Below are 57,671 nucleotides of genomic sequence, written 5' to 3'. Positions count from 1 at the left end.
ATCAGCGTTTTGCCAGTGGGCGTTACCGGCAGCTGTTTCCGCCACACTGGCAGCGCGCACAACTGGCTCGGTCGCCGCAGGAACTAGGCCTCAAGCTCGCTGACTTCTGGGTACGGCAAGCTTGATTAAAAGTAGGTTGGCCGCAGCTTGCGCTGCGAAATTCGGGGTGAGCTCGCTGTGGGCGCCGTTTTGAGCCAATCCGCAAAGTGCGCGGCTTGTCTCAAAATCAGGCCTTGTCCTAAGCGGTAAACCGCCAAGGACAATTTCACGGCGATCTCACCCCAAATTTCTCCGCTCCAGCCGCTCAACATTTTAACAGCCGTTTGAGCACTCACGCCATTTGGCAAGCTCTCATCAATTGATGGGGAACCACGCAATTGACGACCGTGGCTAGTGGTTACCAGCTTTAAATTGGTGACGCCAGTGCAGTCTGTCTGACAAACAGACTTAGTTCTTGGCGAATCAACTGAATCGGTCGGTTTTCGGTCAAAAACTGATTAGGAGAGCGGAACAACCGTTCATGCTACGTAAAATACAGCGGGTCATTTGCTCCAAATTAGTTGGCATTGCCGTACCACCCTAAAAGAGGGAATTGTTTGACCGCTTGCTTGCAAAAGCACTTTGTCAGATACCCAACTTTGATTGCAGATAGGCTCAATTCTGTTCAGCAACCGGCTGGGACTGCGCGGCTCAGTGGTGAAATTGTCCTTGGCGGCTTTGCCGCTTAGGACAAGGCTCGATTTTGAGACAAGCCGCGCTTTTTGCGGATTGGCTCAAAACGACGCCCACCACGTTCCAGTCCGCAACAGCAGTCCCAGCCGGTTGCGCTCACGCGCAATCCCCACCCACATCAGCCAGCAAACACAAAAAAACCGTCAAAATGCGACGGTTTTTTCAATCCAATCATTTCAATCAATCCAAGCGCCGCCAAAACGACCGTTGGAAATACCGTGACAACACCCCAGCGACGACCAGCAAGATCACCGCGGCGATCACATTCGCCCAAATCGGCTGCCACGTGACCGCAGACGCATAACCAACCACAGCTAAGGCGCCAAGGATCATACTGCCCCCTAAAACGAGCACTAAAGAGAAGTTGTCGCCACCACGACTGAACAGTTGGTTGATGTTGGTCCAGTCTGGCAAATGCAGCCGAAAATCACGAATGAAGTAATAATGACTCAAATAATAGGCGCCATAGACAACGCCGAGGAGCGTCATCACCAGTAGTAATGGCGGAATGTGGACCACGAAGGCGGCGATCAGGGCCACCACCGCGCCCATTAATGCCTGGATCAGAAAACCAAGGCGGAATTTCTCCCGCAGATAACGATTCAGGGACAGTGGTAAGGCTTGGACGAATTCATAGTTTTGCTTATCCAATGAAATCAAGTTGGCGACGAAAGAAACTTTGTCGGTGATCAGCGCCGCTAGGACAATCCCACCCACGAAGAAAACGCCAAACCAAGGATAAAATGACAGCCGACTTAAGTTGATGCGGCCGCCCAGACCAAAGGACATCAAGAAAATCAGTGGTGCCATCAAGGTCGTCGAAATAACCTGCATGATCAAATTGGGTTCTTTTAACAATTGGCGATTATAAAAGCCTAATAGTGGCCGCAAACCACTGGGAAGTCGGTGTTTGCGCGTGCCCCCACCCATATCGGTGTTGGACTGGGTCAATTGCGTGAACAGATCCGGCAAGATCCATTGACGGATCACCAGCAGCAAGATTCCTAAGAGCACCACGAAAATGCCTAAACCCAATAAACCCGCGCCGCTGAATGGTTGGTCGAGCAAATGATATAAGGGCATGAAGATCTGGAGCGGTTTCGTATCGATGGTGTTCGCGCCGGCGGAACTAGACTTCATATTGGTGAAGAAAATCCCCACCATCATAAAGATCATGGTCAAGCCCAGCAACAAACTGGTGGCTGTTTTCTTATGTTGCTGGAAGAACTTGGTCTTGGTCAAGCCAAAGACGACCAAGCTCGACGCTGCCAAGACGACCGCCGTGAACAGAATAAAGACGACCAGGGCCAACAGGACGGCCAAGGGGATCATGATCCCCGCGCGCCAGCTGAGCATGAAGAAAATAATCACCATTGGCAGAATGAACGGGATCACCCCGATCAAAACGACGATGATTTTAGCGAGGAAAATTTCTAAATTACGCAAAGGTAGCGGCAAATAGCCTGGCAGATCCGCGCCTTCGAAGAAGATATTATAAATCGCGCTGATGGCTTGGGTCACCCCCATCAACACAAATAAGGCCACGTAATAAGTGAAGATCCCGGGAAACTTGTGGAAGTCCAGACTCAACATCAAAAAGCCATAAATCAAAATGAAAATCAATCCAGATGAGATGTACTGATTCAGCAAGCTTTTGGTCAGCCGCTTCCCCGCTTTCCCTTTCTTCCGCAGCTTATCGGTGACTTGGGGACTGATCAGGCGCAAATTGACCTGGGTCAGGACGCTGAGTTGGCGTTTATTCATGTTGCTCACCATTCAGGTCTTCCACCAAATGCCCTTCCGCCGACTGCCGCCCAACCATCTGCAAGTAGATTGTCTCCAAGGACTCTTGCGGATGGGCCGCCAACAGGTCCGCCACCGAACCCTGATAGATCAGCTCGCCTTGCTTCAAGATCGCCAATTCATCACATAATTGTTGGGCCGTATCCAAAACGTGGGTCGAGAAAATCACGGTCTTGCCCTTGGCCGCATGTGCCTTCATCATCTCTTTCAAATCGAACGCCGCCTGAGGATCCAACCCTTGCAAAGGCTCATCCAACACCCAAATGTCGGGATCCGGCAACAAAGCGCCAATAATGATCGTTTTCTGGCGCATCCCATGAGAGAAACTGGCCAGCGTTTCGTCCTGATGTTCCGCCATCTCGAACAGATCCAGCAATTCCTGCCGCCGTTCCGCTACTGCCTCGTCTTCCAAGGAATAAGCGGCGATGATCAAACTCCAATATTCGTTGGCCGTTAATTGCATGAAAATATCCGGAATATCCGGGACGTAAGCAATCTTCTCTTTGACCGCGTGCCGCTGGGTCGCCAGATCCAACCCGTCCACCGTGATCGTCCCACTGGTCGGCTCAATAATACTGACCAAACTTTTCAACGTGGTCGATTTACCAGCGCCATTGTGCCCTAAGAAGCCGAAGATCGCGCCCGACTTGATCTTCAACGTCAATTCATTCAACGCCACTTTATCGCCGTATGTTTTCGTAACTTTATCAAACTGAATCATTGATTTTCCTCCCCTAAACTCAGGTAATAATTCAAGTATACCAATAACACTGACGCCTTGCGACTGCTTCAGCAATTATTTATGAAATAACTCGGTCAAGGAAAACTAATGATATCAGGTTTCTAATTGATCATGATCGTCCTCCTGAACAAAAACCAGTCACTGTCACTAAGCAAGGCGTCCAACTACTGTTCTCGGCCCACAAAAAACAGAGTGCGAGCCACTCCGGGTAGCTCCCGAGCATTAGCCTAGCAATTGCTTTGGAAGCTGAACTTTGCTTCCGAAACAATTGCTAGGCTAAGTACAGGGAACTGGGGCGGTGAGCCCGTTTCAAAAAAGAGAGTGCTGCACGCAACGGGTTGACTTCGAGCATTAACCTAGTCAGGATTTTGGAAGCGGGTTCTGCTTCCGGAAGCCTGACGTAGTTAAGCGGAAAAGTCAGTTGCGTGTAGCACGTTTCAAAAAAATCGACGACCGTTTAGCGATCATCGACTTTGTATTACTTTTGTATTGATTCATCCTAACCGATACGACGGCTGACTGAAACGCTGACGGCATCGCTACATTGAACCGTCAGCACTAACGAGCTCAACACTCAATCACTAACACTTGTTCTTGATACTGGATCCGTAGCTGGCCTGCCTGTAACGTCACAGTCGGGACCGTGGTAACTGGCGCCACGCCGCCGTAATGAGCGCTGAGCAACACTTGTTCCCCCGCCGTCATTTCACCACTGGCGCCTAGATACAAACTATTGGGGAAAAGCAGATTAGTATTCGGTTCCGTAAAAATCGGCGTAACTTCATGATAACCCTGATAAGCCACGCTGGCAGTCACGCCAATGGTCGAGTGAAAACTAAGACCCTGTTTGATTTGATCAAACTGATAATCACTTTCATGACCATTCTTTATTTTGTTCGAAAAACCACCGTCCACATACTTAAGCGCGCGCTGCGATTGGATCCGATGATAACGAATATGCCAGGGTCCTAGGGGGACCACGATCGATTCGATCAGCACTTCCGGCAACGGTGACCAGCGATGTTTGATCCGCTGGGCGTTGACGTCATAAGCAAGTTCAGCCTGTTTGCTGACAAAATTCTCCGTTCCGACTTCGGCGACCGCTAAACAATTGTCACCAGCGAACTGGGCGATTCCATCGTTGCCGCGGGATACGCTAAAGCCAAAGTCAGCGGAATAAACTAATTTACTATATTTTTCCCCACAATGGAGCTGACCGGTTAATTGATCCGCCGGGTAAAGTTGTGTATTCAGGTCTTGTTGATGAGTCACGATCATTTTCGCCGGCGCGATCAATTCTTGATCATGCAACCCCAATTTCGGCGCTGTTTGCGCTTGCCAGAATGGGTGCTGCGGAGCGGTGGCCAAAACGATCATCGTCTTGAACCCCCAATAAGGTGAGCCCGGACCATTATAATGCTCGGTCATCTCAAAATTCTCATAACCATAGCCCAAACTCAAGATCCCATCACTTTTTTGGATCGGCCGTTGCGACCAATCCGTCAAATTTCCCAGTAAAAGTGTGCGCATCTCCGCCCAAGGGACCGCCTCAACATTCGCGAAAACACACGCGGACCAAAAGGCGCTTTGGGCGAAACGATAGATCAAACTACGTCCAAACGCCACCGCGACCCCATGGCGATCAAACCAATACTTGAATGAACGCGCGAACGCGATCGCCCGCTGACGATAACGCTTTGCCCGCTGAGGATCTTCCTGACCCATGTAATGAGCGTATAACAAGCCATAATAATGAAAGGCCCAAGGAATATAGTAATCTTGTTGATGGGGATTCCCATCAAAATACCAACCATCTTTAAGATAAAAAGTATCCAACAAGTTTTGATCCGCCGTCATTTTTTCCTGATCAACAGGCAACCCTAATTTCAAGAAAGCCACGTTGACCAACACACGGAAAAAGCGCCAATTATTGGGATGGACCTGCACCTGATTGATTTGATCCAGCCAGCGATAAATGTTCTGTTGATCGCGCGGCGCCAATCGATCCCAAAATTGCGCTTTGGTTTCGATCAAAGTAACCGCCAGTGGCGTCATTTCAACCAGCAGTTGATCAAAGTCTTGCACCTTGCCCCAATAAGCCGGGTCAGCAGGATCAACACTATGGACGATCGCGTCAGCATAAAAATCCCAATCCGCCGCGCTGACCAAATGTTGCCCTGCCAAAGGACCGATTGCCCAAAGCTGGCGTAAAAAAGCCTCGATCTGGATCTGATTCTCGTCATAATGGGTCGCCGTGGTGCCAAAATCGAACCGACCATTATGGGGACGCCGATACTTCCGTGTTGCTGTATTTAATTTCTCAAAATAATCATAAAGTGCTGTCCGACTATCGATCACCACAATGATAACTCCTTCGATAATAATCTTAGTATGCCTTCGACAAAATAATAATCACCGTAGATCAGTGGCAAATGCGTCTCTTGCTTTTTTTGATAAGAATGGCTGGAATGGGTCACTAAGCCATCGTGCTGCGGGTCATAGTCGACCCAATTCGCTTCCGTCGCCTGCAATAAGGCAATGGCGGCATTGCGATACAACGGCGCCTCTTCAGCGGCGACCCAAGCTGCGATCTCCAACAAACCGCAAGCCGCGCAAGTACCCGCGCTGGCATCATACTTTGTTTTATCATATGGCGCCGAAAAGTCAACCACAACTCATTTCATTTTCTTTCGCTGTGTTGCGGGCGGTATCCCTAATGATAAGCGATATTTCGTGACTGTTCGACGTGCAATAGCAAAACCTTGTTCTGATAACATATTAGTAAGCTTCTGATCGCTCATAGGATTATTTTTATCTTCATGATCAACCATGGACTTTAAATGTGCTTTTAGGCCAGCAACCGAGAGTCGCGAATTTATATCATTGTGTTGGCTATATCTTGCAAAAAAGAATTTTAATGGGAAAACTCCTCGATCCGTGTCGATGTACTTACCGTTTATTGCTCGGCTGATTGTTGATTCACTTAACTGCAGTGTCTGGGCAACATCTCGAAGTAATAGTGGTTCAAGTATTTCACTTTGATGTGCCAAGAACGGAAGTTGTCGTTTAACGATCTCCCCAGCAACGAGAGTTAATGTTTGTTGTCGACGCTCTAGGTTATACTGAATTTCTTGATACTGTACCCTTTTTTCTTTCAAATAGACTTGAACATCTAAATCCACTGATTGGCTAAGTTGGTCAAAATCCATTTGATTAAAAATCACTTCTGGTTGCCCGCGTCGTAAAATATGCAGACTAAATTTTTTCCCAACTATTCTGATTTTTAATTCCGGCAAAATATATGGTACTTCTCGAGCACCAATCTGCATTCCAGGGCTAGCGGATAGTGTTCTTAGATATGTTAAAATATGCCTCCACTCTTCCTCGGTCAGTTTCATCTTTTCTTGAATTTCATTAAAGCGATGGTGCTCAAGCAAATCAAAATATTCCTTTAGCACAATAATACTTTGTTTCGCACTAGTACTCTCATCAGATTCTGCTTGATAAAGCAAACAGTCGCGTAAGTTGCAGGCCCCTATCCCTGGTGGATCTAAATGCCTCAATAATTCTTTTGCATCTGCTAAAGCAATATTTGATATCTTTAACTGCCGCACGATTTCACTATCCGTCATTGTTATATACCCATTGGCATCAAGTGTTTCAATCAAGAAAATAACGATTTTCCGTAACGGTGTATCACGCATTGTTAAAGACACTTGATCCAGTAGGTAATCATAAAAGGATTGATAATGATCGGCGATTTGAAATGTCGCTTCTGAGAAAGTGAGATTCTTACTCGGAACAGCCAGATTTGAACGCACATCAACAAAAGGATTATCCAAGCATAATTCACGTAAATAATCTGTTAAATCCAGTGTATCTAACTGCAACATTAGAATCGATTGTCTCATATTTTGCGTTAGCGCTAATTTTTGACTTTGAACCTGCCCTAGATTCAACGTTTGTCCAAAATTCATTCTTCTGACTCCTTTCCCTTATACCAATCTATAAGCAAAAAGTGTGCCAAGCCTAAACTGGCACATTTCTTGCTTATAGTTTATTTGAAAATATGATTAATAGAGGCGGATCAAAATGACACTTACTTTAATGCTGTGCAGTCACAAAGCTACTTTATCCCAAAACACTGGAGAAAAACAAACCTATCTTACCTATTTGCATCAGTTTGCCCAAGGTGATTTTTTCCAAGTTCAGACTGATCATTTGCCCGCATTTGTTTGGGTTCAACTTGATGTCAGTTTGCGCCCAGCACTCATTTATTTGACCAAACAGAATTGGATTTTCTCGATTCCTTTCAATCAAGAACGCGAATGGCCTTACCCCGTCAGTGCTTTTTCGGGTCGTCGTCACTATGCCACTATTCGTTATGCTACTACTCAGGAGATACAATTATCCAGAAACTTAGCCGAGAATAGTCACGACCTAAAACAAGCAACGGGGAGTTATCCCCACGCCACTGCCAATGCCGAAACAAGAGGTGAATTGGTATTTCAAGCTCGCAATGCTATTGATGGCTTCATTGCGAATACTAGCCATGGTTCCTTCCCGTTCCAGTCATGGGGAATTGACCAACGAGCCGATGCCGAATTCAAGCTCGATTTCGGTCGACCTATCCATCTTGAACAAATCATACTGATTTTACGGGCGGACTACCCCCATGATAGTTATTGGTCGACCGTTCATCTCAAGCTATCCACTCAACATACTTTTATCTTAAAACTCAAAAAAACCGTACGACCTCAAAAATTTACGATTGCCACTGACAACGTAGAATGGCTGATTCTTAAAAATCTACATAAAGAATTGGACAACTCTGCTTTCCCTGCGTTGACCGAAATCCAGACATTTGGTCATGATCAAATAAATGTTTGATTCTACTTCATATTATTGACTCACAACATTTTCCATTATTCACAATAATCAAAATACGCAAAATCAGCATACCGTTGATGTTCGGCCATATCCTGACAACAGATTCCAACCATTGCACCAGTAAAGGCCAGCTTACCATGATCCTTGATGAAATCATCACTCAAATGATCGGCCGAATATCGCATACCGATTTGTTGCCACTCTGACGTAGCAGTTTGATAAAAATATTGGGCCTGCTCATGATCTACTTCGACCGCCAACCCTATCAATTCATCGTCAGGAAGATATACTTTCTCAGACAAATACCGAAATTGATTGATTTCGGCATTTTCTATTTGTAAGTATCGGCAGTGCAAAACCTCATCATAAGACAAATATAAATAGCACCAATTATCGGTGTCATAAAACAAAACAAGGCCTGCCATTTGCTGAAAGTTAAGAGGGTTGAATTGAACTTTAGTTTCTGCTCTAAAGGAGAAATTCTGCCAACGACGTGCGATCAATGACTGTTCAAACTGACTTGACAAGCTTTCATTTCCAAATAAACGTAAATATCCGGCCTTAGCTGACAGCGAGCCACGCTTTCCTAATGGATATCGTAAAGTTTTGAAATATTTGGGTAAACTAGGCTGTGTGAAATCACACCTAGTTGTATAATCCTTTTTCTGAATGATTTTCTCTTCTGACGATCCAATCAAGACTGTAGCACTAGGCAAATGGCTATTATCAAGCAAATGGGGCCAGGCGTTCTCGTCCCAACTGATTGGAGCAATTGCCGTCTCACGACCCAGAGGACAATTTCCATGAACCCGCAATGGACGCGCGCACAAAAAGGCAATATACCAACCCTGATCAGGCCCTTGAACAACACTTGCATGCCCACACTTCTGCAAAGGCCAATCATCATGATACTTAGTTGAGATAAGTGGTTGATATGGTGATAGTGAAAATGGTCCAAATATGTTTTTACTCCGTGCAACTGTTTCTGCATGGCTATAACCAGTTCCACCAGCCGCACACCACAAATAATACCAACCATCCTTCTTAACTATTTGTGGACCTTCACAGACTCCTAAATCAGAGCCGGAAAAAATCTTTTTTCTAACTCCGATCAGTGTCAGTGTGTTTCCATTGAATTCTTGAATAACAACACCACTAAACCCTGGCTGATCCAAGCGATGATCAAATAGCATATTCAAAAAATAATGATGTCCGTTCTCGTGAAAAATCGATGGATCAAAACCGCTAGCATTGATAAAGTGTGGCCGTGTCCATGGCCCGGTTATTTTTGAACTAGTTATCACAAAATTTAATGTGTCTTTAAAACATGTAGCACTCTTAACCAAAGTAAATGTTAGCCAAAATTTCTGATCCGCAAAACTTAAATTTGGTGCCCAGATCCCCCCCGAATTATAAACACCACGTAAATCAATCAATGATTCATCATCAAGTGGTTCATTGACCAATGCCCAATTGATCAAGTCCTTCGAGTGATAGATCTCTAGCCCAGGCCACCACTCAAAAGTCGATGTTGCTAAGTAAAAGTCGTCGCCTACCCTTAAGATACTGGGATCCGGATTAAATCCGGGTAATACTGGATTCTGTACAACATTATTAATCAATTTACTTGCCCTCCAAATGGTATTTCGACCCAAGGTATTCTTAAATCTCGCCCATTGGTCTCAATCGGTAAAATACTATATCCAGAACTTCTGAGGTCATCAGGGTGCCAATGATCAAGCATTAAATATGAATGTTGATCAACTTCTAGAACATACGTTGGTTGTCCATCATAGGTTGTCTTTCGACCAACTCCCTGACAGGGGTTATCGATTAATTTTTGCCCCGACAATAAAAAATGTGAGCGTGAGAAAAGCGCTGGATTTGGGTGCCACCCCGTACAGCCAGACGTAATCATGAAGAACCAGTCGTCATGTTGAAAGATAGTTGGTGCTTCTCGCTCTTGATCAACAAAGGCCTTAGTCATGAAACCTGTGGTATTCAGATAATCTTCTGTCAGTTCACTAAAGTAAATCGTCTTATTCATATCCGAGCTGTGAATCAAATATGCTTTTTTTTCATTTTGAAATAGGGTCATATCTCGGCTTTCTTTACCGTTCGGCCGCAGAATATCGACAACTTTGAAAGGTCCAGTCGGACAATCCGCGATAGCAACACAACAACCTGCAAAATGATAAGCAGCGTCATCAAAATGACACCACATAACAAACATTTGTGTTTGGCGATTAAAAACAACCTTAGGCCGTTCAACAACACTGGTTCGATTTATTCGGCCTTCTAAATCACTATTTTCATTCAGGACCAGTCCTTCATAGTGCCAAACCTTCAAATCCGATGACGAATAACACGAAATCCCCACGAAAGGAACCTGTCGCTGATTGTGCCCAAAATTGCTAGCATCTTTGTTCTCACCATACCAATAATATCGACCTTGGGATTCAAGAATCATGCCACCATGTGCCTGAATAGGTCGCTCAAGATCATCAAACCAAATATGTCCATTCTGATTCACGATATACTCACTCCTGATAAAAAAAGGCTGTGTCCACAACTCAGACACAGCACTTTTTCAATTATTTTAAGCGCCAGTAATACCAAGAAATGTCAAAGCAAATCCCAAAAGTACAACAGCGATCAACACTTTTACTGGGCTAACATTTTTCCGTAATAATACAAAACAAGCAACAGCAAGTGCTAAAGGCAACATCGATGGAAGAATTTGATCTAGCACTTTCTGTAATTCAAAAGTCGTCCCATTGATCTTAGTTTTAAAGATAACAGGGACTTTTACTAATGTTGCGATCATCCCACCAACGACCGTAACTCCCACGATTGAAGATGCCTTAGTAAACATTCCCATTAGGCCATCTTCAACTGCCTTACTAATATACTGACTACCGATTTTGTAACCATATTTTTGTCCATACCAACGGATCAACAAGTTAGGTAATAACGCGACCAGTGGCAAAATAGCTACAACTAAGTTTCCTTGCTTAGCAAAGCTAATAGCAATCCCCATAATAATCAGTGCCCAAACACCAGAGAAGAAAGTATCACCAATACCTGCTAAAGGTCCCATCAAACCAATCTTCATACCACTGATCCCAGCAGTATCAAATGAACCCTTGGGCGCCTTAGCATTCTCCTCTTCCATTGAAACAGCCAGTCCAGAAACAGTCCCAACCATATTTGGTGTTGTATTAAAGAACTCCATGTTTCTTTTCATTGCTTCCCAATATTGGTCGTCATCTTTATAAATATCACGATAGATTGGCGCATGGATCCAATCCCAAGCAACACCTTGCTGTCGAGTATAACTCATATCAAAACCTAGAAACATATTTCGCCAAAAAAGACGCTTAGTTAACTTTTTTTCACGATCCGTTAATTTCAATTTAGTCATTGAAGAAGTCCTCCTCATCGTTTCCAGAACTCGATTTTTGCACAGTACTTCTACTATGTTTGACTTCATTGATTTGCTTATCAATGAAGAAAGTGATCAGACCAAAGACAACACCAAAAATACTGATTGCCATAATCGGCAGTTTTAAATAGGCAGCGAACAGAAAACCCGCTAAGAAAAATGGCAGGAAACTAATATTCCAAACATATTTCAGTAGCATTCCCATCCCCACAGCTGGTAACATGCCTGCAGCAACTGTTAGTCCTGTTAGGAACGGTTTAGGAATGCTAGTAACAAACGCTTTGACCCCATTTGTTCCCAAGAGGATTGCGCAAAAGGCTAGCGCAAAATATGCTAATAAATAAACACCGATCTGAATCCACCAAAGGCGGTTAAACTTACTCATATTACGTTCATCGATATATTTATCAAAAATTTCTACGTTTGCAGTAAACCAAAACTTCAATAAGTTCCAAACAACAACGGCCAGCATTGAAATTGGCACTGCTAAGGCCACAGCTACAGCCGGCTTCTGATTCAGAATAAGAGCGAACGCAACACCTAAAGTTCCACCAACAGCCGTATCTTGTGGTAAAACGGCACCAATTTGCATAACACCATAAAAAGCTAGTTCAACGGCTGCACCGAGGATAAGGGCCTGAGCAGGGTCTTTACCTAAAAGTAACGCTAATAAAATATAGGTGATAAAAGGCATCAACTGTGCAAATGAGCCATATGCATTGATCCATTTACCGAATGCCATGACAAGACCGACAACAAGAGCTTGGTATAACAACATGGATACTACTCCCCTTTCAGCAGATCAATAAACTTCTTAGGATTATCATTGGGTAACGGTTGATAAACCAAATTAGCATTGATTGCCGCAACTTTTTTAACTGCTATAATTTCCTGATCAGTCAAATACACTGTTTCCGTTAATTTCTGCTTACTTTTGAGATTCCCATTGATTCGACCGACATTAGCTATATCCAGTTTGGGCCTGACGGGAATATTTTCAGTTAACGCTAATAAATCATCAACATTATTGACTACAATCAGGATTTTAAGTTTCTCTGACCGTGGATCTGTAACTAAATCAATAGCTTTTGCGACTGACACAGTTGCTACTTTAATACCCGTCGGCGCCGCTAATAATAAAGCGTTCTTTTGAATTTCACTTGTAGCAACTTGATCATTTGCTACGATGATCCGATTGATCTGTAATTCCTTAGACCATAGTAATGCCACTTGCCCATGGATCAATCGATCATCCACACGAATCATTTCAATCATTTTTAAATTCCTCCAAAATAATAGCGTTGTGCTACTTAAAAAAATGCTCCTTTCTAAAGAATTGTTCCATTTTATTATAAGCAACTATTGTGCCAGCGTTTACAATCCTTAATCTAGCGCCTTTCTGTTGAATTTAATTTTAAAAGAATATAGTGTTTAGGTAAGTAATAACAGTGTGCAATCACATTTCATATTTCTTCAATAACCAGCGCTGCGCAAAGAAATCCTTTTGTGGACGAGCTAAAGGTAACCCCACCGCCATTAAATAATCTCCAGAATAAATAAGGCCAGTATTTAGATCTATAAATCTCTGCTCTTGTGAGAGCCCAACTAATAGTTGGCGTTTCGGTACAGTATTAGGCTTCACCAAAATATCAATATGATCAACCACAATTAATTCCTGATCACTTTTCATCCAAGCATATTCGTTCATCAAATCGTAAACTGGCAATTGGGCCAGCTTTCCAAATTGTAGCGTTTTTCGTAATTGTTTATATTGGTCTATCTCTCGTTTAATTTGTACCAGCTCATTTTGGCTCAGTATACTTAGATTCAACTCAAGTCCTAAACTCCCTTGTTGAGCAACAATCGCGCGAGTTTTCAGAGGAGTGATTCGTCCGACTTGTTGGTTTGGAATCATCGAGATATGCCCACTGACCGCTACCGGCGGATAAACTAGCATCGTGCCTTGTTGAATATTTAATCGGGCAATCGCATCAGTATCATCTGATGCCCAGATTTGTGTGTTGAATGCTAACATCCCTGGATCAAACCGGCCACCACCACCGGCGCATCCTTCCATTAATAAGTTAGGATATTTTTTTAAAGTTACTGTAAGGACTCGATATAGTCCCAAAATATACCGATGTTCGATTTCTGTTTGTCTAGTATGATCAAAATGACCACTAAAAACATCAGTAATATTTCGATTCATATCCCATTTTAGGTAATCAATTTTATTTTCTGATAAAAGATTATCTAGTGTTTCAATTAAAAAATCCTGAACTTGTGGATTACTCAAATCAAGCACATATTGATGTCTAGTCAATTGTGGTAGATGCTGACCATCTTTAAGAATCCAATCAGGATGCCGTTGAAAGAGGATACTTTTCGGTGAAATCATTTCCGGTTCAATCCAAAGCCCAAATTTTAAACCAATTTCATTGATTTCTTTGATTAGAGCGGATAATTTGCCTCCCAGTTTTTGCTCATTTGGCTGCCAATCGCCCAGTGAAGTCGTAGTATCACTTCTTTGCCCAAACCATCCATCATCCATTACGAACATTTCTACACCGATTCGCTGTGCTTTTTTCGCTAAGGTTATAATTTGATCATGATCAAAATCAAAGAACATAGCCTCCCAACTATTTAAAACAACAGGACGTGGCTGTTTGCTGAGCGGCTCTCGCATTAACTTGTCTAAGTAAAAACAATGATAGCGTTGACTTAATAAATTTAGACCTTGGTTTGAATAAATAAGTGTTGCTTCAGGAGTTGCAAATTCTTCACCTGGTCCTAATCGCCATGAAAAATCAAATGGATTCAGTCCGATTTGTATCCTAGTATTCTGATGCATGTCTACTTCGGCTTCGGCGATAAAATTACCGCTATATACCAGGCTTGCGCCTAAGACCGCGCCTTGATTCCAATTTGCTCCAGATGTAGCCAAAGCAATAAATGGATTTTGACCATGACCGCTGGCTCCTCGCTTACTATCAACTCCTTGAAATCCTTGATGCAGATCTGTATATCCTAGGTTGTTTTCACGTGACCATGCACCTGTCAAGGTCAGCAGTTGATACCGATCATCCATTAAATCCCAACTAAATGAATAGGCACGCTCAATTTGGAAATTTTTCGACCCGATATTACGAATCACAACATGTTGGGTGAAAACATCATATTGGTAATAAGCAGAAATAAAAATAGTAACCTCAACACCCACAACAATATCTACTAGCTTGATGGCATAGGTCTCCGAGTCTCGGTCATCACGACTGCTGGGTAGGCCTGATATTCTTACCTTTTGAGCCGTTTTTTTTGCTTCTACAAACCTCAAGTCAGTTGTAATGCTTCCCACTTCATCACGGATTATCAACGCGGGCGATCTGAAATCAGTATTTCCAAAAGTAGGATACATTTGAGGAAATTGTTCCAAGCGAAAATCTGTTACACCATCAGTGTCCGCCAGGTAACTTGCTTTTGCCATTGCTGTAAAACGTTGGCGAAAGGATGGTTTTGAAGGTAATTTATCACCAAAATACAAAGAAACAATATTCCCGCTACCCAAAACACCAATTGTCATTTGGCAATGTTGCGTGCAGAAATCAAACTGTTGGACAACTTCTCGATAATCATTTACCATTTCTGCTACCATATTAAAAAGTCACTGCTCAACAGTCCAAGTAACGCTTCAATAAAATAAAAATCAGAGTAAATCAGTTTAACATTATGATTGTTATCGTGGTAAGCCCCCGCTCCCCCTTTAACAATACCATCAGTATTTGGATCTAGATCCAAATACTCCGAAGCTACTGCCTTAATGATACGAAAGCCCGCTTGGTAGTAAAAATCACGTTCATACTTTGGAACCTGTCTGGCTATTTCGAGCAAACCACACGCCGCACATAGTCCGGCAGAGGTGTCAAACAAGCGCGGATGTTGGGGCGCCCGAAAATCGACTAAAGGAATATAATTGGTTTCTACGATATTAGCAATAAAATAATTAGCAACTCGTTTTGCTGTATTTAAATAATCGTTATTTTTTGTATGTCGATAGCTTAATGCGAAGCCATAAATTGCCCAAGCCTGTCCTCTTGACCAAGATGATCCTGTTTCATACCCTTGGCCTCCGAGCGTTTCTAGTAATTGTCCCGTATTAGGATCAAAGACTCCAATATGAGCAACCGATCCATCCGGCCGCACCAGATTATTCATCACTGTATCAGCATGGTCTGTCGCGATAAACTTAAATCTAGGATCGTTCAATTCTTGCGCTGCCCAGTACAATATCGAGATATTCATCATACTATCGATAATAACCCAGCCTGCCCGATCATGATTCCAAGAGCGAATGAATTTACCCCGTGGATTATAACGCCCAGCTAATAAGGTTGCTGCATGTAATCCTCTGGCCTGAGAGCGTTCATTGTCCGTTAAACGATAGTCAGCAACAGCTGAAAGTTGCCACATAAAACCAACATCATGATGAAGACCGATAAATTTATCAAAAGCGCTATCCAAGCGCATCTCACATTTCTCGGCACATTGCCTAAATATTTCATCATGAGTTTGTTGGTAAAGAAGCCACAACAAACCTGGCCAAAATCCATTTGTCCACCAAACAATATCTTTTTTCCCCATATCACTATACTGACCTTCCACAGGAATATATGGGATTTGATCATCCAAACGTGAAATCTCAGCTTTTATTTTTGTTATGACTTGCTGTAATAGGGTCTGCGCTAATTCTTTCTCATTATCCATCTTGCTCACTCCTTATGATTTTGTTTCAAAAAAATCATCATTCTGCCCAACAATCTGTAGTCTACCCTCCGCTGGTTGTAAGACTGCAAGCTGCGCCTGATCAACTAACCGTTTGAGCGATTCGCTTGACAAAGTTTCCGAATTCATTACCAAAGAAAGTACTATTGGTAAATTAACACCAGTGATAACAAAAATATTTTTTTGGTCATGAACCTGCAGTAACACTTCCTGCGAAACACTTCCACCAATAATATCTGTTAAAATCACACCAGTTGTCCCCTCAAGCTGTTTAATGAATTTAGTGATACCTTGTTTCAAATCATTCTCATCAATATAAGCATCGATCACATCCAACTTATCTTGTAAACCTGTTAATATTTCAATTGAGCTCTTAATCCCACTAGCCATACCACCATGTGTAGCCACTAAAATCTGTTTCATTTATAGATCCTCACTTTTCCAAAAGTCAATCATCATAATTATAAGCAAATATCGTGCCAATAATAGTGACCAACTAAAAAGCGATGCCGGTTCTTCAACCAATCATCGCCTTTTAAAATATTATTGACGCACACTAAACTGACAATCAATCGATTTATTTCGTGATATCAAATATATATTTGAATAATTCATAGAGTAAAGAAAGCTCATAGTCATTGATTGCAATATTATACTTCAATTCCAATGGCCTAAAAATTCCTTTCGCGATTCCAAAAAAATCTTTTTTACTAGTCGCGGTAATTGGCATAGTTAATGAATCCTGCTTAGTACTGACACCTGTCATCAAGCGTTCGACCATTAATGAGATATGCATATAAAGATTCAGCTTGATTTTACCATCGATTTTTATATGGTAATAGTTCTCAAATTTAAAAATCACGGTTTCGACTTCTTGAATAATAACTGCCGGATTTAAAAACGATAGTCGTTCTGTTACTCCTTCAATCGATAAAAATCTAACGATTTCATTGTATAGACCGTCAAAATCCTTGGCAGATAACGTACCATTTATTTTCTCTCTGAGTAATGCTTCGCCACCTGCATCAAGTAGATCATAAATATTGATATGATCGATTGCAAAAGAATCCGGTAGATTTGTTGTTGTAATCACCAGTAGCGTTGATTCAAAACCGCTAATTTCATTAGCCTTAATATTTTGTTGTAGATTAGCGAAATCCATTGTAATAATACTGATATTATTACCCAGCCACTGTTGAAAGATTCCTTTTAGCTTCTCTGAGATACCCAGTCCGGACATACAAGAAATCACAATATTCTTTTGATTAGAAAATCCTTCAAAATACTGAGTAGAAATCTGATAGTCTTGACTAGCGTGTTCAGCAATCTGTGTGAAAGGTAATCGTTCTTGAATTTTCAAAGCCACGTCTAAGGCAATCGCCGTCGTCAAATTGTTAACTACGAGCAAGTCACCGCTTAGATTATTCTTGATTTTCCGATAGAGTTGGCCCAGTGATCCCATATCGACTAATAGAATAAATCCACTAGAAGTGTCAAAGTCATGGATTCTCTGAATGGCCTCTTTTGATATTTCTTCAATCGTTGTATCAATCGGCATATCGATTGCATCAACTAAGTATGTGCCACATAACTGGTTAACGACTGCTTGGATACTTGTTGCGGTATGGCTGCCATGAGCAACCATCAAGCAACGCAATGGCAATTTTTCATTGATTTCATCCGCAATACAACAAGCTAAAATCAACTTTAACGCTATTTGACTGTTCTGATCAATCACTGCTAAATGCTGATAAAAATATGATGTAACTTGCAATGATCTCGAATAATTATTTTGAAGTCGATCCAACAATTGTTGGCATAGTTTTTTATCTAAAACAAAATGCGTCTGATATAATTTGAAAAAAGCGTTCTCATAAGCGGTAGCGGCCTTCAATCCAAATTTCTGACAAATAATGTGAACAAATTCTCTTTGATGCAACTGATGCAAAACATCATCTGTTTGAAATGAATCTTGCTGCTGGTCTTGATCCCAATGTTGAATGAGATTACGAATCTCACCTATCCAATCACGTTCATCTTGATCTGTGCTAACTAAAACCCTCTGAATTGATTCCTTCAATTCAGAGAACAATGGTAAATCAGCATTATTCTGTACTATTGCTGTATCGATCTTCAGCTTAAACTCATTTGAGATAATACGTTCATATCGACTCTTTGGTACATTTAACTCCAAATCAAAATCCGTTAAGTCTATAGTTAAAACCTGCTGACTCTTTGAGACCCCAGCAAAATTCTTCGCACACGCTACTTTAATCATATTTTTTAGAGTACCAATATTCCCGATAGGATCAACATCTAACAAATATTTAACTGCTGCTGGTTGAATAATAATTCGATGTCGTAAACGCTTTGCTTCTTGCTCAAAAAGATAGCGAATAAATCGTAACCGCTCATCGATAGGACGCTTAACATATGCGGTTAAAGAGATTGTTATCGGTACCCGTCGTGCAAAAGTATTTAAGAATGTTATTTTCGGATCCTCAGTTGTTGCGAAGATAAAGCGAACATTTGAGCATGAATCGGACTGATTTTCCCCGATCGGTCGAAATTTGCCCGTATCTAAGAACGTAAACAATTTTTCTTGATTCTCTCCGGATAAACGGTGCACCTCATCAAGAAATAGAAAGCCACCATTAGCCGTTGCAAGAAGCCCGCTTTTAGAAGTTACTGCACCAGTAAACGCCCCTTTCACATAGCCAAACAGAATCGAAGATAATAATTCAGGATTGTTGGCATAATCTGCACAATTTAAAACCTTGAAAGGGGCAGTGGAAGTGACCCAATTATTGTTCTGAGCATATTGATAAATCTTTTTTGCCAAAAAGGTCTTCCCGACCCCACTTGGTCCAGTTATCATCAGATTAAGACCGCCATGGGGGTACTTGACCGCGGCGATACATTGTCGGATATTCTCTTTCTGACTTCCTTGGACACCGACGATTTCTTTAAATGCTGTTAGATCACCAAAATCATTTTCCTCTGTATTCTTCTCGCTAATTACATACCAAATAACTGGTCGGCCATTAGATTTTTGAATTCTCTTTTCTGCGAGTAGTTGAGATAAATAATGACTAGTTACTGAACGACTCAACTCTAACTTTTGAGCAATTACTTGAGTAGTCACATTTTTTGACCCATCATTCAATAATTCAGCTAATGCTTGATAGACACGTTCTTTTGAGGTCATTACACTTACAACTTTCTTTTCAGATATAGTTTTTCGCCAAAACGAGCATAACATTTTATCAAATAGACTTCAAGACAGTGTTTAAGCGTTTGCCTTTCCACTAGTGTTCAATTCATTAAACACTATTTCGATAGCTCGACCAGTTTTTGCTAATTAAAAAGCCATGACCTTCTCAGGCCATAGCTCCTTATTACATTTAATGATACGAGTTCTAATTCGTTTGCAACGCGATATTGATCATGTCGTTGAAGGAAGTTTGCCGCTCTTCCGCAGTCGTCTCCTCACCGGTGATCAAATGGTTGCTGACCGTGAAGACGCCCAGCGCGCGGCGTTTGAACTTCGCCGCCAAGAGATACAACGCTGGCGTTTCCATCTCGGTCGCTAAAACGCCGTAATCGATCAGTTTGGGCATGTCGATCTCGTCATTGTAGAACCGATCCTCGCCTAAAACATTGCCGACATGATAACGAATGCCATCTTGTTTCGCTACCGCCACTGCTTTAGCTAACAGCTCATAATCCGCCACTGGGGCAAAATTGATGCTAGGACCAAAGGTATTATTAACAATGGCGGAGTCGGTCGAAGCCGCTTGGGCCATCACCACGTCGCGGATCTTGACATCTGGGCCTAAACCACCAGCAGTGCCGACGCGAATCAGCGTTTGAACATCGTAAAATTGGATCAATTCGTTCACATAGATCGAAATCGAGGGAATCCCCATCCCCGTCGACTGAACTGAGACCCGCTCGCCGCGATACAGGCCGGTATAGCCAAAAGCGTTCCGAATCTCGTTATAAAGATGGATATCAGTCAGAAAATTCTCGGCAATATATTTTGCGCGCAAAGGATCACCTGGCAGTAAAACTTTTTCAGCGATCGCACCTTTTTCGGCGCCAATATGTGTACTCATGTTTTTTCCTCCGTTATCGTGTATTGTTTATCATCCGCTTGGTATTGCTTAAACTGTCTTGAAAGTAGATTGTACGCAGCCTGCGCTGCGCGTGGCGTTGGTGGTTGGCAAGTGTAGTGGGGCTCCAGGTCGGGCTGGGGGTGGTGGACCGCTGCGGGCACGATTTTGAGCTTTTCGGAAACCCATCGAAAATCTCAAAACTCGGCCTTATTCTAGGCGGCAAAGCCGCCAAGAATAATATCGCGGCTGACTCACCCCCAGCCCGACCTTCCGCCAACAAGCAAACGATCCACCAACGCCACGCTCCGCTCCAGCCGCTCAACGTTATCATAGTCGTTTGAGCACTCACGCCAATTGGCAAGCTCTGGCAAATTGATGAGGAGCCACGCAATCAACGAACGTGTTTAGTGGTCACCAGCTTTAAATTGGTAACACCAGTACAGTCTAGCTGATGAACTACGCAAGTTCTTGATGAATCAGCTGAATTGGTCGATTTCCAACCCAAGTCCGCTTAAGTAAGTGAGATAAAGTTGGCGGCACTATCCGAAACGTACCGACCCACTGATCCAAATCAGTTGGCATTGCCGTACCACTCCAAAAGAGGGCGATTGTTTGACCTCAATCTTGAAAAAACGCTTCGTCAAATCCTTCGCCTTGATTGCAGATCAGCTCAATTCTGCCTAGCAACCGCCTCAGGACGTGTGGCTCAGCGGTGAGATTATTCTTAGCGATTTATCGCTTAGAATAAGGCTCGATTTGAAGACAAGCCGCTGGGCTTGCGGATTGGCTTCAAACGATGCCCACCGCGTTCCAGCCACGACAAACGTCCTGAGGCGGTTGCGTCCACATCCAAACCCACCTGACCTGCCATCAACGCCAGAAATCTCCTACTTCAAGTCTGCCAAGAAGCTCTGACCCTTGCCATTACCAGCAACATGGAAGTTATCCAAAACAGTTGCGCCTAAATCAGAGAACGGACTGTGGATGCCAATGCTGCCACCTTGCGCGAAGCTTGGTGAGAAGAAGAGTAGCGGCACATATTCTCGGGTATGGTCGGTGCCTTTGAAGCAAGGATCATTCCCGTGATCAGCCGTAATGAACAACAGATCATCATCATGCAATTTTGGTAAAAGTTCGCCTAAACGTTTGTCGAAAGCCATCAAAGCATCGCCATCACCTTGCGGGTTCCGGCGGTGGCCGTACATGGCGTCAAAGTCAACTAGGTTCGTGAAGCAGAACCCAGTGAAATCTTCGTCGGCGGCGGCGATGGTTTTGTCCATGCCATCCATGTTGCTGACGGTATGCCAACCTTTCGTGATGCCGCGTCCAGAGAAAATATCATTGATTTTGCCGACACCCAGAACGTCTAGACCAGCCGCGTGCAGCCGATCCAAATCGGTGTCTTCGGTTGGTTCCAAAGTATAGTCATGTCGATCACTAGAGCGGACGAAGTGGTCCTTGTCTGGACCGCTGTATGGCCGCGCGATGATTCGGCCCACATGATACTCGTCAATGGTGATCGAACGAGCGTACTCACAGATCTTATACAATTCGGCCAGTGGGATAATGTCGGTATGCGCCGCGATCTGTAAAACAGAGTCGCCGGAAGTATAGACGATCAAGTCGCCTGTCGCCATTTGTTCCTCGCCATAATCGTGGATCACATCGGTCCCACTATAAGGTTTGTTGACGATCACTTTGCGACCGCTGAAATCTTCTAATTTTTGTAATAATTCTTGGGGGAAACCATTGGGGAAGAAGCCTAACGGTTTAGTGACCGGCAAGCCCATCATTTCCCAGTGGCCATCCATGCTGTCTTTACCGGCGGAGATCTCAAACATCTTGCCGTAGTGACCAGCGGGATGTTCGATCGGTTCTGCGCCTAAAATCGGATTGTCTTCGCGAATGTTACCCAAGCCGATCTTGACCAGGTTAGGGACTTGGAACTTACCTTGGAAGAATTCGCCGATATGACCTAAAGTGTCGGACCCTTGATCGTCAAACTTAGCGGCGTCTGGTGCTTCGCCGATCCCGATCGAGTCCAAAACGATCCCAAATACACGCTTAAAACGATAATCAGTCTTTGCCATTTGCTTGTGCCTCCTTAAGGATTGTGACTGAGGCGCTGGCCCCGATCCGGTTAGCGCCAGCCGCGATGACCGCTTCGGCCTCCGCTAAGTTATGGACGCCACCAGAGGCCTTGACCCCTAATTTATCACCGACAGTGTCCCGCATGATTTTAACGTCATGAGGTGTCGCGCCGCCAGTTGAAAAGCCAGTTGATGTTTTCACGAAATCAGCTTCCGCCGCCATTGACAATTCGCAAGCGCGCTTGATCTCTTCATCAGTCAATAAGCAAGCTTCAATGATCACTTTCAATAAAGCGCCAGCGCCGTGGGCAGTATGCGCCACATGTTCGATATCCCGTTGGACTGCTTCATTATGGCCCGCCTTCAATTCGCCAATATTGATGACCATGTCGACTTCGTTGGCGCCATCTTGGATCGCTTGCACAGTTTCAGCAACTTTTGAAACCGTTGAAGTTGCCCCCAGAGGGAAGCCGATCACCGTACAGGTATTGACAGTCGTGCCCTTCAATTCCTCGGCGGTCATGCTGACCCAGTAAGGATTGATACAAACTGAGGCGAAGTCATATTCCTTCGCTTCGGCGATCACCTGGCGCACCTGATCCTCAGTCGCGTCTGGCTTCAAAAGTGTATGATCAAAATACTTTGCAAATTTCATGTTAGCTCTCCTTTTTTGAAACGTGTTCATCAGCCTTGCTTCTGCCACTTAGCTACGTCACTGCTCCGGGAGCTAAAAGCGGCTCTCCTAACAATGACTAGGCTAATATTCTGAAGCAATGCAGGCCGACTCTCACTTTGTCGTTAAATGAGTACCTACTTGAATCTTATCATGATTAACCATCGTTTGGCGATTTTTTAAAAGAAAAATAGCATAAAAATCTAGTTATCCGCATAAAAACTGGACTTATCACACTTTATCAAGGTCAAAACCACTCAATTTACTACTAATTTACTACTTATGAATGAGCTTTGATACGACGATTTATCCTTGAAAAGTGAAGATATAAAGATACTTCCAATAAAATTTGAATATTTAATAGGTAGACACTTCAAAAAATGAGGTGTCTATTTTTTTACCCGATTTTGAAAGGAAGTGAACTTATGAAAACAAAAAATCAAGAATCAAAAGGTCGTTCCCCACTCTTTAAGACCATCAAACATTCATTCAGCCAATAAAAAAGAAAGGATAGGTAAAAATATGGAACTTAAATTTGTGATTCCCAACATGGAAAAAACATTCGGCAATTTAGAATTTGCTGGCGAGGATAAAGTCGTTCAGCGAAGAATCAACGGACGGCTAACTGTCTTATCAAGAAGCTATAATCTCTATTCTGATGTTCAAAGAGCAGATGATATTGTGGTGGTGCTTCCTGCTGAAGCTGGCGAAAAACATTTCGGCTTTGAGGAACGTGTGAAGTTAGTCAATCCACGTATTACCGCAGAGGGCTACAAAATCGGCACTCGTGGTTTTACAAATTACCTTTTACATGCTGACGACATGATAAAAGAATAAAGAAAGAGAGGAAAAATGATGAGATTAGCAAATGGCATTGTATTAGATAAAGACACGACTTTTGGAGAATTGAAATTCTCTGCTCTACGTCGTGAAGTGAGAATCCAAAATGAAGACGGGTCGGTTTCAGATGAAATCAAGGAACGTACCTATGACTTAAAATCCAAAGGACAAGGACGCATGATTCAAGTAAGTATTCCTGCCAGCGTGCCTTTGAAAGAGTTTGATTATAACGCACGGGTGGAACTTATCAATCCCATTGCGGACACCGTTGCTACTGCCACCTATCAAGGAGCAGATGTTGACTGGTATATCAAGGCAGACGATATTGTGCTGACAAAGGATTCTAGTTCATTCAAAGCTCAACCACAAGCAAAGAAAGAACCGACACAAGACAAATAGTCGCTAGGTAGAAAGGAGACTTTTTCGCATGAAACAGCGTGGTAAAAGGATTCGCCCATCTGGTAAAGATTTAGTCTTTCATTTTACGATAGCGTCACTCCTGCCTGTTTTCCTGCTGGTTGTCGGACTGTTTCATGTGAAGACAATCCAGCAGATCAACTGGCAGGATTTTAACCTATCACAAGCAGATAAGATTGACATTCCCTATTTAATTATCAGTTTCAGTGTCGCAATTCTTATCTGCTTGCTGGTAGCGTTTGTATTCAAACGGGTTCGCTATGATACGGTTAAACAACTTTACCACCGTCAAAAACTGGCAAAGATGATACTTGAAAACAAGTGGTATGAATCTGAACAGGTCAAAACAGAGGGTTTCTTTAAAGATAGTGCTGGTCGTACAAAGGAAAAGATAACCTACTTCCCTAAAATGTATTATCGACTTAAAAATGGCTTGATACAGATACGGGTGGAAATCACGCTGGGAAAATATCAAGACCAACTCTTACACTTGGAAAAGAAATTAGAGAGTGGCTTGTACTGTGAGCTGACGGATAAAGAGTTAAAGGATTCCTATGTGGAATATACTTTGCTCTATGACACCATAGCCAGTCGTATTTCTATTGATGAAGTAGAAGCTAAAGATGGTAAACTTCGCTTAATGAAAAACGTATGGTGGGAATATGATAAGCTCCCTCATATGTTGATTGCTGGTGGTACAGGTGGCGGTAAAACTTACTTTATACTGACACTGATTGAAGCCTTGCTTCATACAGATTCAAAACTGTATATTCTTGACCCGAAAAATGCTGATCTTGCGGACTTAGGTTCTGTGATGGCAAATGTCTACTATAGAAAAGAAGACTTGCTTTCTTGCATTGAAACATTCTATGAAGAAATGATGAAACGTAGTGAGGAAATGAAGCAGATGAAGAACTATAAGACTGGCAAAAATTATGCTTACTTAGGTCTCCCGGCACACTTCTTAATCTTTGATGAATACGTCGCTTTCATGGAAATGCTGGGAACAAAAGAAAACACCGCAGTTATGAATAAGCTGAAACAGATTGTCATGTTAGGTCGTCAAGCTGGCTTCTTTCTAATACTGGCTTGTCAACGTCCAGACGCAAAATATTTAGGCGACGGAATCCGTGATCAGTTTAATTTCAGAGTGGCTTTAGGTCGTATGTCTGAAATGGGCTATGGCATGATGTTTGGCAGTGACGTACAAAAGGATTTCTTCTTAAAGCGAATCAAAGGTCGTGGCTATGTTGATGTAGGAACAAGTGTCATATCAGAGTTTTATACTCCCCTTGTACCAAAAGGATATGATTTCTTGGAGGAAATTAAAAAGTTATCCAACAGCAGACAGTCCACGCAGGCGACGTGCGAAGCGGAAGTCGCAGGTGTGGACTGATCTTGCTGGCTGGTGTGGCAATAGCCACGCCAGCACTTAACCCCCCGTATCTAACAGGGGGGTACAAATCGACAGGAAACAGTCAAAAAAACATTAGAAAATCCTTTGGTTACAAGGGATTTACAAAATTTCAGCGTATGTCAAATGGGCTTTAAAAGTTGACATACGCCTTTTTGATTGGAGGGATTTTTACTGAATGAACAAACTTGGTTACAGCATTTAAAAGAAAAACGCTTGGCTTATGGACTATCTCAAAACCGTTTAGCTGTTGCGACTGGTATTACAAGGCAGTATCTAAGCGATATTGAAACAGGAAAAGTCAAGCCATCAGAGGATTTACAGCAGTCCCTTTGGGAAGCTCTGGAACGCTTCAATCCCGACGCTCCCCTTGAAATGCTGTTTGATTATGTAAGAATTCGCTTTCCGACAACAGACGTACAGCAGGTGGTCGAAAACATCTTACAACTGAAACTGTCCTATTTTCTTCATGAGGACTATGGTTTCTATTCTTATTCAGAGCATTATGCTTTAGGCGACATATTCGTCCTTTGCTCCCATGAACTGGACAAAGGAGTTCTGGTGGAATTGAAAGGTCGTGGGTGCAGACAATTTGAAAGCTATCTTCTGGCACAACAAAGAAGCTGGTATGAGTTCTTTATGGACGTTTTGGTGGCTGGCGGTGTGATGAAACGCCTTGACCTTGCCATTAACGATAAGACAGGGATTTTAAATATCCCTGTACTCACTGAAAAGTGCCAACAGGAAGAATGTATCTCCGTCTTCCGCAGTTTTAAAAGCTATCGCAGTGGCGAACTGGTACGCAAAGAGGAAAAGGAATGTATGGGAAACACCCTCTATATCGGTTCATTACAAAGTGAAGTTTATTTCTGTATCTATGAAAAGGACTACGAGCAGTACAAGAAAAATGATATTCCCATTGAAGACGCAGAAGTAAAAAACCGTTTTGAGATTCGATTGAAAAATGAGCGTGCCTATTATGCAGTCCGTGATTTACTCGTCTATGACAATCCAGAGCATACCGCCTTTAAAATTATCAATCGGTATATCCGTTTTGTAGATAAAGACGATTCCAAACCTCGTTCTGATTGGAAACTGAATGAAGAATGGGCTTGGTTTATTGGGAACAATCGTGAACGATTAAAACTAACCACAAAACCAGAGCCTTACTCCTTCCAAAGGACGCTGAACTGGCTATCTCATCAAGTTGCCCCGACCTTAAAGGTTGCGATTAAACTTGATGAAATCAACCAGACGCAGGTTGTAAAAGACATTCTCGACCATGCGAAACTGACAGACCGACACAAGCAGATTTTGAAGCAACAGTCAGTAAAAGAACAGGACGTGATAACAACAAAAAAATAACTCAAATACAAATTCATTGAATATAGAGAGGAGAACATTTTTATGAATTTTGGACAAAACCTTTATAACTGGTTTCTATCAAACGCTCAATCACTGGTGCTTTTAGCAATCGTTGTGATTGGCTTGTATCTTGGCTTCAAGCGTGAGTTTAGCAAACTGATTGGCTTTTTAATTATTGCGATTATTGCGGTTGGCTTAGTCTTCAACGCTGCTGGAGTAAAAGACATTTTACTAGAGCTATTCAATCGCATTATTGGTGCTTAAATAAAACCGTTCTTTTGTGGAATATAAGTGGTTTTCTTATGTTCCGCAAAGGAATGGTACACCAAACGAAGTGCGGTAGGGATTTTTGAATCTCTACAAAGAAAGGACGTGAATATATGGACGATATGCAAGTCTATATTGCGAATTTAGGCAAATACAATGAGGGCGAATTGGTCGGTGCGTGGTTTACCTTTCCCATTGACTTTGAGGAAGTCAAAGAGAAAATCGGCTTGAATGATGAATATGAGGAATACGCCATTCATGACTACGAGTTACCCTTTACGGTTGACGAATACACTTCCATTGGCGAACTCAATCGACTATGGGAAATGGTATCGGAATTACCCGAAGAATTACAATCGGAGCTATCTGCTCTGCTCACTCATTTTTCAAGCATTGAAGAACTAAGCGAACATCAAGAGGATATTATCATTCATTCCGATTGTGATGATATGTATGACGTGGCACGCTACTACATTGAAGAAACGGGTGCTTTAGGCGAAGTACCAGCTAGTCTTCAAAACTATATTGATTATCAAGCCTATGGTCGGGATTTAGACCTTTCAGGAACGTTTATCTCAACCAATCATGGGATTTTTGAAATCGTCTATTAAATCTGTCGGTACATTACTACTGGCAGATTTTCTATTTTACGGGGTGGCTCAATCAGCTACCCCTATTTTTTATGAAAGGATTGATTACATGAAGAAAATACGAAGCTATACCAGTATCTGGTCTGTGGAAAAGGTACTGTATTCTATCAATGATTTTAGACTTCCGTTTCCCATAACCTTTACGCAAATGACATGGTTTGTCGTGTCACTCTTTGCAGTGATGATACTTGGCAACTTGCCCCCTCTTTCCATGATAGAGGGAGCATTTCTCAAATACTTTGGGATTCCTGTGGCTTTCACATGGTTTATGTCTACAAAAACTTTTGATGGTAAAAAGCCTTATGGATTTTTGAAGTCTGTCATTGCTTATGCACTGCGACCAAAGCTGACCTATGCAGGAAAAAAAGTAACGCTTGGCAGAAACCAGCCACAAGAAGCCATTACAGCAGTTAGGAGTGAATTTTATGGCATATCCAATTAAATACATTGAAAACAATCTCGTCTGGAATAAAGACGGGGAATGTTATGCTTACTATGAGCTTGTTCCTTACAATTACTCATTTCTAAGTCCAGAACAGAAAATACAAGTGCATGATTCTTTCAGACAGCTTATCGCACAAAATCGTGATGGCAAAATTCATGCTTTACAAATCAGTACAGAATCCAGCATACGTTCTGCACAAGAGCGTTCCAAAAATGAAGTCACTGGCAAGCTCAAAGCGGTTGCCTATGACAAAATCGACCAACAGACAGACGCTTTAATATCCATGATTGGCGAAAATCAAGTGAACTACCGTTTCTTTATCGGCTTTAAGTTGCTTCTCAACGATCAGGAGTTTTCTATGAAAAGTCTTACCGTTGAAGCAAAAAATGCTTTGTCTGATTTTGTCTATGATGTGAACCATAAGCTGATGGGCGATTTTGTTAGTATGAGTAATGATGAAATCCTGCGTTTTCAGAAGATGGAAAAGCTCTTAGAAAATAAAATCTCTCGTCGTTTCAAAATCCGCAGGTTAGATAAGGACGACTTCGGCTATCTGATTGAACACCTTTACGGACAGACAGGCACTGCCTATGAAGAGTATGAGTACCATCTATCAAAGAAAAAGCTGGATAATGAAACGCTGATTAAATACTATGACTTGATTAAGCCTACTCGCTGTTTGGTGGAAGAAAAACAGCGATATTTGAAAATCCAGCAGGAAGATGAAACCGTCTATGTAGCTTACTTTACCATTAACAGCATTGTCGGAGAACTGGACTTCCCGTCCTCTGAAATCTTCTACTACCAGCAACAGCAATTTACATTCCCGATTGATACGTCAATGAATGTGGAAATTGTAGCGAATCGTAAAGCCCTATCTACTGTCCGCAATAAAAAGAAAGAACTGAAAGACTTGGATAACCACGCTTGGCAAAGTGATAATGAAACCAGCTCCAATGTGGCGGAAGCTCTGGAAAGTGTGAATGAGCTGGAAACCAATTTAGACCAAAGCAAGGAATCTATGTACAAGCTGTCTTATGTGGTAAGGGTATCAGCAAATGATCTTGACGAACTCAAACGTCGTTGTAATGAAGTGAAAGATTTTTATGACGATTTAAGCGTAAAACTGGTACGACCATTTGGGGATATGCTCGGCTTACATGAAGAATTTTTACCTGCCAGCAAGCGTTATATGAATGATTATATTCAATACGTGACCTCTGATTTCCTCGCTGGTTTAGGTTTTGGTGCTACTCAAATGCTGGGGGAAAATGAGGGGATTTATGTTGGCTACAGCTTAGATACTGGACGCAATGTCTATCTGAAACCTGCTCTTGCCAGTCAAGGGGTTAAGGGTTCAGTAACCAATGCGTTAGCGTCGGCTTTTGTTGGTTCGCTGGGTGGTGGTAAATCCTTTGCGAATAACCTTATCGTCTATTATGCGGTGCTTTATGGGGCACAAGCAGTGATTGTAGACCCAAAAGCAGAACGTGGCAGATGGAAAGAAACCTTGCCAGAGATTTCCCATGAAATCAATATCGTCACTCTGACTTCTGATGAGAAAAACAAAGGCTTACTTGACCCTTATGTGATTATGAAAAATCCCAAAGATTCTGAATCACTGGCTATTGATATTCTGACATTCCTTACGGGGATTTCCTCTCGTGATGGGGAACGCTTCCCAATCCTTAGAAAAGCCATTCGTGCAGTAACCAATAGTGAAGTACGAGGGTTGATGAAAGTGATTGAGGAATTACGGGTTGAGAATACGCCACTAAGTACCAGTATAGCCGACCATATCGAAAGTTTTACAGACTATGACTTTGCACATTTATTATTCAGTAATGGTTATGTGGAGCAGTCTATCAGCTTAGAAAAACAACTGAACATTATACAGGTTGCGGACTTGGTACTTCCCGACAAGGAAACTTCCTTTGAGGAATATACCACTATGGAGCTTTTATCCGTTGCTATGCTGATTGTCATTAGTACCTTTGCTTTAGACTTTATCCATACAGACCGAAGCATTTTCAAGATTGTAGATTTAGACGAAGCATGGAGCTTTTTACAGGTAGCACAAGGAAAAACACTATCTATGAAGCTGGTTCGGGCTGGTCGTGCTATGAACGCTGGGGTATATTTCGTGACCCAAAATACAGACGACCTCTTAGATGAAAAACTGAAAAATAACCTCGGCTTAAAATTTGCATTTCGTTCCACTGACCTTAACGAGATTAAAAAGACCTTAGCCTTTTTTGGTGTAGACCCAGAGGACGAAAACAATCAGAAGCGATTGCGTGATTTGGAAAACGGGCAATGCCTTATCAGTGATTTATATGGTCGTGTCGGTGTGATACAGTTCCACCCTGTATTTGAAGAACTGCTCCATGCCTTTGATACCAGACCACCTGTGCGAAAAGAGGTGTAAATGTGAAACCATCAATAGTAAACAGAATAAAATCAAACTGGACGCTGAAACGTCTAGGTAAAGTGGCAATGACAGTGGCTTTCACACTTGTGATTGCCATTTTTCTTTTAGCCATGCTGGGAACGGTGGTTCAAGCTGCGGGCTTGGTAGATGATACGGTCAATGTGGCAAATGAATACAGCCGATACCCACTTGAAAACTATCAACTGGATTTTTATGTGGATAATAGCTGGGGCTGGCTTCCGTGGAACTGGTCGGACGGGATTGGAAAACAGGTCATGTATGGACTATATGCCATTACCAATTTTATTTGGACAATCAGTTTGTATGTTTCCAATGCGACAGGTTACTTAGTACAGGAAGCCTATTCCTTAGACTTCATTTCCGCTACAGCAGATTCCATTGGTAAGAATATGCAGACCTTAGCTGGTGTGAGTGCAAACGGATTTTCAACAGAGGGTTTCTATGTTGGATTCCTCTTACTCTTGATTTTGGTTCTTGGGGTTTATGTTGCCTATACGGGACTGATAAAGAGAGAAACCACAAAGGCAATTCATGCCATTATGAATTTTGTGCTGGTGTTTATCCTATCGGCTTCCTTTATTGCCTACGCTCCCGACTACATTAAAAAAATCAATGACTTTTCATCAGACATCAGTAATGCCAGTTTATCACTTGGCACGAAGATTGTCATGCCCCATTCCGATAGTCAAGGCAAGGACAGCGTGGACTTAATTAGAGATAGCCTGTTTTCCATACAGGTTCAGCAACCGTGGCTACTGCTTCAATACAACAGTTCAGACATTGAAAGTATCGGTATTGACCGTGTGGAAAGCCTGCTCTCCACCAGCCCAGATTCCAACAATGGCGAAGACAGAGAAAAAATTGTTGCGGAAGAAATTGAAGACAGAAGCAATACCAATCTAACCATTACAAAGACCATTAACCGTTTAGGTACAGTCTTCTTCCTATTTGTCTTCAATATTGGGATTTCCATATTTGTATTCCTATTAACAGGAATCATGATTTTCTCGCAGGTACTTTTTATCATCTATGCTATGTTTCTGCCTGTGAGCTTTATTTTAAGCATGATTCCATCATTTGATGGTATGTCAAAACGAGCCATAACAAAGCTCTTTAATACCATTTTGACACGAGCTGGAATCACATTGATTATTACGACAGCATTTAGTATTTCAACCATGCTCTATACCTTATCGGCTGGTTATCCGTTCTTTTTGATTGCTTTTCTACAGATTGTGACCTTTGCAGGAATCTACTTCAAGCTGGGCGATTTAATGAGTATGTTTTCTCTACAGAGTAACGATTCTCAAAGTGTGGGAAGTCGTGTGATGAGAAAACCTCGTATGCTTATGCACGCTCACATGCACCGTCTACAGCGGAAACTTGGACGTTCCATGACTACTCTAGGGGCTGGGTCTGCCATTGTTACAGGTAAAAAAGGACAGTCGGGTTCGGGGAGTTCTGCAAGGACACAAGCAGATCACTCCCGACCAGACGGAAAGGAAAAATCAACACTTGGAAAACGTATCGGTCAAACCATCGGTACAGTAGCTGATACCAAAGACAGAATGGTAGACACTGCTAGTGGTTTGAAAGAACAGGTTAAAGATTTGCCGACCAATGCAAGATATGCAGTATATCAAGGAAAATCCAAAGTAAAAGAGAATGTCCGTGATTTAACCAGTAGTATTTCTCAAACCAAAGCGGACAGAGCCAGTGGACGCAAGGAACAGCAGGAACAAAGGCGAAAAACCATTGCGAAGCGTCGCTCTGAAATGGAACAGGTCAAACAGAAAAAACAGCCTGCTTCTTCTGTTCATGAAAGACCGACTACAAGACAAGAACAATATCATGATGAACAGACCTCAAAACAGTCTAATATTCAGACTTCATATAAGGAATCTCAACAAGCCAAACAAGAGCGTCCAGCAGTTAAGTCCGATTTTTCAAGTCCAAAAGTGGAACGCCAAGGCAATACCGTTCAAGAAAAAACCGTTCAAAAGCCAGCAACTTCAACCACTACAGCAGATAGAACTTCACAACGTCCAATCACAAAAGAACGTCCGTCTACTGTTCAAAGAGTACCACTACAAAATACAAGAAGTAGACCACCAATCAAAACCGCCACCATTAAGAAAGTCGGTAAGAAACCATGAAGTTGAAAACTTTAGTGATTGGTGGTTCTGGATTATTCTTGATGGTCTTCTCACTGCTTCTGTTTGTTGCCATTTTATTTTCAGATGAACAGGACAGCGGAATTTCCAATATTCATTATGGAGGTGTGAATGTTTCCGCAGAAGTGCTGGCTCATAAGCCTATGGTAGAAAAATATGCCAAAGAATATGGCGTTGAAGAATATGTCAACATACTTCTTGCGATTATACAGGTGGAATCGGGCGGTACTGCGGAAGATGTTATGCAGTCCTCGGAATCCCTCGGTCTTCCACCTAATTCATTGAGTACAGAAGAATCCATTAAGCAAGGTGTGAAGTATTTCAGTGAATTATTAGCCAGTAGCGAAAGGCTCAGTGTAGATTTAGAATCGGTTATCCAGTCCTACAATTATGGTGGTGGTTTCTTAGGGTATGTGGCTAATCGTGGAAATAAATATACCTTTGAACTGGCTCAAAGTTTCTCAAAAGAGTATTCAGGTGGCGAAAAAGTGTCTTACCCCAATCCCATAGCCATACCTATCAATGGGGGCTGGCGATACAACTATGGCAATATGTTTTATGTGCAACTGGTAACGCAGTATCTTGTCACAACAGAGTTTGATGATGATACGGTACAAGCCATCATGGACGAAGCACTGAAATATGAGGGCTGGCGATACGTTTACGGTGGAGCTTCCCCGACTACTTCTTTTGATTGTAGCGGACTGACACAATGGACGTATGGAAAAGCTGGAATTAACTTACCACGAACCGCACAACAGCAATATGATGTGACCCAGCATATCCCACTATCGGAAGCACAAGCTGGCGATTTGGTTTTCTTTCATTCTACCTATAACGCTGGCTCTTATATTACTCATGTTGGGATATACCTTGGCAATAACCGTATGTTTCATGCAGGCGACCCAATCGGTTATGCCGACTTAACAAGCCCCTACTGGCAACAGCATTTAGTGGGAGCAGGACGAATCAAACAATGAGAAAGGAAGATTTAATGATGAAATTTAGAAAAAATCAGAATAAAGAAAAACAGATACCAAAGGAAAAGAAACCTCGTGTCTATAAGGTCAATCCTCATAAAAAGGTTGTGATTGCCTTGTGGGTACTTTTAGGGCTTAGTTTCAGCTTTGCGATATTCAAGCACTTTACAGCTATAGATACTCATACTATTCACGAAACAACTATCATAGAAAAGGAATACGTTGATACTCATCATGTAGAAAATTTTGTAGAGAACTTTGCGAAAGTCTACTATTCATGGGAGCAATCCGATAAGTCCATTGATAATCGAATGGAAAGTCTAAAAGGCTATCTGACAGATGAACTTCAAGCTCTCAATGTTGATACAGTACGCAAAGATATTCCTGTATCGTCTTCTGTAAGAGGATTTCAGATATGGACGGTAGAGCCAACTGGCGACAATGAGTTTAATGTAACCTACAGTGTAGACCAGCTCATTACAGAGGGAGAAAATACAAAGACCGTCCACTCTGCTTATATAGTGAGTGTCTATGTAGATGGTTCTGGAAATATGGTACTGGTTAAGAATCCGACCATTACCAACATACCTAAGAAATCAAGTTATAAACCAAAAGCCATTGAAAGTGAGGGGACGGTTGATTCCATTACAACCAATGAAATCAATGAGTTTTTAACGACGTTCTTCAAGCTCTATCCTACAGCGACAGCCAGTGAACTTTCCTACTATGTGAATGACGGGATATTAAAACCAATCGGAAAAGAGTACATCTTTCAAGAACTGGTAAATCCTATTCATAATCGTAAGGATAATCAAGTCACGGTATCGCTGACAGTGGAGTATATCGACCAGCAGACCAAAGCAACGCAGGTATCTCAATTTGATTTGGTACTTGAAAAGAACGGGAGTAATTGGAAGATTATAGAATAACAAATATTGGTACATTATTACAGCTATTTTGTAATCACGTACTCTCTTTGATAAAAAATTGGAGATTCCTTTACAAATATGCTCTTACGTGCTATTATTTAAGTATCTATTTAAAAGGAGTTAATAAATATGCGGCAAGGTATTCTTAAATAAACTGTCAATTTGATAGTGGGAACAAATAATTGGATGTCCTTTTTTAGGAGGGCTTAGTTTTTTGTACCCAGTTTAAGAATACCTTTATCATGTGATTCTAAAGTATCCGGAGAATATCTGTATGCTTTGTATGCCTATGGTTATGCATAAAAATCCCAGTGATAAAAGTATTTATCACTGGGATTTTTATGCCCTTTTGGGTTTTTGAATGGAGGAAAATCACATGAAAATTATTAATATTGGAGTTTTAGCTCATGTTGATGCAGGAAAAACTACCTTAACAGAAAGCTTATTATATAACAGTGGAGCGATTACAGAATTAGGAAGCGTGGACAAAGGTACAACGAGGACGGATAATACGCTTTTAGAACGTCAGAGAGGAATTACAATTCAGACAGGAATAACCTCTTTTCAGTGGGAAAATACGAAGGTGAACATCATAGACACGCCAGGACATATGGATTTCTTAGCAGAAGTATATCGTTCATTATCAGTTTTAGATGGGGCAATTCTACTGATTTCTGCAAAAGATGGCGTACAAGCACAAACTCGTATATTATTTCATGCACTTAGGAAAATGGGGATTCCCACAATCTTTTTTATCAATAAGATTGACCAAAATGGAATTGATTTATCAACGGTTTATCAGGATATTAAAGAGAAACTTTCTGCCGAAATTGTAATCAAACAGAAGGTAGAACTGTATCCTAATATGTGTGTGACGAACTTTACCGAATCTGAACAATGGGATACGGTAATAGAGGGAAACGATGACCTTTTAGAGAAATATATGTCCGGTAAATCATTAGAAGCATTGGAACTCGAACAAGAGGAAAGCATAAGATTTCAGAATTGTTCTCTGTTCCCTCTTTATCATGGAAGTGCAAAAAGTAATATAGGGATTGATAACCTTATAGAAGTTATTACTAATAAATTTTATTCATCAACACATCGAGGTCCGTCTGAACTTTGCGGAAATGTTTTCAAAATTGAATATACAAAAAAAAGACAACGTCTTGCATATATACGCCTTTATAGTGGAGTACTACATTTACGAGATTCGGTTAGAGTATCAGAAAAAGAAAAAATAAAAGTTACAGAAATGTATACTTCAATAAATGGTGAATTATGTAAGATTGATAGAGCTTATTCTGGAGAAATTGTTATTTTGCAAAATGAGTTTTTGAAGTTAAATAGTGTTCTTGGAGATACAAAACTATTGCCACAGAGAAAAAAGATTGAAAATCCGCACCCTCTACTACAAACAACTGTTGAACCGAGTAAACCTGAACAGAGAGAAATGTTGCTTGATGCCCTTTTGGAAATCTCAGATAGTGATCCGCTTCTACGATATTACGTGGATTCTACGACACATGAAATTATACTTTCTTTCTTAGGGAAAGTACAAATGGAAGTGATTAGTGCACTGTTGCAAGAAAAGTATCATGTGGAGATAGAACTAAAAGAGCCTACAGTCATTTATATGGAGAGACCGTTAAAAAATGCAGAATATACCATTCACATCGAAGTGCCGCCAAATCCTTTCTGGGCTTCCATTGGTTTATCTGTATCACCGCTTCCGTTGGGAAGTGGAATGCAGTATGAGAGCTCGGTTTCTCTTGGATACTTAAATCAATCGTTTCAAAATGCAGTTATGGAGGGGATACGCTATGGCTGTGAACAAGGATTGTATGGTTGGAATGTGACGGACTGTAAAATCTGTTTTAAGTATGGCTTATACTATAGCCCTGTTAGTACCCCAGCAGATTTTCGGATGCTTGCTCCTATTGTATTGGAACAAGTCTTAAAAAAAGCTGGAACAGAATTGTTAGAGCCATATCTTAGTTTTAAAATTTATGCGCCACAGGAATATCTTTCACGAGCATACAACGATGCTCCTAAATATTGTGCGAACATCGTAGACACTCAATTGAAAAATAATGAGGTCATTCTTAGTGGAGAAATCCCTGCTCGGTGTATTCAAGAATATCGTAGTGATTTAACTTTCTTTACAAATGGACGTAGTGTTTGTTTAACAGAGTTAAAAGGGTACCATGTTACTACCGGTGAACCTGTTTGCCAGCCCCGTCGTCCAAATAGTCGGATAGATAAAGTACGATATATGTTCAATAAAATAACTTAGTGTATTTTATGTTGTTATATAAATATGGTTTCTTGTTAAATAAGATGAAATATTTTTTAATAAAGATTTGAATTAAAGTGTAAAGGAGGAGATAGTTATTATAAACTACAAGTGGATATTGTGTCCTGTATGTGGAAATAAAACACGATTAAAGATAAGGGAAGATACTGAATTAAAAAAATTCCCCCTCTATTGTCCGAAATGCAGACAAGAAAATTTAATTGAAATAAAGCAGTTCAAAGTAACTGTGATTACAGAGCCAGACGCAAAGACGCAGAGCCGATAAAATGAGATTAATACAATCTCATTTTATCGGCTCTTTCCGTTATGTATGGATTCTTTTAATTAGTCTTCGATGTTTCTTGCTTCGTTGATACCGCTGGCTAAAGATTCCATTAAGGATAGTTCTTTGTCTGTAAAGCTATCCATGTATTTCTCTATCTGTAATCGTCGGGTGCTTTTTACCAAGTTATTAGCAGGTAAGAAAAATTCATCAACGGAAACATGAAGTAACGATACAAGGTCATAAAGAACTTGTATGCTGGGGTGTTGCCCTTTATTTTCAATATTAGTTAAGTACCGTGGGTCAATTTCAATCAATGCTCCCACTTGTTCACGAGTTAAACCTCGTTTCAATCGAGCTTCTTTAATGGCTAAACCAAAGGCTCTAAAATCATATTTATCTTCTTTTTTACGCATAGTAGACCACCTCTATACATTTTATTGTTCCTACTGAATTAAAAACAGGTATAGAAAAACGTGTTATATGGTTTATAGGTTTATATTTAATAAAAAGCACTACTAAACGCCAATAAAAAAAACCGTTATATGGTAGTGCTATTTACGCTGTTAAAATATTGTATATTACTTCCAAATGGCGGTTTGTTGGAGGTCAACGTCGCCATGAAGTACATCATATACAATAAATTTCCTTACATTGGGTTCTTGTCAAAAAAAGTCGTCTATCTGCAATAGATAAGTACGTCCACCAATGTGGTTTTATAAATCATATAGATAGAATAACAGAAGCATGTAAACAGAGAAATAAATCTGTTTATATGCTTTTTTGGCTATTCAGAACTTTTTTACAAAGTTTATTTATCAGTAATGCAACAAATCCCCCTTTCACATTGGGACTAAGAGTGAAAGGAGATAAACGAGCAAGGCTCACTTCCTTTCCTAGACAGAAAGGGGGTGAGAAACATGAAACCATCTTCTTTTCAGACCACAATAGAAAATCAGTTTGACTATATCTGTAAACGTGCTATGGAAGACGAGCGAAAGAATTATATGCTTTATCTTTCAAGGATTGCAAAGCGTGAGGTGTCCTTTTCGGATGTTGGCGATTATCTTGTTAGCCAGTTTGCGACAACAGATAACTATTCAACTGACTTTCAGATTTTTACACTCAATGGGTTATCAGTAGGCGTTGAAAATGATTTGTTGAGTGAAGCATTACGTGAGTTGCCAGACAAGAAACGTGAAATTCTACTGCTGTTTTACTTTATGGACATGAGCGATTCAGAAATTGCAGACCTGTTGAAATTGAACCGTTCTACTGTCTATCGGCATAGAACCAGTGGACTAGCCTTAATTAAAAAGTTTATGGAGGAATTTGAAGAATGAAAACACAATATCCTATGATTCCCTTTCCTCTCATTGTAAAGGCAACAGATGGCGATACCGAAGCGATTAACCAGATTCTACATCATTACAGAGGGTACATAACGAAGCGTTCCCTACGACTTATGAAAGATGAATATGGCAATCAAAGTATGGTCGTTGATGAAGTCTTACGTGGAAGAATGGAAACCAGACTGATTACAAAGATTTTGTCATTTGAAATTAAGTAATATCCTCTCTCCTTTCGTGGAAGCGTGCTAAACCATTCCACGCTTCCCGAACAGGGAGGTTTGTTATTCCACCAAAGCATATTGAGCTTTCAATGTGTTTTGATAGGCTAACGAGCCATTGTTCTTTGAAAACTGAATAAAAGTAATCGAATACGTTTCGATAAGAAAAGAGCCAACGGAACTAACCGCCATGACCTATCTTATAAAGATAGCGAGCGATTCATGTTAGTGATCCGAGAAGCAATCTTTAGCAGGATTGCCTGCAACGACATTCTTATCGTGATAATGATACTCCCATACAGTCAATAGTCCGAGCGTGATAAAACCGTCGCAGGCAATGAGTATGGCTACATGAGAACCATGCAGGGGTGGAACTCCCGTGAGCTTTGCTAAAGCTGTTCGATTGCTGGTAAAACAACTTTTATGAAATCCAAATAAGTGATTTGGAAAGGAGGATTTTATGAAGCAGACTGACATTCCTATTTGGGAACGTTATACCCTAACCATTGAAGAAGCGTCAAAATATTTTCGTATTGGCGAAAACAAGCTACGACGCTTGGCAGAGGAAAATAAAAATGCAAATTGGCTGATTATGAATGGCAATCGTATTCAGATTAAACGAAAACAATTTGAAAAAATTATAGATACATTGGACGCAATCTAGCGTCGCCAAAGGGTCTTGTATATGATAAAATAGTATTAAGTCGTATCAAGGCTCTTTCCATAAAGGAAAGGAGCAAATGCCATGTCAGAAAAAAGACGTGACAATAAAGGTCGAATCTTAAAGACTGGAGAGAGCCAACGAAAAGACGGAAGATACTTATACAAATATATAGATTCATTTGGAGAACCGCAATTTGTTTACTCGTGGAAACTTGTGGCTACAGACCGAGTACCAGCAGGAAAGCGTGATTGTATCTCACTTAGAGAGAAAATCGCAGAGTTACAGAAAGACATTCATGATGGTATTGATGTTGTAGGAAAGAAAATGACACTCTGCCAGCTTTACGCAAAACAGAACGCTCAAAGACCAAAGGTTAGAAAAAACACTGAAACTGGACGCAAATATCTTATGGATATTTTGAAGAAAGACAAGTTAGGTGTAAGAAGTATTGACAGTATTAAGCCATCAGACGCTAAAGAATGGGCTATTAGAATGAGTGAAAATGGTTATGCTTATCAAACCATCAATAACTACAAACGTTCTTTAAAGGCTTCATTCTATATTGCTATACAAGATGATTGTGTTCGGAAGAATCCATTTGACTTTCAACTGAAAGCAGTTCTTGATGATGATACTGTCCCTAAGACCGTACTAACAGAAGAACAGGAAGAAAAACTGTTAGCCTTTGCAAAAGCTGATAAAACCTACAGCAAAAATTATGATGAAATTCTGATACTCTTAAAAACAGGTCTTCGTATTTCAGAGTTTGGTGGTTTGACACTTCCAGATTTAGATTTTGAGAATCGTCTTGTCAATATAGACCATCAGCTATTGAGAGATACTGAAATTGGGTACTACATTGAAACACCAAAGACCAAAAGTGGCGAACGTCAAGTTCCTATGGTTGAAGAAGCCTATCAAGCATTTAAGCGAGTGTTAGCGAATCGAAAGAATGATAAGCGTGTTGAGATTGATGGATATAGTGATTTCCTCTTTCTTAATAGAAAGAACTATCCAAAAGTGGCAAGTGATTACAACGGCATGATGAAAGGTCTTGTTAAGAAATACAATAAGTATAACGAGGATAAATTGCCACACATCACTCCACATAGTTTGCGACATACATTCTGTACCAACTATGCAAATGCAGGAATGAATCCAAAGGCATTACAGTACATTATGGGACATGCTAATATAGCCATGACGCTGAACTATTACGCACATGCAACATTCGATTCTGCAATGGCAGAAATGAAACGCTTGAATAAAGAGAAGCAACAGGAGCGTCTTGTTGCTTAGTAGTACAAATGAATTTACTACTTATTTACCACTTCTGACAGCTAAGACATGAGGAAATATGCAAAGAAACGTGAAGTATCTTCCTACAGTAAAAATACTCGAAAGCACATAGAATAAGGCTTTACGAGCATTTAAGAAAATATAAAAAGATAATTAGAAATTTATACTTTGTTTACTGATAAAAACAGGGCAACTTTCAGGAATTTTGCTGATTTAGTTGCTACCTATTTCTTCGATCGTCTCTGATCGCCTCACGAAAAGCATCAGTTGATTGCTGATCACCGTTAAGTATTCACATCCCGTGCCCATACCATCAAATTTGACCTCCTAAAGATAGTGATCCAATTCTAATTAAAGCGCTTTCTAGCCAAAAAAGCAACCGTTTTCTCAAATTGGTGCGGTCCAAATCCGACAAAAAAGCAGCCAGGGAAAAGTGCCTTCATTGGACCTTAATAGCTTTTTCCGTAGTCAAGAAAAAACCATCACAATTTGTTCATCATTTTATCGGAAAACTGACCCAAACCAATCACGAACGCTTCACGATTATCCGCTATTCTAAGAACATAGCAAAACGAAAGAGATGATGCCCATGAATCAACCACAGTTTCTAAGCATCGCCAAGATGTTCTAGAAACCCTTGCGCCAATCCTAAATAAAACCCTAAACCTAGGTGCTCCTAGTTGCCCGCTAGTGATCACCACAGGTGGGCTTGGTTTGCCCACCAAGCCCACCCAAATTTCTTCATTTTTCCGCATTGCCTGGCTGGCGACGCGGACTCCTCCCCTTAAACAAGATCCCCCGCGCAGATTGACTTGCGCGGGGGATCTTGTTTTGTTTTGAGATCGATCACTTAACACTCAAGAATGAATTTTGGCTTTGAGTAACGGTTGTAAAAAAACTCAGTTCACTATTTTGGGCTGGTGCTGGCGTTAAATGTCCCTTGGGCGCTGAGTTCAGTTTGCGAGTTGGGGCCGACATAAACTTGGAACGGTCCCTCATCAGTGCGCCGCTGTAAATCGCTGTGGACATAAGCCAGATCCGCCGCGGTCAAGTCAAATTTAACGGTTGTACTGGCGCCAGGTGCCAGTGTGACTTTTTGCCAATGGCATAATTGCCGTTGCGGCCGGACGACTTCTGTATTTGTTAGGCTGAGGTAACACTGGACCGTTTCGATTGTTGGATAGTCGCCAGTATTCGTGACGGTAGTCGTGATTTGCGCCGGCATAGTCATTGTAGCCTGCGCCTGCGTGAAGTGCGGCGCGGTATAACTGACCGGGCTGTAACCGAGGCCGAAACCGAAATCAAACAGACCGCCATTAGCCACGTCCATAAAACGGCTGCTATATTTGATCGTATTGGCTTGATTCGCCGGCCGACCCACGCGCAATTTGTTGTAATAAAGCGGCGTTTGACCTGTCGCTCGCGGCAATGTCATCGCCAAGCGTCCTTGAGGCAGCGCCTGGCCTCGTAATAACGCCGCCAAAGCCGTGCCCCCTTCAGTACCAGGGTACCATGCGTAAAACAAAGCGGTGACCTCAGGCAAGATCGCGGTTAAAACTAGGGGCCGCCCTGAGAAGATGACCGCGATGATCGGCTTGCCCGTTTGCTTCAAGGCTTTGACCAAAGCAATCTGGTCTGGTGGTAAGGATAGATCGGCTTGGCTCGAGGCCTCACCCGTTGCGTTCTCCCGTTCACCTAATGTGACCAAGATCGCGTCGACCTCGTTATAATCAGCCGGATCCGCAGAAACTGGCGCTGGCAAAACCGTTACCTGCTCGAACTGTTGCTGTAAACCTGTCAGCACAGTGACGGTATCTTCGTAGCGACCTTGACAATGCCAACTACCTAATAAAGCGCCAGTATCGGCGAAAGGACCCGTCACGGCTAAGCGACATTTCTCTGACAACGGCAAGATCTGTTCATTTTTCAATAAAACCGTACTGGCGACAGCGGCTTGATAAGCTAATGCACGAGTTGCTTGCGTCGGCGCGCTCTCTGGCGCTACCAAGGCGGTCGCGACTTGGCGATAAGGATGTTCAAACAAGCCGAGATCATTCTTCAGCGTCAGGATCCGCAGGACAGCTTGATCAACTAAAGATTCCGCGATCTGGCCGTTTTTGATCAAGGTCGTCAGTCCAGTCAAATAAGCCCCCGACATCATATCCATATCCACGCCGGCGTTGAACGCCTTCTCACTGGCTTTGGTCAGATCGGCGGCCACACCATGACTCACCAATTCGCGGAGCGCGCCCCAATCAGAAATGACCGTCCCATCAAAATGCAATTGTTCCCGCAAAACCTGCTGGATCAAGAAATGATTCGCGGCCGCTGGCACACCCTCGAACAAGGTAAAAGCTGGCATCACCAATTTCGCGCCGGCGTCGATCGCCGCCGCAAAGGCAGGTAAATAGTCTTGGGCCAAGGCTAAGCGTGAAAGATCGACGGTATCATAATCTCGTCCCGCTTCCGCGGCGCCATAGCCGACGAAGTGTTTGACACAAGCGGCGATCCTACTGAAATCAGTCGCCAGATCAGCGGGCGCCCCTTGATACCCACGAACCATCGCTGCGGCCAAAACACTGTTCAAATAAGAATCCTCACCAGTACTCTCCATGACCCGCCCCCAACGTGCGTCACGGACCAGATCAGCCATCGGTGAAAAAGTCACATTGATCCCTGCTTGCGCCGCCTCAGCGCCAGCGGCATGGGCCAGTATTTCGACCAACTCAGGATCAAACGTGCTTCCTAAACCCAAGGGGATCGGAAAAATCGTGCGATAACCATGGATCACATCTTGCATAAAAATCAGTGGGATCTTCAAGCGATCATGAGCTAAATGTTCTTTTTGGATCGCGATGACTTCCTCACGATCAGTGGTCCCTAAAACAGAACCCAGCCCATTCAGATAAGTTTCTCCATCGGGAAAATCAGCTAAAGGTCCGGTGATCACGCCTTGCTCACGGCCCAGAAATTGCGGCGTCAGTTGACTCAATTGCGCTACTTTTTCTTGGACTGACATTTGTTCGAGCAACTGTTTGATTGCAGTTTGTTCCATTTTCTACCCTACTCTCTTTTTTAATGATCATTTACTTTTCTCAGTTCTAAACTTAGCGAACGCCCAAACCAAAATACTGCGTCGCCAAGATTTAGACCAAAGTAAAGGGTGGTCAGCACGCGTCTGATCCCACCCTTGATGATGCTTGATTTTAGTCTTTCCTGAAGCCAAGCTAACTCAACTCACGAACACTAAACTACTTTTGCTAAATCGTTCGTGATCCCTGCGTTAACCTAGATCAGCGCCATTACTGGCGATCACTTGCTGATACCACGCGAACGAATCCTTGCGGGAACGAGTCAGTGTGCCTGTGCCAGCGTCATTTTTATCCACATAGATGAAACCATAGCGTTTATCCATCTGGCCGGTGCCTGCGGAAACCAAGTCGATGCAGCCCCAAGGGGTATAGCCCATTAGGTCGATGCCGTCAATGGTCACGGCCAATTCCATCTGTTCGATGTGGCGGCGCAAATAATTGATGCGATAGTCATCATGGATCTGGCCATCAGCAGCGATCTGATCGACCGCGCCGAAGCCATTCTCGACAATGAATTGTGGCAAATGATAACGGTCATTGAACCAGTTCATCCCATAACGTAGACCCTCGGGATCGATCGGCCAGCCCCATTCAGAAACTTCCAAATAAGGATTATCGGTGCGATCATGAGCTTCGTTATAATGATATTCTGGGCCGTTGCCTTGATCGGCGATACAGTTAGACATGTAATAGCTGAAACCAATATAGTCAACAGTCCCTTGTTGCAAGGTAACCAGATCTTCCGTGGTGATGTCCAATCGATAAGCCTGTTTGTCGAAATAAACTGGTAACCAATTAGGATAGCGCCCGTTACAATGGACGTCCGCAAACCAATACCGAGCCTGCATCGCCTTTTCCGCGGTCATGATATCATGCGGTTTTGCGGTCAACGGATAGATCGGCACCATGGCGATCATACAACCGATCTGATTATGTGGATCGATCTCGTGGCCTTTTTGAACAGCCAAGGCGCTAGCGACCAATTCGTAATGACTCGCTTGATACATTTCCCGTTCCATATCTTTTTGCGGGTCCATTGCCAAGCCAGAGTTGGTCATCAACGCAAAATCACTTTCATAATTGGTTTGATTATTGATCTCGTTGAAAGTCATCCAGTATTTGACTTGACCCTTGTAGCGCTTGAAACAGACCGTGGCGAATTTCACGAAAAAGTCGATCATTTTCCGATTACGCCAACCACCATACTCCTTGACCAAGTGGTAAGGAATCTCAAAATGGGACAAGGTGATCACGGGTTCGATGCCATATTTATGGCATTCCGCAAAAAGGTCATCATAAAATTTCAGACCGGCTTCATTAGGTTCAGCCTCATCACCATTAGGAAAGATCCGTGTCCAAGCGATCGAGGTCCGGAAACATTTGAAACCCATTTCCGCGAACAATTTAACGTCTTCTTTGTAATGATGATAGAAATCAATGGCTTCATGGTTGGGATAGTTTTCCCCAGGGAGCACGCCATCCGTGATCCGCCGCGGGATCCCATTGGCGCCTGCGGTCATGACGTCAGCCACGCTGACGCCTTTGCCGCCAGCTTGCCAGCCTCCTTCTAATTGATGGGCGGCCACCGCGCCACCCCAAAGAAAATCTTTACGTAATCCTGCCATTGGTCAAACCTCTTTCTATTTTTTACTAAATATTACTTAATCTTACCACTTTTTTACTATTCAGAGGTCAAAACCAATTCTTTTAACATGATCGGACTCGTTGTTGCTTGTAAACGGACCGTATTTTTTGCAAACGCGTGGAGCTCGATCGTGGCGATCCCACGCTGGAACGTGACCGAACGGGGATATTGATCGTTTTCCGTAACTGTCAAAGTTCCAGACGCCAATGGATCCCCTTGTAGCTTCAGTAGCTGACCAGACTCAGTCGCGTTGAATGTGAAAGCCACCCATTCCTGCTCGTGAAGGTGCACTTGATCGTCATCGTAGCCGATATCGAAAGTAAAAGCCTTTTTGAACCCAGCCGTTGCTTTTTGAATATCGATATTGGTCCCCTGACGAATACCAAGATAATTATTCCGAGCAGTCAAGCCTTGCGCTCCAGCTGGGCCATCATCAAAACTCGTCGCCGCTAAGCGATAAGGTGGCTGTAATAACAATTGCCGATCGATCGCTTGGTTTTTCGTACAATTCGTCCAAGCGGCGTTTTCTAAAAATTCAGCGAACAAACGTTGGCAGGTCGCCTGATCAGGCCGCTCACCAGTATCGACATAATGCTGGATGCTGTCCCAACCGGCAGGCTTTTCAATAGTCACGCAACTGTTGTACTTGCCCATTTTCTTGTAAGGCCAGAAATGATAACTGATATTGTTCTCTTGGCAAAGTTTGGCCATGCCAGCAAACCACAATGGGGTATTCTCCCCGGTCTCACCTAACCACAGCGGCACATTATATTGCGCTCTGATCTGTAAAAAGTCGGCTAAGGTCGCTTGATCAGGAAAGACACCATAACGATGGAAATGAATGACCATTTGATCATCGAATTTTTTAACAAAAACACTAGGGTCACTAGCCCAATGATACCCTTCCAAAGAAACCAGTTGTTGTGAACCAGTCGCGCGGATCACCTCGATCGCTTCTTCATAAAATTGCGCCAGTTTTGGTAACAAATAATCAAAATCCTGTAATTGACTCGTGCCTGGTCTGATCGGCTCATTGAGCAAATCATAGCCTGCGACCGCCGGTTCATCATGATAATGTTCGGCTAATTTTTGCCAGATCAGTAGACCTTGGCGCCAATATTCCGGAACGATGAACAAGTTGGGCACATCGGCGACAGAATCGTCGATGTTCGCGCCGGTTTGACCACCAGGCGCGCCATGCATATCTAACCAAACATAGAGATCATACCGTTTGGCCCACGCGATCACTTGGTCCAATAACGCCAACTGTTGCGGCGCAAACTCGCCCTGATCGTCCAAAAACAAGCTGGCGTTGAACGGGATTCGGATCGAGTTGTAGCCCTGGTCGTGGATATACTTTACATCCGCTTCCGTGAAATAGATCTCCCGATATTGACGCCAAAACGTCGCACTCGCGTCAGGTTCGATCAACTCACTGATCACTTGACTGATCCGCCGCGGTCGATCAAAACGCTGACCGCGCACATCCCACATGTAACCTTCTGTCAATAACCAATTCCCGATGCCCCACCCTTTAAGCAGGATCTTCTGGCCTTGGTCCGTTTCAATATCTTGACCATTCGTTCTTAAAAAATGTTCGATCATGGCTTGATCACCTCGCGATTTCTTTCATGATTTGATAAGCTGCGCCGACCAAACCAGCATCGTTGACCAACTTAGCCGGTTTAACGGGGATATCGATCAAATCATGGATTCGATTTAGACTTTGATGCCGCATTTTTAAATCATTGACCGTGGCCACTAGTTCGGTCACAAATTCTTGGTTGACACTGATCCCACCGCCGACCAAGACAACTTCTGGATCAAAGCAAGCCATCAGATCAATGATCCCGATGCCCAGATCATAATAAAAGTTGTCCAAAGTAACCCGCGCCAATTTCTCGCCTTGTTTCGCCGCGGTCAGGATCTCCCGCGCGTCTTGCGTCCCCGGATAATCCGGCTCGATCTGTTGCCGCGCTAACGTATATTGACGGCACAGACCGCCGACGATCGCGCTGCTTTGATTCAAGCTCTTCGCTTCCAGATCTTGAGTCAGGTCGATCTCTTTAGTGACCATCCAGCCAAATTCACCGGCCATGCCATGAGCCCCGCGATAGATCTGATCATTGATCACGATCCCGCCACCAAAACCAGTACCTAAAACCAAACATAGGTAATTCTCACAGCCGCGCGCACTCCCGATCCATTGTTCCGCGATCGCCGCCGTATTTGCATCGTTGTCGATATGGATCGGTAGCTTGGTCAATTTCATCAACGCCGCTTTAAGGTCAAAGCCGTAAAGACTGCGGATCGCGCCAGCCGTCGTGAGGAAGCCGTTTTTTTGAACGATCCCTGGGATCGAGACCCCGATGCCCTCAGGCTGATATTTCTCAGTATATGATTCGATGACTTGGTGCAGATCATTCAGAATAGCTGGCGCGGTCGTTGCCGTGGGCAGTGCTGACTTTTCTAAGATCACGCCCTGCTCATCGACCACCCCATATTTAATGGTCGTGCCGCCAATGTCAAAACTAATATAGGTTTTAATTTGAATTACCCCCTTTTACATCATTTTGCGGATCATCGGGCTGATACTTCGCAAAGACCCGTAGCAATACCTGACTCCCCATAAAGATAGCGAAACCAGACCCCATAAAGAGCCAAAGAAATAACAATTTAGGCACGTACAACGGTAAAACAAGGATCAAAACCAGATTCAACATAAAAATCAAGATCCCCGCGCCGACTTCATGTAGGCTCATGTATACCGCATTTTGCAGATGTACTTTTAATTTATTCTGATAGTGGCCCAATAGTGGAAAGGCGAAGACGCTGGTCAACGCGATAAATGTTGTGACCACCGCGATCAGCAGTAAAACGATCATATTCTGCTGATGCGCGAATCGTTGCGCGACCAAGTACAAGCCGAATAAAATCACCAAGATCGCCAGCCACAGTTCTGTCGCCTGTTTGAAATTACTTTTGAAATCATGCCAGTAGTTCTGGATCAAATAACTGTCTTCCTTAGCTTTGATGCGGAAGAACGCTTGATAAGCCGCAGTATAAGCCGCGCCGATCGTGACCACGGGGATCGAGAATACCAAGAATAGCAGATCGATCATTAAGATTTGATAGACCCGTGTCATAAGGCGAAACAGCGGCGTATCAAAAGCCATAAATTTTTTCATAATCTTTCATCCACTCCATTTTCTGATGATCCTCGTGCTGATCGCGGCAACAGAAACCGCTAAGCTGGCGATCTATCAACCAGCTCGTTGGCTCTCGACCAAGATGACTTTAACGAAAACAGGACTGGGACCAAAATCGTGATCTGTCCCAGTCCTGCACCATTACCATGAACATTCAGCGCTCACGTGCTCAGCGTCTGATCAGCCACGTAGCCACCGAACGTCATACTATCGGCGCCACGTCACGTTGATTTTACTCATTCAACTTCTTGATATTTTCTTGGATCTTCTCATTACGGATCTTGTTGATGCCTGAGATATTATTATCTTTTTGGAATTTCTTGTATTTCGCAACATTCGCGTCAAATTCGGCTTTGTCCTTAGACCGGATCAAACTGACCATCGTGGTGCTCCAGTTTGTTTGAACTGCGCTCAACGCCCGTGATTCTTGCGTACTTGGATCTGGCGCGATGTTTTCGATCTTGAATTGTGGCTTGAGATACTTCTTGCCCCAATCCTGCATTTGCCAAACTGCTTCAACATAAGAACTCTTATTCAAAGCCTTGTAACGGTCATGACCAAAGAGAATGAATTCACCGATCCGATAATCTTTTTGCCATTTAGTTGGCTCGTTCAATTGAACATTGTTCGCAAATTTCGTCCAAGTAACTTGACCATTGCTAGCCTGAGTATACATCTTGCCTTTTTCACCGAAGCTAACTAACATTTGACCTTTGTCGCTCAACAAATATTCGAACAATTGGATCGCTTTAGCTGGATTCTTGGTTTTATTAGAGATATAGCTGATCAACCAGCCAGAGATCCCTGCTTGTGACAAGGTTGGTTCATTGCCTTTAGTGCTTTGGATCCCATTGATCGCGACATATTTGCTATTAGGATTCTTGGAAGCAAAATCTTGTAAGTTGGTACCATGGTTAACATCAGAGCCCATCATGATCGTTGCGTATTGACCATTGGAGACCTTCTCGTTAAAGGCGTCTGAGTCATCAGTGAAGCTATCATCGCTGATATTACCATCGCTGTGGACTTCACGGAAAGCATTCAACCAAGTCAAGTAATCAGAGTCAAGGTCACGGTCATAATACTTGTTGGCCTTGGTAGTGATCGGCACGCCTAACATATCTTGGACGACGTTTTCCAAAGAACTATTGCCACCACTGAAATCATTAAAGCCAAATGGCGTTAATTTAGGGAATTTAGTTTTGATTGCTTGCATCCCTTTGATAAAACCTTCTGGTGTCGTAAAGTCCTGATCACCGATAGCGTCTAACACGTCTTTACGAATGATAAACGCGTCCCGTGGTAAAATATTGCCACTCTTGTAATCCGCTGCCGTGTTGGAGTAGTTTGGATAGCCATAAGACTTGCCATCAAGTTTATACCAGTTCAAAGTATCCTTCCGAGCAACTTTATAGAAATATGGGTCATATTTAGTCGCCAGATCTTGTAACGGATAAGCCCATTGCTTAGCTGTCCGGGCAACTTTTGAGTTCGGATCGCCGATCGTCACGATGTCAGGCATATCACCACTGGCGAAATAAGTGTTCAACTTCGTATCATCACCGGTAATAAACTTGATATTCAAGTTAAGGTCTTTCTTGATCGTCTTGGTGATATAGTCCTTACCATATTCCTTGTTCCACCAATCAGCGTTGACATACCAAGTCAAAGTGTTGTTTTTGCGGTCATCACTCTTCCACGCTGGCGTCTCTTTGCTGACTTTATAGGGGGAATCAGGCAAGTTATCGTTGCTACCTGACGAACTCTTCTTGCTTCCAGAACCGCAAGCCCCTAGCACCACTGCTGTTGATACTGCTAATAAAGATGTTGCTAAAATTTTCCAAGCCCGTTTTTTCATAATGAAGATCTCCTTACTCCTTATTATTCTTTAACAGCTCCAAGCATTGTACCCGTAACAAAATACTTCTGTAAAAATGGATAAAGAACCAAAATCGGTAACATCGTCACGACGATCGTCGCTAGCTGCACCCCCTTCGATGTCGTTGCAATCGTAACTTGGGCATTCAACCCAGCAGTTGCCGCCGCTTGTGATTGCACGATGATATCGTACAATCGCATTTGTAATGGATAAAGCGCCTCATTGGTCACATATAATTTGGCGGTCATGAAATCATTCCATTGCCAAACACCGTGGAACAATCCGATCGTCGCCATGGCCGGCTTCGATAATGGCAAAATGATCTTGAAGAAGACTAACCAATCATTCGCCCCGTCGATCTTAGCGGACTCTTCCAACGAATCAGGGATATCACGGAAGAAATTCATTAAAATCACGATATCGTAATAGCTGAACATTGACGGAATAATGTAGACCCAAAACGTATTGAGTAAACCTAAAGATTTGATCAGTAAGTAGGTCGGGATCATCCCACCGGAGAAGAACATCGTAATGATCCCCATTGACGCGTACAAACCCCGGCCACGCAAATTGCGTTTACTTAAGGCATAGGCCACGATCGAGCAAAGCATCAAGTGCAAGAGCACCCCGACTAAAGTTTTAGCCACCGAGATAAACATGGCGTTCCACAAACTATTATCACTAAAAACGCGAATATAATTGGCCATCGATAATTTATTAGGCCAGAAAATAAAATTGCCGGAATTTTTTGCCGCGAACGAGGAAATCACGATGTTCCACATCGGCAAAATGATGATCAGCGAGAACAGCGTCATGATGACCACATTGATGACATCAAAAACTCGGTCGCCTTTGGTTTTCTTAACTTTACGACTAACAGGTTTTGCTACTTTTACATCCATGAAATGGCCTCCTCTCGCTATAATACGGATTGATTATCATTGAGTTTCTTGGTGATCTGGTTAGTCACGATCAATAAAATAACAGAAATGATCGAAACGCCCAAACCAACGGCAGTGGCGTAAGAGAAATCGCCTTGCGTCAAACCGACTCGATAAACGTATGAATTGATGACTTCAGCTTTCGGTTGGTTTTGTGAGTTCATTAAAACCAAAGTTTGATCCAAGTTTGAATTGAACAGACCGGAAACTGACAAGATCAGATTCAATGAGATGATATTGGTCATTTCAGGGATCGTGATACTCCAGATCTGGCGCAATTTCGAAGCGCCATCCATCTCTGCGGCCTCATAATAGGTCGGATCGATTTTTGACATTGTCGCTAGGTATAAGATCGTGCCCCAGCCGGCTTCCTTCCAAACATCAGACAGTGACGCGATCCACCAATATTTATTACCGTCTAACATGTAATTGGTGTGCACCGAAATGCCTAACGCGTTCAAGACTTGATTCATCATCCCATTGGAAGATAACCAAGTAATCAACATCCCACCCAAGATGATCCAGGAAAGGAAGTGGGGCAAATAAGTAATGGTTTGAACGACCTTTTTAAAAGGTGTCCATTTTAATTCAAAAATCAGGATCGCCAGAATGATCGGTAAGAAGAATTCAATGATCAATTTGATGGCACTGATGCCGACCGTATTTTGGACCGACTGCCAAAAATACTTATCTGAAATGATCGTCTTAAAATTTTGAAATTGGACCCATGGCGCGTCGGCCATCGTACTCGTCACTGAATAACTCTTAAAGGCCAAGGTCAATCCATAAATCGGAATGAAATTAAAGATGACCATAAAAATGATACCGGGAATCACCATGCTTTGTAGCTGCCACTGATGAATCCACTCGCGACACCAATTAACGAACTTATTTGGCCGCCGCTCATGCTGTATCTGTTCCTCAAGCATTTTATTCCTCCTCCAAAGCAAAAATAAAAACGTTTTTATTTTTTTAAAAAATAAAGAGCCTTGATCAATCTAGTTGTTTCGTCGATTCGCGGATCACTAAGCGACCGCTGAGTTCCGCACTGGGAATACTCACATTCTCACCAAGCATCAGTTGGTTCAGTGTCTTCAAAGAACGAAAAGCTTGTTCTTCCACTGGATTATTGATCGTTGTTAATGGTGGATCGAAATATTGAGACACATAGATGTCGTCAAACCCGGTAACACTGACATCAGCAGGTACTTTGATACCAAACTGCTTGAAAGCTTTGATCGCGCCGATCGCACTATTATCATTACCGGCGATAAACGCAGTTGGTAATGCTTGTTGCTGACGTAAATGCGTGGCGATATACTCGCTCACCGCTTGAAAAGACGCGTCTTCTTCAAACTTACCTTCGATCAGATCCGCCGCTGCGATCCTGATGTGATGTTGCGCCAAAGCTTCTTGGATCCCGTACAACCGCTGCTCACTATCATAAACACCAGCAAAACCATAGATATAGGCAAAATCACGATGACCGATCTGATAGAGATAATCAGCGACCCGATAACCTGCCTGACGTGAATCAAACGTCACACTCGTTAGATATTTCCCTGCGATCCGCCGGTCTAAAAAGACCGAAGGAATGCTCTCGCTATCCAGTACCGCCAAGTCTTCCTGAAGCACAGTACCATTGAAGATCAGCGCGCCGTCAACGATATTACCGCGAATATTGTTGATCACTTGGTCATGATCGCCCGAAATAAAAACGTTTGTATTATAGCCCAGTTTCTCGCTATAATCCGCTAAAGTATCGATCAATAGGGCAAAGTAAGGTCCTTTTACACTATTCGTGAACAAACCAATCGTCTTGCTAGAACCCTTTTTCAAGCGTTTTCCCAACAAGTTAGGCGTGTAATCCAATTTTTTTGCAGCCGCGATCACTTTCGCACGCGTTTTTTCTCTAACGACATCAACGTTATTTAGAGTATTGGAGACAGTTGAAATGGAGACCCCCGCTTCTCTAGCAACGTCTTTGATAGTTATTTTAGCCATATCTATTATCAGACTAGTATCTCATTACATAAGAACAACGATAAAAAATCATTCTGAATCTACTAACGTACTAGTTGAAGGTTCAACTCCGATCGGATTAAATAAAATCGTTTTTATAAGCGCTTACAAGTTTGTATTATAAACCTGAATTTTGGAAAAGAAAAGCGATTTTCAAATTTTGGAACATGTTTGGCAAAAAAAACATGTTTCGCTTCTGTAATCTGTTACGCTTCATCGCTACGAGTCGCCTGTACAAAGCGTTTGGTCAATGTTTCCAGGAGATAGACCACCGGTACTTGAGTAGTCAAATTAACATGATCCCCTGTATTTTGATCCGGCATGTAATAGGAGATCACCAAATCGGCCAATGAAGCCAACGGAGAATGTCCATGATTGGTGACCGCGATGATCTTCGCACCATGTGCCTTGAGATTGGTGACCTGTTTCAAGACCTGCTCAGTTTCACCAGAAACAGAGAGACAAACTACCGCAACATCGCTTAAGTCATATTGCCGCCGAAAACCTTGTTGAAACGGGTCTGTTAGAGCAAATGCTAAACCACCAGCATTTGTCAGAAAGCGCGCGCCATAATTAGCCAAAGCGCCACTGCTGCCAATGCCCATAAAAACAGTTGTCTTGGCCGCCAAGATCAAGGCGACCCACTCATTTAATTTGATCTCAAATTCATCCCGCGAGACCTTAGTGAAGAAATCGGTCAAAGGGGTATTGATGTCATAACTAGGATAAACATGTTGTTCATCACTCAGTTCATCGCGCACCACGTACTTTAGCTCCGAAAAACCGTTTAAATTCAGCTTCTGACAAAACCGACTGATCGTCCCTGTCGAGACTGCCGCCTTCTGCGCCAATTCGCGGATGGTTAGCGTTTGGATACTCTTTGGATGACTGATGATGTAGTTGTAGACCGCCAATTCCAATTCGCTCAGACTTTTCAGATCAACATTATGAAACATTCCATCACTCCCATTCACTTACTTATATTCTATCATGCTCGTCGCCAATAAGCGTACTTTATCGAAAACGCTCTCAAAAATATTTGGGTGAGTTGAACCGGTTTTCTATTCTAGCCATTATCCTTATTTTTTATATAAAAAAAGATGACCCTCTAAAAAGAGAATCATCTCATGTGGTGACTGCTGATCGTTGACCGATCATTTGCCAATCAAAGTCCGCTCCACAACGTCCTTTGAACGTGACACTCGCAATCCGGCGAGCCACCTGATGCGAAGCAGATGGAAGTCACGCCACGATCGTTTGCCCAGAAAATGGGCGCTCGACTCATCGCATGACTTTATTTTACCACAAACACGAAATAATGGACAGACTTTCCGTAGTCTCCCGGCTGTGTCAAGTCGCCTTGGGAAACTCATTTACCTCGGCAGTCAGCTAGCTCTAACAATCAAATCGCCATAACCTGCTGTGGTAGCTTGATGGTGAACAATGCATTGTGCTGGTTCGTAGTGGATCGGATTCTAGCATGGACTCGTTCAGTGATACCAATTTAATAGTTACTGGACCAGACTCAAACCTTTTAGAAAATTCGGCGTAAGCGACGATCACTGATCCTTTGGCGGCGTTTTGGTCAGCGCCTGTTGTTGCGCCCGGCGGTGACGTAGCCGCGACCAGATCTCCGAAAATAGCGACGTCAGCATAAATCCGATCGCGATCGCGCCAGCGACCATTGCCACTCTGAACGTGTAGACGATTGCTTGATCAACGCTGCCCAGAACCATCTCATAGACGGCTTGATAGGCAGTCACTCCAGGCACCAAAGGAACGATCCCGGGAATATTGAATAAGATCGCTGGCATTTTTTTCCGCCGAGCAAACACTAAACTCATGATCCCCAAGACTAGCGAACCCGTTACATTGGCGATCATCCGTCCAGCTCCCAGCTGAAAAACGGTCCAGTAGGCTAACCAACCGATCATGCCACATAATCCGCAAGCGTTGAGGGCACGACGCGGATTGTTGACGCAAATCGCAAAGGCGGCTGTCCCCAAGTAACTGAAAGCGGCTTGGATCAAGAAAATCAACCATAAAGGCATTGGGCACACCCCCTACATGAAGAAACGGAACATCAACCCGATGCCCGTCCCAATTGCGCAAGCCGTGAGAAAGGCCTCGACAGCGCGAACCGTACCTGTCAACAAATGCCCAGCAAAAAGATCTCTTAAAGAATTAGTCAAGGGGACGCCTGGCACTAAGGGCATCATCGCGCCGATCAAAATATTATTGATATTTTGTCCCAGACCAAAATGGACGGCGCCATAAGCCAAGACCCCGATCACAAAAGCAGCCAAGAATTCGCCAAGGAATTTTACTTTAGTCCAAAGGCTAAGATAATAATTGATCAGATAACCGCCGCCACCGATCACACCACAGATCGCGAAATCGACCCAATCATACTGTCCGGAAAATAAGACCATAAACATCGCGCTGACGACCATCGCCCCCACTACCTGCAACCACAGTGGGAAAAAGGTCGTATTTTGATCGATATCTTCCAGCGCCGTATGCAGCTGCCACAAGGTGACCTCATGATCAGCGAACTTCCGCGACATCGTGTTGACCCGCTGGACCTTTTCCAAATTGATCGTGCGTTGATTGATCTGGCGGAATTCAGAGACCGGCTGTCCCTTGACGCCAAAGAAAAGGCCAGTCGGAGTCGTATAAACAACACTATTTGGGACACCGGCATTAGTTGCAATCCGTGTGATCGTATCTTCGACGCGATACATTTCAGAACCACTTTCGATCATCACGCGACCGGCCATCAAACACGTGTCGATCAAGAGATCCATTTTATAAGCAGAGATGGGCAATTGGGCTTTTTCCACGGAAAGGCCACCTTTCCTTCATTCATTACGACCAGTTCTCAGTCGCTACTTATTTTATCATACCCAGCGTTCCCCACGATTACAACCGCTTTATTCAAAAAGTGCGGAGCGCAACGGTTTGACTTTGAGCATTAACCTAGCTAGGCTTTTGGAGGCTGGTCCTCGTCTCCGGAAGCCTAGCGTAGTTAAGCGGAAAAGTCAGTTGCGCGGAACACGTTTAAGCCAGAGTGCGGAACGACCTAGATTAGCTTCTGAGCATTGACCTAGCAATTATTTTGGAAGCTGCACTTTGCTTCTGGAACAATTGTGTAGCCAAGCACAGGAAGCTCGGGCACGCAGTACATTTCAAAAATCAGAGTGTAGTACGCAATGCGTTGACTTCTAGCATTAACCTAGCTAGGATTTTGGAGGCAGGTCTTTGCCTCCGGAAGTCTAGCGTAGTTAAGCACAGAAGTCAGTTGCATGACGCACGTTTCAAAAATCAGCCTCCCAAAGCACTTATCAAATGAACAGTGCCTAGATTCATAAATACTATTGATTTCATTTTAAATTGGTTGCTTCTTTGATCCGGATTGCTTTTCTTTTTGGTACACAAATTTTCCTTTTTATATACAAAAAAACCGAGAAATTAATCTCGGTTTTATTTAGCGTGGCAACGCCCTATCCTCGCAGGCAGTCTCCCACCAACTACTTTCGGCGCTAAGAAGCTTAACTTCTGTGTTC

49 protein-coding genes, 1 rRNA gene and 1 pseudogene (1 of these 51 running past the window's edge) are annotated in these 57,671 nt (G+C 42.8%); 20 read left to right on the top strand and 31 right to left on the bottom strand.

What is annotated here, in order from left to right; translation table 11 throughout:
• Window positions 1–125: the 3' end of a helicase C-terminal domain-containing protein gene (locus tag OCU21_RS04715; protein WP_261806312.1), read on the top strand. The gene continues 2,620 nt to the left of window position 1, outside the view; the window shows 125 of its 2,745 coding nt (coding positions 2,621–2,745); the start codon falls outside the window, past its left edge; it ends in the stop codon at window positions 123–125.
• A 787-nt stretch (window positions 126–912) separates the two neighbouring features.
• Here OCU21_RS04715 and OCU21_RS04710 read toward each other — a convergent pair.
• The 5 genes from OCU21_RS04710 to rpoN form a co-directional block, all read right to left on the bottom strand.
• Window positions 913–2,508, bottom strand: a complete 1,596-nt coding sequence (locus OCU21_RS04710; protein WP_261806311.1) for an ABC transporter — start codon at window positions 2,506–2,508, stop codon at window positions 913–915.
• Entirely contained in the window at window positions 2,489–3,256 is a 768-nt protein-coding gene (locus tag OCU21_RS04705) for an ABC transporter ATP-binding protein (RefSeq protein ID WP_261806310.1), read from the bottom strand. Before OCU21_RS04705 ends, OCU21_RS04710 begins: the two co-directional genes overlap by 20 nt.
• A 588-nt stretch (window positions 3,257–3,844) precedes the next feature.
• On the bottom strand, window positions 3,845–5,638 hold the full coding sequence (locus OCU21_RS04700) for a DUF2264 domain-containing protein (RefSeq protein ID WP_261806309.1): 1,794 nt from the start codon (window positions 5,636–5,638) through the stop codon (window positions 3,845–3,847).
• Window positions 5,632–5,949 carry a hypothetical protein gene (locus tag OCU21_RS04695; protein WP_261806308.1) on the bottom strand — a complete coding sequence of 106 codons (318 nt, stop codon included), beginning with the start codon at window positions 5,947–5,949 and terminating at the stop codon, window positions 5,632–5,634. Before OCU21_RS04695 ends, OCU21_RS04700 begins: the two co-directional genes overlap by 7 nt.
• Before the next feature lie 3 nt (window positions 5,950–5,952).
• Window positions 5,953–7,254, bottom strand: coding sequence for an RNA polymerase factor sigma-54 (gene rpoN, locus OCU21_RS04690; protein ID WP_261806307.1), 1,302 nt, complete (start codon window positions 7,252–7,254; stop codon window positions 5,953–5,955).
• A gap of 115 nt (window positions 7,255–7,369) precedes the next feature.
• Between rpoN and OCU21_RS04685 the strand changes: the two genes are divergently transcribed.
• The gene (locus OCU21_RS04685; protein WP_261806306.1) at window positions 7,370–8,167 is read left to right on the top strand and encodes a hypothetical protein; all 798 of its coding nucleotides are present in this window, start codon (window positions 7,370–7,372) and stop codon (window positions 8,165–8,167) included.
• A gap of 35 nt (window positions 8,168–8,202) precedes the next feature.
• Here OCU21_RS04685 and OCU21_RS04680 read toward each other — a convergent pair whose 3' ends face one another.
• The 12 genes from OCU21_RS04680 to deoC form a co-directional block, all read right to left on the bottom strand.
• Complete coding sequence (locus tag OCU21_RS04680; protein ID WP_261806305.1) at window positions 8,203–9,789, bottom strand: glycoside hydrolase family 43 protein; 1,587 nt, start codon at window positions 9,787–9,789, stop codon at window positions 8,203–8,205.
• The gene (locus tag OCU21_RS04675) at window positions 9,786–10,700 is read right to left on the bottom strand and encodes a glycoside hydrolase family 43 protein (RefSeq protein WP_261806304.1); all 915 of its coding nucleotides are present in this window, start codon (window positions 10,698–10,700) and stop codon (window positions 9,786–9,788) included. Before OCU21_RS04675 ends, OCU21_RS04680 begins: the two co-directional genes overlap by 4 nt.
• Before the next feature lie 66 nt (window positions 10,701–10,766).
• Window positions 10,767–11,591: a PTS system mannose/fructose/sorbose family transporter subunit IID gene (locus OCU21_RS04670; protein ID WP_261806303.1), complete on the bottom strand. Its 825-nt coding sequence runs from the start codon at window positions 11,589–11,591 to the stop codon at window positions 10,767–10,769.
• Window positions 11,584–12,390 carry a PTS mannose/fructose/sorbose/N-acetylgalactosamine transporter subunit IIC gene (locus tag OCU21_RS04665; protein WP_261806302.1) on the bottom strand — a complete coding sequence of 269 codons (807 nt, stop codon included), beginning with the start codon at window positions 12,388–12,390 and terminating at the stop codon, window positions 11,584–11,586. Before OCU21_RS04665 ends, OCU21_RS04670 begins: the two co-directional genes overlap by 8 nt.
• Before the next feature lie 5 nt (window positions 12,391–12,395).
• Complete coding sequence (locus tag OCU21_RS04660; protein WP_261806301.1) at window positions 12,396–12,887, bottom strand: PTS sugar transporter subunit IIB; 492 nt, start codon at window positions 12,885–12,887, stop codon at window positions 12,396–12,398.
• A gap of 181 nt (window positions 12,888–13,068) precedes the next feature.
• Window positions 13,069–15,264 (bottom strand): alpha-galactosidase, encoded by a 2,196-nt coding sequence (locus OCU21_RS04655; protein WP_261806300.1) that lies wholly within the window; start codon window positions 15,262–15,264, stop codon window positions 13,069–13,071.
• The gene (locus tag OCU21_RS04650) at window positions 15,258–16,373 is read right to left on the bottom strand and encodes a glycoside hydrolase family 88 protein (protein WP_261806299.1); all 1,116 of its coding nucleotides are present in this window, start codon (window positions 16,371–16,373) and stop codon (window positions 15,258–15,260) included. Before OCU21_RS04650 ends, OCU21_RS04655 begins: the two co-directional genes overlap by 7 nt.
• 12 nt (window positions 16,374–16,385) lie before the next feature.
• Window positions 16,386–16,814: a PTS sugar transporter subunit IIA gene (locus OCU21_RS04645; RefSeq protein WP_261806298.1), complete on the bottom strand. Its 429-nt coding sequence runs from the start codon at window positions 16,812–16,814 to the stop codon at window positions 16,386–16,388.
• A gap of 154 nt (window positions 16,815–16,968) precedes the next feature.
• Window positions 16,969–19,599: a sigma 54-interacting transcriptional regulator gene (locus OCU21_RS04640; protein ID WP_261806297.1), complete on the bottom strand. Its 2,631-nt coding sequence runs from the start codon at window positions 19,597–19,599 to the stop codon at window positions 16,969–16,971.
• A gap of 211 nt (window positions 19,600–19,810) precedes the next feature.
• Window positions 19,811–20,509: a purine-nucleoside phosphorylase gene (deoD, locus tag OCU21_RS04635; protein WP_125600415.1), complete on the bottom strand. Its 699-nt coding sequence runs from the start codon at window positions 20,507–20,509 to the stop codon at window positions 19,811–19,813.
• A gap of 887 nt (window positions 20,510–21,396) precedes the next feature.
• Window positions 21,397–22,599 (bottom strand): phosphopentomutase, encoded by a 1,203-nt coding sequence (locus OCU21_RS04630; RefSeq protein WP_261806296.1) that lies wholly within the window; start codon window positions 22,597–22,599, stop codon window positions 21,397–21,399.
• Window positions 22,586–23,254: a deoxyribose-phosphate aldolase gene (gene deoC, locus OCU21_RS04625; protein ID WP_261806295.1), complete on the bottom strand. Its 669-nt coding sequence runs from the start codon at window positions 23,252–23,254 to the stop codon at window positions 22,586–22,588. Before deoC ends, OCU21_RS04630 begins: the two co-directional genes overlap by 14 nt.
• Window positions 23,255–23,794: 540 nt before the next feature.
• On the opposite strand from deoC, the gene OCU21_RS04620 reads away from it, so the two are divergent.
• The 14 genes and pseudogenes from OCU21_RS04620 to OCU21_RS04550 all read left to right on the top strand — a co-directional run bounded on the left by OCU21_RS04620 (window position 23,795) and on the right by OCU21_RS04550 (window position 37,787).
• Window positions 23,795–24,109, top strand: a complete 315-nt coding sequence (locus OCU21_RS04620; RefSeq protein ID WP_000420682.1) for a YdcP family protein — start codon at window positions 23,795–23,797, stop codon at window positions 24,107–24,109.
• Between the two features lie 15 nt (window positions 24,110–24,124).
• Window positions 24,125–24,511 (top strand): YdcP family protein, encoded by a 387-nt coding sequence (locus OCU21_RS04615; RefSeq protein ID WP_000985015.1) that lies wholly within the window; start codon window positions 24,125–24,127, stop codon window positions 24,509–24,511.
• Window positions 24,512–24,539: 28 nt separating this feature from the next.
• Window positions 24,540–25,925: an FtsK/SpoIIIE domain-containing protein gene (locus OCU21_RS04610; protein ID WP_000813488.1), complete on the top strand. Its 1,386-nt coding sequence runs from the start codon at window positions 24,540–24,542 to the stop codon at window positions 25,923–25,925.
• A gap of 177 nt (window positions 25,926–26,102) precedes the next feature.
• Window positions 26,103–27,308, top strand: coding sequence for a MobT family relaxase (gene mobT, locus OCU21_RS04600; protein WP_000398284.1), 1,206 nt, complete (start codon window positions 26,103–26,105; stop codon window positions 27,306–27,308).
• 42 nt (window positions 27,309–27,350) lie between these two features.
• Complete coding sequence (locus OCU21_RS04595; protein ID WP_001009056.1) at window positions 27,351–27,572, top strand: hypothetical protein; 222 nt, start codon at window positions 27,351–27,353, stop codon at window positions 27,570–27,572.
• 116 nt (window positions 27,573–27,688) lie between these two features.
• Window positions 27,689–28,186 carry an antirestriction protein ArdA gene (locus OCU21_RS04590; RefSeq protein ID WP_000342539.1) on the top strand — a complete coding sequence of 166 codons (498 nt, stop codon included), beginning with the start codon at window positions 27,689–27,691 and terminating at the stop codon, window positions 28,184–28,186.
• A gap of 88 nt (window positions 28,187–28,274) precedes the next feature.
• Window positions 28,275–28,667 (top strand): conjugal transfer protein, encoded by a 393-nt coding sequence (locus OCU21_RS04585; RefSeq protein WP_000723888.1) that lies wholly within the window; start codon window positions 28,275–28,277, stop codon window positions 28,665–28,667.
• Window positions 28,651–31,098 carry a conjugal transfer ATPase TcpF gene (gene tcpF / locus OCU21_RS04580; RefSeq protein ID WP_000331160.1) on the top strand — a complete coding sequence of 816 codons (2,448 nt, stop codon included), beginning with the start codon at window positions 28,651–28,653 and terminating at the stop codon, window positions 31,096–31,098. Before OCU21_RS04585 ends, tcpF begins: the two co-directional genes overlap by 17 nt.
• A 2-nt stretch (window positions 31,099–31,100) precedes the next feature.
• Entirely contained in the window at window positions 31,101–33,278 is a 2,178-nt protein-coding gene (locus OCU21_RS04575) for a CD3337/EF1877 family mobilome membrane protein (protein WP_000804748.1), read from the top strand.
• Window positions 33,275–34,276: a bifunctional lytic transglycosylase/C40 family peptidase gene (locus tag OCU21_RS04570; RefSeq protein ID WP_000769868.1), complete on the top strand. Its 1,002-nt coding sequence runs from the start codon at window positions 33,275–33,277 to the stop codon at window positions 34,274–34,276. The genes OCU21_RS04575 and OCU21_RS04570 overlap by 4 nt, the downstream gene beginning before the upstream one ends.
• Window positions 34,273–35,205 carry a conjugal transfer protein gene (locus OCU21_RS04565; protein WP_001224318.1) on the top strand — a complete coding sequence of 311 codons (933 nt, stop codon included), beginning with the start codon at window positions 34,273–34,275 and terminating at the stop codon, window positions 35,203–35,205. Before OCU21_RS04570 ends, OCU21_RS04565 begins: the two co-directional genes overlap by 4 nt.
• Window positions 35,206–35,518: 313 nt before the next feature.
• Window positions 35,519–35,566 (top strand): annotated as a pseudogene (locus OCU21_RS11300) (hypothetical protein); the annotation flags it as partial.
• 15 nt (window positions 35,567–35,581) lie between these two features.
• Window positions 35,582–37,501 carry a tetracycline resistance ribosomal protection protein Tet(M) gene (tet(M), locus tag OCU21_RS04555; RefSeq protein WP_000691736.1) on the top strand — a complete coding sequence of 640 codons (1,920 nt, stop codon included), beginning with the start codon at window positions 35,582–35,584 and terminating at the stop codon, window positions 37,499–37,501.
• A gap of 118 nt (window positions 37,502–37,619) precedes the next feature.
• Window positions 37,620–37,787, top strand: a complete 168-nt coding sequence (locus OCU21_RS04550) for a cysteine-rich KTR domain-containing protein (RefSeq protein ID WP_000336323.1) — start codon at window positions 37,620–37,622, stop codon at window positions 37,785–37,787.
• 59 nt (window positions 37,788–37,846) lie between these two features.
• Here the strand turns inward: OCU21_RS04550 and OCU21_RS04545 are convergent, their stop codons facing one another.
• The gene (locus OCU21_RS04545; protein WP_001227347.1) at window positions 37,847–38,200 is read right to left on the bottom strand and encodes a helix-turn-helix transcriptional regulator; all 354 of its coding nucleotides are present in this window, start codon (window positions 38,198–38,200) and stop codon (window positions 37,847–37,849) included.
• Window positions 38,201–38,704: 504 nt separating this feature from the next.
• Here OCU21_RS04545 and OCU21_RS04540 point away from each other — a divergent pair.
• The 4 genes from OCU21_RS04540 to OCU21_RS04520 all read left to right on the top strand — a co-directional run bounded on the left by OCU21_RS04540 (window position 38,705) and on the right by OCU21_RS04520 (window position 41,317).
• Entirely contained in the window at window positions 38,705–39,127 is a 423-nt protein-coding gene (locus OCU21_RS04540) for a sigma-70 family RNA polymerase sigma factor (RefSeq protein WP_000804885.1), read from the top strand.
• Complete coding sequence (locus OCU21_RS04535; protein ID WP_000857133.1) at window positions 39,124–39,354, top strand: helix-turn-helix domain-containing protein; 231 nt, start codon at window positions 39,124–39,126, stop codon at window positions 39,352–39,354. Before OCU21_RS04540 ends, OCU21_RS04535 begins: the two co-directional genes overlap by 4 nt.
• A gap of 460 nt (window positions 39,355–39,814) precedes the next feature.
• The gene (locus OCU21_RS04525) at window positions 39,815–40,018 is read left to right on the top strand and encodes an excisionase (RefSeq protein WP_000814511.1); all 204 of its coding nucleotides are present in this window, start codon (window positions 39,815–39,817) and stop codon (window positions 40,016–40,018) included.
• 81 nt (window positions 40,019–40,099) lie between these two features.
• Window positions 40,100–41,317 carry a tyrosine-type recombinase/integrase gene (locus OCU21_RS04520; RefSeq protein ID WP_001291561.1) on the top strand — a complete coding sequence of 406 codons (1,218 nt, stop codon included), beginning with the start codon at window positions 40,100–40,102 and terminating at the stop codon, window positions 41,315–41,317.
• A 907-nt stretch (window positions 41,318–42,224) separates the two neighbouring features.
• Here the strand turns inward: OCU21_RS04520 and OCU21_RS04515 are convergent.
• The 13 genes from OCU21_RS04515 to rrf form a co-directional block, all read right to left on the bottom strand.
• Window positions 42,225–44,372: a glycoside hydrolase family 3 N-terminal domain-containing protein gene (locus OCU21_RS04515; protein WP_261806294.1), complete on the bottom strand. Its 2,148-nt coding sequence runs from the start codon at window positions 44,370–44,372 to the stop codon at window positions 42,225–42,227.
• A gap of 228 nt (window positions 44,373–44,600) precedes the next feature.
• The gene (locus OCU21_RS04510) at window positions 44,601–46,034 is read right to left on the bottom strand and encodes a 6-phospho-beta-glucosidase (protein WP_261806293.1); all 1,434 of its coding nucleotides are present in this window, start codon (window positions 46,032–46,034) and stop codon (window positions 44,601–44,603) included.
• A 56-nt stretch (window positions 46,035–46,090) separates the two neighbouring features.
• Complete coding sequence (locus tag OCU21_RS04505) at window positions 46,091–47,659, bottom strand: glycoside hydrolase family 5 protein (protein ID WP_261806292.1); 1,569 nt, start codon at window positions 47,657–47,659, stop codon at window positions 46,091–46,093.
• Window positions 47,660–47,666: 7 nt separating this feature from the next.
• Window positions 47,667–48,602 (bottom strand): ROK family protein, encoded by a 936-nt coding sequence (locus OCU21_RS04500; RefSeq protein ID WP_261806348.1) that lies wholly within the window; start codon window positions 48,600–48,602, stop codon window positions 47,667–47,669.
• A complete protein-coding gene (locus tag OCU21_RS04495) occupies window positions 48,598–49,242 on the bottom strand; it encodes a YesL family protein (protein ID WP_261806291.1) in 645 nt (214 codons plus the stop codon). The genes OCU21_RS04500 and OCU21_RS04495 overlap by 5 nt, the downstream gene beginning before the upstream one ends.
• Before the next feature lie 253 nt (window positions 49,243–49,495).
• The gene (locus OCU21_RS04490; protein WP_261806290.1) at window positions 49,496–51,121 is read right to left on the bottom strand and encodes a type 2 periplasmic-binding domain-containing protein; all 1,626 of its coding nucleotides are present in this window, start codon (window positions 51,119–51,121) and stop codon (window positions 49,496–49,498) included.
• 23 nt (window positions 51,122–51,144) lie between these two features.
• Window positions 51,145–52,044 carry a carbohydrate ABC transporter permease gene (locus tag OCU21_RS04485; protein ID WP_261806289.1) on the bottom strand — a complete coding sequence of 300 codons (900 nt, stop codon included), beginning with the start codon at window positions 52,042–52,044 and terminating at the stop codon, window positions 51,145–51,147.
• A gap of 17 nt (window positions 52,045–52,061) precedes the next feature.
• A complete protein-coding gene (locus OCU21_RS04480; RefSeq protein ID WP_261806288.1) occupies window positions 52,062–53,012 on the bottom strand; it encodes an ABC transporter permease in 951 nt (316 codons plus the stop codon).
• Window positions 53,013–53,076: 64 nt separating this feature from the next.
• Window positions 53,077–54,087 (bottom strand): LacI family DNA-binding transcriptional regulator, encoded by a 1,011-nt coding sequence (locus tag OCU21_RS04475; RefSeq protein WP_261806287.1) that lies wholly within the window; start codon window positions 54,085–54,087, stop codon window positions 53,077–53,079.
• Between the two features lie 224 nt (window positions 54,088–54,311).
• Window positions 54,312–55,061: a MurR/RpiR family transcriptional regulator gene (locus OCU21_RS04470; RefSeq protein ID WP_261806286.1), complete on the bottom strand. Its 750-nt coding sequence runs from the start codon at window positions 55,059–55,061 to the stop codon at window positions 54,312–54,314.
• 603 nt (window positions 55,062–55,664) lie between these two features.
• Window positions 55,665–56,156 (bottom strand): threonine/serine exporter family protein, encoded by a 492-nt coding sequence (locus tag OCU21_RS04465; RefSeq protein ID WP_261806285.1) that lies wholly within the window; start codon window positions 56,154–56,156, stop codon window positions 55,665–55,667.
• 12 nt (window positions 56,157–56,168) lie between these two features.
• Complete coding sequence (locus tag OCU21_RS04460) at window positions 56,169–56,912, bottom strand: threonine/serine exporter family protein (protein ID WP_261806347.1); 744 nt, start codon at window positions 56,910–56,912, stop codon at window positions 56,169–56,171.
• Between the two features lie 683 nt (window positions 56,913–57,595).
• Window positions 57,596–57,671, bottom strand: a 5S ribosomal RNA gene (gene rrf, locus OCU21_RS11315); the annotation flags it as partial.

This window comes from Lapidilactobacillus luobeiensis (assembly GCF_024345205.1).
GTDB lineage: Bacteria > Bacillota > Bacilli > Lactobacillales > Lactobacillaceae > Lapidilactobacillus > Lapidilactobacillus luobeiensis.
The sequence above is the reverse complement of the archived record's forward strand: the minus strand, read 5'-3'. Positions and strand labels throughout refer to the sequence as shown.

What these genes read in the sequence shown, in the direction of transcription:
- OCU21_RS04565 (WP_001224318.1), top strand. Translation starts at nt 34,273, where the DNA reads ATGAGAAAGGAAGATTTAATGATGAAATTTAGAAAAAATCAGAATAAA.
- OCU21_RS04665 (WP_261806302.1), bottom strand. Translation starts at nt 12,390, where the DNA reads ATGTTGTTATACCAAGCTCTTGTTGTCGGTCTTGTCATGGCATTCGGT.
- OCU21_RS04540 (WP_000804885.1), top strand. Translation starts at nt 38,705, where the DNA reads ATGAAACCATCTTCTTTTCAGACCACAATAGAAAATCAGTTTGACTAT.
- OCU21_RS04465 (WP_261806285.1), bottom strand. Translation starts at nt 56,156, where the DNA reads ATGCCTTTATGGTTGATTTTCTTGATCCAAGCCGCTTTCAGTTACTTG.
- tcpF (WP_000331160.1), top strand. Translation starts at nt 28,651, where the DNA reads ATGGCATATCCAATTAAATACATTGAAAACAATCTCGTCTGGAATAAA.
- OCU21_RS04535 (WP_000857133.1), top strand. Translation starts at nt 39,124, where the DNA reads ATGAAAACACAATATCCTATGATTCCCTTTCCTCTCATTGTAAAGGCA.
- OCU21_RS04630 (WP_261806296.1), bottom strand. Translation starts at nt 22,599, where the DNA reads ATGGCAAAGACTGATTATCGTTTTAAGCGTGTATTTGGGATCGTTTTG.
- OCU21_RS04470 (WP_261806286.1), bottom strand. Translation starts at nt 55,061, where the DNA reads ATGTTTCATAATGTTGATCTGAAAAGTCTGAGCGAATTGGAATTGGCG.
- OCU21_RS04585 (WP_000723888.1), top strand. Translation starts at nt 28,275, where the DNA reads ATGAAGAAAATACGAAGCTATACCAGTATCTGGTCTGTGGAAAAGGTA.
- OCU21_RS04490 (WP_261806290.1), bottom strand. Translation starts at nt 51,121, where the DNA reads ATGAAAAAACGGGCTTGGAAAATTTTAGCAACATCTTTATTAGCAGTA.
- OCU21_RS04670 (WP_261806303.1), bottom strand. Translation starts at nt 11,591, where the DNA reads ATGACTAAATTGAAATTAACGGATCGTGAAAAAAAGTTAACTAAGCGT.
- OCU21_RS04515 (WP_261806294.1), bottom strand. Translation starts at nt 44,372, where the DNA reads ATGGAACAAACTGCAATCAAACAGTTGCTCGAACAAATGTCAGTCCAA.
- OCU21_RS04505 (WP_261806292.1), bottom strand. Translation starts at nt 47,659, where the DNA reads ATGATCGAACATTTTTTAAGAACGAATGGTCAAGATATTGAAACGGAC.
- OCU21_RS04520 (WP_001291561.1), top strand. Translation starts at nt 40,100, where the DNA reads ATGTCAGAAAAAAGACGTGACAATAAAGGTCGAATCTTAAAGACTGGA.
- OCU21_RS04655 (WP_261806300.1), bottom strand. Translation starts at nt 15,264, where the DNA reads ATGGTAGCAGAAATGGTAAATGATTATCGAGAAGTTGTCCAACAGTTT.
- OCU21_RS04705 (WP_261806310.1), bottom strand. Translation starts at nt 3,256, where the DNA reads ATGATTCAGTTTGATAAAGTTACGAAAACATACGGCGATAAAGTGGCG.
- OCU21_RS04480 (WP_261806288.1), bottom strand. Translation starts at nt 53,012, where the DNA reads ATGCTTGAGGAACAGATACAGCATGAGCGGCGGCCAAATAAGTTCGTT.
- OCU21_RS04685 (WP_261806306.1), top strand. Translation starts at nt 7,370, where the DNA reads ATGACACTTACTTTAATGCTGTGCAGTCACAAAGCTACTTTATCCCAA.
- OCU21_RS04620 (WP_000420682.1), top strand. Translation starts at nt 23,795, where the DNA reads ATGGAACTTAAATTTGTGATTCCCAACATGGAAAAAACATTCGGCAAT.
- OCU21_RS04615 (WP_000985015.1), top strand. Translation starts at nt 24,125, where the DNA reads ATGATGAGATTAGCAAATGGCATTGTATTAGATAAAGACACGACTTTT.
- OCU21_RS04650 (WP_261806299.1), bottom strand. Translation starts at nt 16,373, where the DNA reads ATGGATAATGAGAAAGAATTAGCGCAGACCCTATTACAGCAAGTCATA.
- OCU21_RS04595 (WP_001009056.1), top strand. Translation starts at nt 27,351, where the DNA reads ATGAATTTTGGACAAAACCTTTATAACTGGTTTCTATCAAACGCTCAA.
- OCU21_RS04525 (WP_000814511.1), top strand. Translation starts at nt 39,815, where the DNA reads ATGAAGCAGACTGACATTCCTATTTGGGAACGTTATACCCTAACCATT.
- OCU21_RS04610 (WP_000813488.1), top strand. Translation starts at nt 24,540, where the DNA reads ATGAAACAGCGTGGTAAAAGGATTCGCCCATCTGGTAAAGATTTAGTC.
- OCU21_RS04475 (WP_261806287.1), bottom strand. Translation starts at nt 54,087, where the DNA reads ATGGCTAAAATAACTATCAAAGACGTTGCTAGAGAAGCGGGGGTCTCC.
- OCU21_RS04640 (WP_261806297.1), bottom strand. Translation starts at nt 19,599, where the DNA reads ATGACCTCAAAAGAACGTGTCTATCAAGCATTAGCTGAATTATTGAAT.
- OCU21_RS04485 (WP_261806289.1), bottom strand. Translation starts at nt 52,044, where the DNA reads ATGGATGTAAAAGTAGCAAAACCTGTTAGTCGTAAAGTTAAGAAAACC.
- OCU21_RS04460 (WP_261806347.1), bottom strand. Translation starts at nt 56,912, where the DNA reads ATGGATCTCTTGATCGACACGTGTTTGATGGCCGGTCGCGTGATGATC.
- OCU21_RS04545 (WP_001227347.1), bottom strand. Translation starts at nt 38,200, where the DNA reads ATGCGTAAAAAAGAAGATAAATATGATTTTAGAGCCTTTGGTTTAGCC.
- OCU21_RS04510 (WP_261806293.1), bottom strand. Translation starts at nt 46,034, where the DNA reads ATGGCAGGATTACGTAAAGATTTTCTTTGGGGTGGCGCGGTGGCCGCC.
- deoD (WP_125600415.1), bottom strand. Translation starts at nt 20,509, where the DNA reads ATGAGTACACATATTGGCGCCGAAAAAGGTGCGATCGCTGAAAAAGTT.
- OCU21_RS04570 (WP_000769868.1), top strand. Translation starts at nt 33,275, where the DNA reads ATGAAGTTGAAAACTTTAGTGATTGGTGGTTCTGGATTATTCTTGATG.
- OCU21_RS04590 (WP_000342539.1), top strand. Translation starts at nt 27,689, where the DNA reads ATGGACGATATGCAAGTCTATATTGCGAATTTAGGCAAATACAATGAG.
- rpoN (WP_261806307.1), bottom strand. Translation starts at nt 7,254, where the DNA reads ATGAATTTTGGACAAACGTTGAATCTAGGGCAGGTTCAAAGTCAAAAA.
- OCU21_RS04710 (WP_261806311.1), bottom strand. Translation starts at nt 2,508, where the DNA reads ATGGTGAGCAACATGAATAAACGCCAACTCAGCGTCCTGACCCAGGTC.
- OCU21_RS04660 (WP_261806301.1), bottom strand. Translation starts at nt 12,887, where the DNA reads ATGATTGAAATGATTCGTGTGGATGATCGATTGATCCATGGGCAAGTG.
- OCU21_RS04495 (WP_261806291.1), bottom strand. Translation starts at nt 49,242, where the DNA reads ATGAAAAAATTTATGGCTTTTGATACGCCGCTGTTTCGCCTTATGACA.
- OCU21_RS04645 (WP_261806298.1), bottom strand. Translation starts at nt 16,814, where the DNA reads ATGAAACAGATTTTAGTGGCTACACATGGTGGTATGGCTAGTGGGATT.
- deoC (WP_261806295.1), bottom strand. Translation starts at nt 23,254, where the DNA reads ATGAAATTTGCAAAGTATTTTGATCATACACTTTTGAAGCCAGACGCG.